Origin of the sequence: Paracoccus sp. J39 (genome assembly GCF_000518925.1) — a bacterium.
Taxonomy (GTDB): domain Bacteria; phylum Pseudomonadota; class Alphaproteobacteria; order Rhodobacterales; family Rhodobacteraceae; genus Paracoccus.
Window position 1 is genome coordinate 112,659 of sequence record NZ_JAEN01000008.1, and the last position, 56,935, is coordinate 169,593.

53 protein-coding genes (2 of these 53 only partly in view) are annotated in these 56,935 nt (G+C 68.9%); 25 read left to right on the top strand and 28 right to left on the bottom strand.

Going from position 1 to position 56,935, the window contains the following annotated elements; translation table 11 throughout:
• Positions 1-961: the 5' portion of an inorganic phosphate transporter gene (locus L632_RS0109960; RefSeq protein ID WP_028716737.1), read on the bottom strand. 524 nt of this gene lie to the left of the window's left edge; only the first 961 of its 1,485 coding nucleotides appear in the window; the start codon lies at positions 959-961; its stop codon lies beyond the left edge, outside the window.
• Positions 962-1,269: 308 nt separating this feature from the next.
• On the opposite strand from L632_RS0109960, the gene L632_RS0109965 reads away from it, so the two are divergent.
• The gene (locus tag L632_RS0109965; RefSeq protein ID WP_028712700.1) at positions 1,270-2,271 is read left to right on the top strand and encodes a TAXI family TRAP transporter solute-binding subunit; all 1,002 of its coding nucleotides are present in this window, start codon (positions 1,270-1,272) and stop codon (positions 2,269-2,271) included.
• An 83-nt stretch (positions 2,272-2,354) separates the two neighbouring features.
• Positions 2,355-4,418 (top strand): TRAP transporter permease, encoded by a 2,064-nt coding sequence (locus tag L632_RS0109970; protein WP_028716738.1) that lies wholly within the window; start codon positions 2,355-2,357, stop codon positions 4,416-4,418.
• Between the two features lie 84 nt (positions 4,419-4,502).
• On the opposite strand, the gene L632_RS22430 is transcribed toward L632_RS0109970, so the two are convergent.
• Positions 4,503-5,234, bottom strand: coding sequence for a GntR family transcriptional regulator (locus L632_RS22430; protein ID WP_051416211.1), 732 nt, complete (start codon positions 5,232-5,234; stop codon positions 4,503-4,505).
• A gap of 130 nt (positions 5,235-5,364) precedes the next feature.
• On the opposite strand from L632_RS22430, the gene L632_RS0109980 reads away from it, so the two are divergent.
• Genes L632_RS0109980 through L632_RS0109990 form a run of 3 tightly spaced genes read left to right on the top strand, consistent with a single transcriptional unit; the run spans position 5,365 to position 8,210 of the window.
• Positions 5,365-6,063, top strand: a complete 699-nt coding sequence (locus tag L632_RS0109980) for an aspartate/glutamate racemase family protein (protein ID WP_028712698.1) — start codon at positions 5,365-5,367, stop codon at positions 6,061-6,063.
• Positions 6,064-6,092: 29 nt separating this feature from the next.
• Entirely contained in the window at positions 6,093-7,445 is a 1,353-nt protein-coding gene (locus tag L632_RS0109985) for an NCS1 family transporter (protein ID WP_028712697.1), read from the top strand.
• 3 nt (positions 7,446-7,448) lie between these two features.
• On the top strand, positions 7,449-8,210 hold the full coding sequence (locus L632_RS0109990) for an aspartate/glutamate racemase family protein (protein ID WP_028712696.1): 762 nt from the start codon (positions 7,449-7,451) through the stop codon (positions 8,208-8,210).
• A 458-nt stretch (positions 8,211-8,668) separates the two neighbouring features.
• Here the strand turns inward: L632_RS0109990 and L632_RS0109995 are convergent, their stop codons facing one another.
• Positions 8,669-8,917, bottom strand: coding sequence for a phosphopantetheine-binding protein (locus tag L632_RS0109995; protein ID WP_036697886.1), 249 nt, complete (start codon positions 8,915-8,917; stop codon positions 8,669-8,671).
• A 99-nt stretch (positions 8,918-9,016) separates the two neighbouring features.
• Between L632_RS0109995 and L632_RS22435 the strand changes: the two genes are divergently transcribed.
• On the top strand, positions 9,017-14,731 hold the full coding sequence (locus tag L632_RS22435; protein WP_198021818.1) for a non-ribosomal peptide synthetase: 5,715 nt from the start codon (positions 9,017-9,019) through the stop codon (positions 14,729-14,731).
• Here L632_RS22435 and L632_RS0110005 read toward each other — a convergent pair.
• Positions 14,671-15,912: an NtaA/DmoA family FMN-dependent monooxygenase gene (locus L632_RS0110005; protein WP_028716739.1), complete on the bottom strand. Its 1,242-nt coding sequence runs from the start codon at positions 15,910-15,912 to the stop codon at positions 14,671-14,673. The two genes, L632_RS22435 and L632_RS0110005, sit on opposite strands and share 61 nt — an antisense overlap.
• An 88-nt stretch (positions 15,913-16,000) precedes the next feature.
• Here L632_RS0110005 and L632_RS0110010 point away from each other — a divergent pair, with 88 nt between their 5' ends.
• Genes L632_RS0110010 through L632_RS0110025 form a run of 4 tightly spaced genes read left to right on the top strand, consistent with a single transcriptional unit; the run spans position 16,001 to position 19,803 of the window.
• Positions 16,001-16,780 (top strand): ABC transporter ATP-binding protein, encoded by a 780-nt coding sequence (locus tag L632_RS0110010; RefSeq protein ID WP_028712693.1) that lies wholly within the window; start codon positions 16,001-16,003, stop codon positions 16,778-16,780.
• Positions 16,777-17,781 carry an iron ABC transporter permease gene (locus L632_RS0110015; protein ID WP_028712692.1) on the top strand — a complete coding sequence of 335 codons (1,005 nt, stop codon included), beginning with the start codon at positions 16,777-16,779 and terminating at the stop codon, positions 17,779-17,781. The genes L632_RS0110010 and L632_RS0110015 overlap by 4 nt, the downstream gene beginning before the upstream one ends.
• On the top strand, positions 17,778-18,812 hold the full coding sequence (locus L632_RS0110020; protein ID WP_028712691.1) for an iron ABC transporter permease: 1,035 nt from the start codon (positions 17,778-17,780) through the stop codon (positions 18,810-18,812). Before L632_RS0110015 ends, L632_RS0110020 begins: the two co-directional genes overlap by 4 nt.
• Before the next feature lie 13 nt (positions 18,813-18,825).
• Complete coding sequence (locus L632_RS0110025; protein ID WP_028716740.1) at positions 18,826-19,803, top strand: ABC transporter substrate-binding protein; 978 nt, start codon at positions 18,826-18,828, stop codon at positions 19,801-19,803.
• On the opposite strand, the gene L632_RS22440 is transcribed toward L632_RS0110025, so the two are convergent.
• Together L632_RS22440 and L632_RS0110035 are read right to left on the bottom strand one after the other, a co-directional pair.
• The gene (locus L632_RS22440) at positions 19,738-20,190 is read right to left on the bottom strand and encodes a chorismate mutase (RefSeq protein WP_074990905.1); all 453 of its coding nucleotides are present in this window, start codon (positions 20,188-20,190) and stop codon (positions 19,738-19,740) included. The two genes, L632_RS0110025 and L632_RS22440, sit on opposite strands and share 66 nt — an antisense overlap.
• Positions 20,187-21,854: a (2,3-dihydroxybenzoyl)adenylate synthase gene (locus L632_RS0110035; protein WP_028716741.1), complete on the bottom strand. Its 1,668-nt coding sequence runs from the start codon at positions 21,852-21,854 to the stop codon at positions 20,187-20,189. The genes L632_RS22440 and L632_RS0110035 overlap by 4 nt, the downstream gene beginning before the upstream one ends.
• Before the next feature lie 359 nt (positions 21,855-22,213).
• Between L632_RS0110035 and L632_RS0110040 the strand changes: the two genes are divergently transcribed.
• A complete protein-coding gene (locus L632_RS0110040; RefSeq protein WP_028716742.1) occupies positions 22,214-24,292 on the top strand; it encodes a TonB-dependent receptor in 2,079 nt (692 codons plus the stop codon).
• A gap of 135 nt (positions 24,293-24,427) precedes the next feature.
• On the opposite strand, the gene pcaD is transcribed toward L632_RS0110040, so the two are convergent.
• The 9 genes from pcaD to L632_RS0110085 all read right to left on the bottom strand — a co-directional run bounded on the left by pcaD (position 24,428) and on the right by L632_RS0110085 (position 32,993).
• Positions 24,428-25,222, bottom strand: coding sequence for a 3-oxoadipate enol-lactonase (gene pcaD, locus L632_RS0110045; protein ID WP_028716743.1), 795 nt, complete (start codon positions 25,220-25,222; stop codon positions 24,428-24,430).
• A gap of 62 nt (positions 25,223-25,284) precedes the next feature.
• A complete protein-coding gene (locus L632_RS0110050; RefSeq protein WP_028716744.1) occupies positions 25,285-26,616 on the bottom strand; it encodes an aromatic acid/H+ symport family MFS transporter in 1,332 nt (443 codons plus the stop codon).
• Positions 26,617-26,677: 61 nt separating this feature from the next.
• Positions 26,678-27,463, bottom strand: coding sequence for a benzoate diol dehydrogenase BenD (benD, locus tag L632_RS0110055; protein ID WP_028712685.1), 786 nt, complete (start codon positions 27,461-27,463; stop codon positions 26,678-26,680).
• Positions 27,460-28,479, bottom strand: coding sequence for a benzoate 1,2-dioxygenase electron transfer component BenC (benC, locus tag L632_RS0110060; protein ID WP_028716745.1), 1,020 nt, complete (start codon positions 28,477-28,479; stop codon positions 27,460-27,462). Before benC ends, benD begins: the two co-directional genes overlap by 4 nt.
• 40 nt (positions 28,480-28,519) lie before the next feature.
• Positions 28,520-29,035: a benzoate 1,2-dioxygenase small subunit gene (gene benB, locus L632_RS0110065; protein WP_051416209.1), complete on the bottom strand. Its 516-nt coding sequence runs from the start codon at positions 29,033-29,035 to the stop codon at positions 28,520-28,522.
• Positions 29,032-30,390: a Rieske 2Fe-2S domain-containing protein gene (locus tag L632_RS0110070; protein WP_028716746.1), complete on the bottom strand. Its 1,359-nt coding sequence runs from the start codon at positions 30,388-30,390 to the stop codon at positions 29,032-29,034. The genes benB and L632_RS0110070 overlap by 4 nt, the downstream gene beginning before the upstream one ends.
• 114 nt (positions 30,391-30,504) lie before the next feature.
• Positions 30,505-31,443, bottom strand: a complete 939-nt coding sequence (gene catA, locus L632_RS0110075) for a catechol 1,2-dioxygenase (RefSeq protein ID WP_028712681.1) — start codon at positions 31,441-31,443, stop codon at positions 30,505-30,507.
• A 66-nt stretch (positions 31,444-31,509) separates the two neighbouring features.
• Entirely contained in the window at positions 31,510-31,800 is a 291-nt protein-coding gene (gene catC / locus L632_RS0110080) for a muconolactone Delta-isomerase (protein WP_028716747.1), read from the bottom strand.
• A gap of 2 nt (positions 31,801-31,802) precedes the next feature.
• Positions 31,803-32,993, bottom strand: a complete 1,191-nt coding sequence (locus tag L632_RS0110085; RefSeq protein WP_036697943.1) for a muconate/chloromuconate family cycloisomerase — start codon at positions 32,991-32,993, stop codon at positions 31,803-31,805.
• 166 nt (positions 32,994-33,159) lie between these two features.
• Between L632_RS0110085 and L632_RS0110090 the strand changes: the two genes are divergently transcribed.
• Complete coding sequence (locus L632_RS0110090; RefSeq protein ID WP_028712678.1) at positions 33,160-34,113, top strand: LysR family transcriptional regulator; 954 nt, start codon at positions 33,160-33,162, stop codon at positions 34,111-34,113.
• A 207-nt stretch (positions 34,114-34,320) separates the two neighbouring features.
• Here the strand turns inward: L632_RS0110090 and L632_RS0110095 are convergent, their stop codons facing one another.
• Positions 34,321-34,698, bottom strand: coding sequence for a DNA methyltransferase (locus tag L632_RS0110095; RefSeq protein WP_084648085.1), 378 nt, complete (start codon positions 34,696-34,698; stop codon positions 34,321-34,323).
• A 61-nt stretch (positions 34,699-34,759) separates the two neighbouring features.
• On the opposite strand from L632_RS0110095, the gene L632_RS25160 reads away from it, so the two are divergent.
• From L632_RS25160 to L632_RS0110125, 6 genes are read left to right on the top strand one after another with little or no spacing between them, the layout of a single operon-like run.
• Complete coding sequence (locus L632_RS25160; protein WP_371255978.1) at positions 34,760-35,605, top strand: TetR-like C-terminal domain-containing protein; 846 nt, start codon at positions 34,760-34,762, stop codon at positions 35,603-35,605.
• Positions 35,506-35,844, top strand: coding sequence for a DUF6152 family protein (locus L632_RS0110105; protein ID WP_371255979.1), 339 nt, complete (start codon positions 35,506-35,508; stop codon positions 35,842-35,844). The genes L632_RS25160 and L632_RS0110105 overlap by 100 nt, the downstream gene beginning before the upstream one ends.
• 3 nt (positions 35,845-35,847) lie before the next feature.
• The gene (locus L632_RS0110110) at positions 35,848-36,321 is read left to right on the top strand and encodes a DUF6644 family protein (protein WP_051416208.1); all 474 of its coding nucleotides are present in this window, start codon (positions 35,848-35,850) and stop codon (positions 36,319-36,321) included.
• Positions 36,318-36,509, top strand: a complete 192-nt coding sequence (locus L632_RS0110115) for a hypothetical protein (RefSeq protein WP_028712673.1) — start codon at positions 36,318-36,320, stop codon at positions 36,507-36,509. Before L632_RS0110110 ends, L632_RS0110115 begins: the two co-directional genes overlap by 4 nt.
• Before the next feature lie 24 nt (positions 36,510-36,533).
• Entirely contained in the window at positions 36,534-36,668 is a 135-nt protein-coding gene (locus L632_RS23820) for a HutD family protein (RefSeq protein WP_084648087.1), read from the top strand.
• A gap of 3 nt (positions 36,669-36,671) precedes the next feature.
• Complete coding sequence (locus L632_RS0110125; RefSeq protein ID WP_028712672.1) at positions 36,672-37,073, top strand: hypothetical protein; 402 nt, start codon at positions 36,672-36,674, stop codon at positions 37,071-37,073.
• Between the two features lie 268 nt (positions 37,074-37,341).
• Here the strand turns inward: L632_RS0110125 and L632_RS0110130 are convergent, their stop codons facing one another.
• From L632_RS0110130 to L632_RS0110160, 7 genes are all read right to left on the bottom strand, one after another.
• A complete protein-coding gene (locus tag L632_RS0110130) occupies positions 37,342-37,536 on the bottom strand; it encodes a DUF1127 domain-containing protein (protein WP_028712671.1) in 195 nt (64 codons plus the stop codon).
• 432 nt (positions 37,537-37,968) lie between these two features.
• Positions 37,969-38,637, bottom strand: a complete 669-nt coding sequence (locus L632_RS0110135) for a GntR family transcriptional regulator (RefSeq protein WP_198019331.1) — start codon at positions 38,635-38,637, stop codon at positions 37,969-37,971.
• Between the two features lie 154 nt (positions 38,638-38,791).
• A complete protein-coding gene (locus tag L632_RS0110140; protein ID WP_028712670.1) occupies positions 38,792-39,610 on the bottom strand; it encodes a xanthine dehydrogenase family protein subunit M in 819 nt (272 codons plus the stop codon).
• Between the two features lie 9 nt (positions 39,611-39,619).
• Positions 39,620-40,117 (bottom strand): (2Fe-2S)-binding protein, encoded by a 498-nt coding sequence (locus L632_RS0110145; RefSeq protein WP_028712669.1) that lies wholly within the window; start codon positions 40,115-40,117, stop codon positions 39,620-39,622.
• Between the two features lie 24 nt (positions 40,118-40,141).
• Positions 40,142-40,597, bottom strand: coding sequence for a carbon monoxide dehydrogenase subunit G (locus L632_RS22445; protein ID WP_036697891.1), 456 nt, complete (start codon positions 40,595-40,597; stop codon positions 40,142-40,144).
• Positions 40,594-41,535 (bottom strand): ABC transporter substrate-binding protein, encoded by a 942-nt coding sequence (locus L632_RS0110155; RefSeq protein WP_028712668.1) that lies wholly within the window; start codon positions 41,533-41,535, stop codon positions 40,594-40,596. Before L632_RS0110155 ends, L632_RS22445 begins: the two co-directional genes overlap by 4 nt.
• A gap of 12 nt (positions 41,536-41,547) precedes the next feature.
• On the bottom strand, positions 41,548-43,980 hold the full coding sequence (locus L632_RS0110160; RefSeq protein WP_028712667.1) for a xanthine dehydrogenase family protein molybdopterin-binding subunit: 2,433 nt from the start codon (positions 43,978-43,980) through the stop codon (positions 41,548-41,550).
• Between the two features lie 174 nt (positions 43,981-44,154).
• Here L632_RS0110160 and L632_RS0110165 point away from each other — a divergent pair, with 174 nt between their 5' ends.
• Entirely contained in the window at positions 44,155-45,798 is a 1,644-nt protein-coding gene (locus L632_RS0110165) for a UbiD family decarboxylase (protein WP_028716752.1), read from the top strand.
• A 73-nt stretch (positions 45,799-45,871) separates the two neighbouring features.
• Positions 45,872-46,858: an XdhC family protein gene (locus L632_RS0110170; RefSeq protein ID WP_051476423.1), complete on the top strand. Its 987-nt coding sequence runs from the start codon at positions 45,872-45,874 to the stop codon at positions 46,856-46,858.
• Between the two features lie 24 nt (positions 46,859-46,882).
• Here the strand turns inward: L632_RS0110170 and L632_RS0110175 are convergent, their stop codons facing one another.
• The 5 genes from L632_RS0110175 to L632_RS0110195 form a co-directional block, all read right to left on the bottom strand.
• Positions 46,883-47,458 carry a UbiX family flavin prenyltransferase gene (locus L632_RS0110175; protein ID WP_028712665.1) on the bottom strand — a complete coding sequence of 192 codons (576 nt, stop codon included), beginning with the start codon at positions 47,456-47,458 and terminating at the stop codon, positions 46,883-46,885.
• Position 47,459: 1 nt separating this feature from the next.
• Entirely contained in the window at positions 47,460-48,557 is a 1,098-nt protein-coding gene (locus L632_RS22450; protein WP_051476424.1) for an AbrB family transcriptional regulator, read from the bottom strand.
• A gap of 98 nt (positions 48,558-48,655) precedes the next feature.
• The gene (locus L632_RS0110185) at positions 48,656-49,477 is read right to left on the bottom strand and encodes an ABC transporter permease (RefSeq protein ID WP_036697895.1); all 822 of its coding nucleotides are present in this window, start codon (positions 49,475-49,477) and stop codon (positions 48,656-48,658) included.
• A gap of 11 nt (positions 49,478-49,488) precedes the next feature.
• Complete coding sequence (locus L632_RS22455; RefSeq protein ID WP_051416204.1) at positions 49,489-50,322, bottom strand: ABC transporter ATP-binding protein; 834 nt, start codon at positions 50,320-50,322, stop codon at positions 49,489-49,491.
• A 30-nt stretch (positions 50,323-50,352) separates the two neighbouring features.
• Positions 50,353-51,318 (bottom strand): ABC transporter substrate-binding protein, encoded by a 966-nt coding sequence (locus tag L632_RS0110195; RefSeq protein ID WP_028712663.1) that lies wholly within the window; start codon positions 51,316-51,318, stop codon positions 50,353-50,355.
• Positions 51,319-51,508: 190 nt separating this feature from the next.
• Here L632_RS0110195 and L632_RS22460 point away from each other — a divergent pair, with 190 nt between their 5' ends.
• The 5 genes from L632_RS22460 to L632_RS23490 all read left to right on the top strand — a co-directional run.
• The gene (locus L632_RS22460) at positions 51,509-52,504 is read left to right on the top strand and encodes a LysR family transcriptional regulator (RefSeq protein WP_084648088.1); all 996 of its coding nucleotides are present in this window, start codon (positions 51,509-51,511) and stop codon (positions 52,502-52,504) included.
• Positions 52,492-53,316: an alpha/beta fold hydrolase gene (locus L632_RS0110205; RefSeq protein WP_232215683.1), complete on the top strand. Its 825-nt coding sequence runs from the start codon at positions 52,492-52,494 to the stop codon at positions 53,314-53,316. The genes L632_RS22460 and L632_RS0110205 overlap by 13 nt, the downstream gene beginning before the upstream one ends.
• A gap of 3 nt (positions 53,317-53,319) precedes the next feature.
• A complete protein-coding gene (locus L632_RS23485; protein ID WP_051476425.1) occupies positions 53,320-53,841 on the top strand; it encodes a TIGR02444 family protein in 522 nt (173 codons plus the stop codon).
• 57 nt (positions 53,842-53,898) lie between these two features.
• Positions 53,899-54,480: an NTP transferase domain-containing protein gene (locus L632_RS0110215; protein ID WP_028712662.1), complete on the top strand. Its 582-nt coding sequence runs from the start codon at positions 53,899-53,901 to the stop codon at positions 54,478-54,480.
• A gap of 92 nt (positions 54,481-54,572) precedes the next feature.
• Positions 54,573-56,935, top strand: the 5' portion of a protein-coding gene (locus L632_RS23490) for a GAF domain-containing protein (protein WP_084648089.1). The gene runs 1,123 nt beyond the window's last position; 2,363 of the gene's 3,486 nt are visible here — the first part of the coding sequence; the start codon lies at positions 54,573-54,575; its stop codon lies off the right edge, out of view.

Genomic DNA, 56,935 nt, shown 5'->3' on the forward strand with positions numbered 1-56,935 from the left:
CATGGGCAAAGCTGAGCAGCGCCGCCGATGCGACCAGCGGGATGCCGAACAGCACCTTCAGCGACTTGTTGCGGTTCTCCAGCCCCGCGGACTGGCGGCGCGTGACCGGGATCATCAGCAGCCAGCAGCCCAGCCCAACCATCAGGCCCAGCAGCAGCGCGGCCCCCATCGAGACCTCGACCAGCTGTTTCAGCCCCTTCATCACCAGATAGGCGGCGAAGGTCCCCGCCATGATGCCGACCAGGATCGGCACCCAGATGCGGGCCGCCGCGATCTTGTCCTCGCGATAGACGATGCGGCTCTTGATCAGCGACAGGAAGCCCGCCGCCACGACGCCGCCCAGCACCGGAGAGATGACCCAGCTGGCGGCGATGGCCAGCATCTGGTCCCAGCTGACCGCGCCGAAGCCGGCCCCGGCGATGCCCGCGCCCACGACGCCGCCGACCACGGCATGCGTGGTCGAGACCGGCGCCCCGATCCATGTCGCCAGGTTCACCCACAGCGCCGAGGCCAGCAGCGCCGCCATCATCGCCCAGATGAAGGTCGCGGGCGTGTCCAGCGCCTCGGGCGCCACGATGCCCTTGGCGATGGTCGAAACCACGTCGGCCCCGGCGATCAGCGCCCCGGCGCTTTCGAACACCGCCGCGATGACGATGGCGCCGCCCATGCTGAGCGCATTCGCCCCCACCGCGGGGCCCATGTTGTTGGCCACGTCGTTGGCGCCGATGTTGAGCGCCATATAGGCGCCGAACACGGCGGCGGTGACGACGATCAGCATCTCGCCGCTCTGCCCCAGCAACATCGCCGCGGCGAGCCCGGCCAGGATGATGAAGACGAAGCCGATGCCCGGCGCCACCAAAGGCCGGGCCACATAGGCGGCAGCCGCCTCCAGGTTTGCGAAGCGGCCGAGATCGCGGTCCAGCGTTTCCAGGTGTCGGGGCTCGAGATCCTTGTCAGACATGTTCCGCCTTTCTGTTCCCGCGCGTGCTAGGAGCGAATCGACTACATATCAAGACGCATCCGACCGGAACGCGCCGCACCGACCCGGGTGCCCGCCGGGCTTGGTCCCTGCTTCGCGGAACGGGGCATGCCCGGCACGTCCCCCGCAGGATCGCAAGGCGAAACCCGGCGGACTGCCATCGTCGACAAGCCGCAAGGCCCGGCCAGGACCGGACGTCACGGCACCCTTCCTGCGGGCCTCGGCGGTTGTCGCCGGCGCCGGCTCTGGCTAACCTGCGTCCAGACAACCAGGCAAACAGGGATAAGCACATGAAACTCAGGACATTGTTCGCGGCCTTCGCCGTCGCCGCCTCTTTCGGCCAGGCCGCGGTGGCGCAGGAGATGTCGTTCTTCCGCATCGGCACCGGCGGCACGGCCGGCACCTATTACCCGATCGGCGGGCTGATCGCCAACGCGATCTCCAGCCCGCCCGGCTCGCGCGCCTGCGAGGATGGCGGCTCCTGCGGGGTGCCGGGGCTGGTGGCGACGGCGGTGGCCTCGAACGGCTCGGTCGGCAACGTGAACGCCATCAACGGCGGCGCGATGGAGGCCGGGTTCAGCCAGTCCGACGTGGCCTATTGGGCGCAGACCGGCACCGGGCTCTGGGAAGGCCAGCCGGCGGTCGAGAAACTGCGCCTGATCGCCAACCTCTATCCCGAAAGCATCCACCTGGTGGCGCGCAAGGATGCGGGCATCGGCTCGGTCGCCGATCTCAAGGGCAAGCGCGTGTCGCTGGACGAGCCGGGCTCGGGCACGCTGGTCGATGCCAAGATCATCCTGGAAGCCTTCGGCCTGTCGGAATCGGACATCACGCCGGAATATCTCAAGCCCGACCAGGCGGCCGACCGGATGCGCGACGGCGCCATGGACGCCTTCTTCTTCGTCGGCGGCTATCCGGCGGGTGCCATCGCCGAGCTGGCCAGCCAGCACGATGTGGTGCTGGTGCCGATCACCGGCCCCGAGGTCGACAAGCTGCGCGAGGACTATACCTTCTTCGCCACCGACACCGTTCCGGCCGGAACCTATGAGGGACAGGACGCCGATGTCGCCACGATCTCGGTCGGGGCGCAGCTGGTGACCAGCGCCGACCAGCCCGAGGAGCTGATCCACGGCATCACCGCGGCGATCTACAACGAGAACACCCAGAAGCTGTTCGCCGCCGGCCATGCCAAGGGCAAGCTGATCACGCTGGACAGCGCCACCCAGGGCGCAGGCATTCCCTTCCACCCGGGCGCCGAGCGTTTCTACAAGGAGGCCGGCAAGCTCGAATGAGCAGGCCCGCAACGTGACGAAAAGGACGCGGCCGGTCCCTGGTCCGCGTCCTTTGGTCCTGAACCGAACGGCAGGAAAACCGCATGACCGAGCCAACCCGCCCGCTTACCGACGACCAGCTTCGCGCGCTGGAAGAGGAATACGATCCCGAGGCGCGATTCCGCACGGTGACGCGCCCGATCGCCATCCTCTCGGGGATCATCCTGTTCCTGCTTGCGGCCTATCACTATTACACGGCCGGGTTCGGCATCCCGCGCGCGACCACGCATCGCGGGCTGCATATGGGCGTGTCGCTGTTCATCGTCTATCTCAGCTTCTCGTCGCTGGCGCGCAACCGGCACAGGACGGACGGTCTTGCCGTCCTCGGCGTGCCGGTGACGGACTGGCTCTTGGCCATCGGCGGCGCCGTCAGCGCCTTCTACGTGCCCTGGATCTATGCCCAGCTGCAATTCCGCGTCGGCAATCCGCTGCCGCTCGACATCGCCATGGGCACGGTGCTGCTGGTGGCGCTGATGGAGGCGGTGCGCCGCTCGATGGGCTGGCCGCTGCCGGTCATCGCGGCCCTGTTCATCGCCTATGCCTATTTCGGCAAGTCGATGCCCGGCATCCTGGTGCATCCCGGCGCGGACTGGGCCAATATCGTCAACCATCTCTACCTGACCTCGCAGGGCATCTACGGCACCGCGCTCGGCGTCATCGCCACCTATGTGTTCCATTTCGTGCTGTTCGGGGTGATGGCGCAGAAGATCGGCCTGGGGCAGCTGTTCATCGACCTGGCAACGGCGCTGGCCGGCCGTTTCGCCGGCGGGCCGGCCAAGGTCTCGGTGGTCTCCTCGGCGATGCTGGGCACGATCTCGGGCTCGTCGATCGCCAATACCGTGACCACCGGCGCGCTGACCATCCCGGCGATGATCAAGATCGGCTTCAAGCGCCATTTCGCCGCCGCGGTCGAGGCGGCTTCGTCCACCGGCGGGCAGATCACCCCGCCGGTGATGGGCGCGGTCGCCTTCCTGATGGTCGAATACCTGGGCATCCCGTTGCGCACCATCCTGATCGCCGCCGTCGTGCCGGCCTTCATGCATTTCTTCGGCGTGCTGGTGCAGGTGCATCTGGAGGCCAAGCGCCTGGGCATCCGCGGCCTGCGCCAGGAAGAGCTGCCCAAGGCGTGGAAAGTCCTGCGCGAGGGCTGGCTGTCGGTCTTTCCGCTGGTGCTGCTGGTCTGGATGCTGATGTCGGGCCGCACGCCCTTCCTGTCGGCCTTCTGGGCGATCACCGCCTGCATGGCGGTCTTTCTGATCCAGCGGGTCATGGCGTCGGGCGCCATCGAGGGCGTCAAGGAAACCGCCGCCGGCATCTATGAGGGCTTCGTCGCCGGCGCCCGGCAATCGCTGGCCGTGACGGCGGCCGCGGCGCTGGTCGGGGTGGTGATCGGCGTCGTGACCCTGACCGGCGTCGGCTTCAAGATCGCCTTCATGGTCACCTCGGTCGCCGCGGGCTGGGCCGCCTCGGTGCATAGCCTGCTGGCGGCGCTGCCCTTCGAACTGTTCAGCATCCAGACGCTGACGCTGCTGTTCACGCTGCTGATGACGGCGGTGGTCTGCGTGCTGATGGGATGCGGCGTGCCGACGACGGCGAATTACATCATCATGGTGGCCGTGGCCGCGCCGGTTCTGGGCATGATGAATGTCGAGCCGCTGGTGGCGCATTTCTTCGTGTTCTACTTCGGCGTGCTGGCCGACGTGACGCCGCCGGTGGCGCTGGCCGCCTATGCCGGGGCCGGGATCGCCGGGGCCAACGGCTTCAAGGCGGGCAACACCGCCTTCCGGCTGTCCATGGGCAAGGCGCTGGTGCCTTTCGTCTTCGTCTTCTCGCCCTCGCTGCTGCTGGTCACGCAATCCTTCACCCTGCCCGACTTCCTGCTGGCCTTTGCCGGCGCGGTGCTGGGCATCGTAGCGCTGTCGGCGGCGATCACCAACTGGCTGCTGGGGCCGCTTCTGCTGGTCGAGCGGATGCTGCTGCCCGTGGCGGCGCTGATGATGATCGCGCCGGAAATCATCTCGACCGTGATCGGTGCGGCGATCCTCGGGCTGGTGCTGCTGCGCCAGTATCTGGCCGGCTCGGGGCCGAGACCCGAGCCGGTCACCTGACCGTGCCCGGCCCCGGCCGGGTGGCCGGGGCCATGCGCCGGTCCGGTGCAATGATGATGCGCAGGGCCTCGGGATCTGCGCGGCTCAGGCGTTTCGCAGGTTCTGCCGCCCGGCCTTGCGGTCGCCGCCTGCCCCCTCAGCCGGCGCACCGATCAGCTGGTCCTTGAGACTGACCGAAGACACCGGCGGCAGGTCGAAATTCAGCCCCGCCTCCAGATGCCGCAGATGGTCGTCGGTCAGACGCAGCAGCAATTCCTCGTCACGCGCCATCAGGGCATCGACGATCCCGACATGGTCGTCGCAATGCGCGCATGAATGCGCGGCACTGGGATACATGCCCAGGATCAGGGTGCTGCGCATGGTCAGCTCGGCCAGGAAGCGTTCCAGCACGCGATTGCCGGAAAGCCGCGCCAGATACATGTGGAACTGCTGCGACAGGCGCAATTCGGTCGGCTTGTCCCGGCGGGCCCGCGCCTCGGCTTCGGCGGCGATATTGGCGCGCAGATAGGCGACATCCTCGTCGCTGACGCGGGCCACGGCCTGCCGGGCGATGGTCCGCTCGATGGCGCGGCGGGCCTGGAAGACCTCGCGCGCCTCTTGCGCGGAAGGGGTGACGACGAAGGCGCCGCGATTGGGCCGCAGCTCGACCACCTGCTTGGCGGCCAGAGAGGCCAGCGCGCGGCGGACATTGGCGCGGTTGCAGTTGAACAGCTCGCTCAGCGCCTGTTCGCCCAGCTTCGCCCCGGCGGGCAGGCGCTGTTCGGAGATCGCGTTCAGGACCGCATCGACGATCTGGCTTTCGGGCTGGGCGTCCATCGGGCTCGGCTTCTTCCTGCTTGGCCTGCGGAATTACAGGCAAATCCTGACCGTCGCAAGTATTGCACAAATCCGTTGACTTGATAACATGAATTGTTAACAATGATTGTTAACACAAATGGAGGTAGTGGTGGAAATCCTGGTCGTCAACCCCAACTCGACCCAGTCAATGACCGACAAGATCGTCGAGGCCGCCCGTGCGGTGGCCAGCCCCGGCACGGTGATCCACGGCGCGACCGCCGCCGGCGCACCCGCCAGCATCGAAGGCCATTACGATGAGGCGATGTCGCTGCCCGGCCTGCTGGCGCGGGTCCGCGAGGCCGAGGCGCAGGGCATCGACGGCATCGTCGTCGCCTGTTTCGACGATCCGGGCATCGCCGCCTGCCGGGAACTGGCCAGCGGCCCGGTGCTGGGCATCTGCGAAGCCGCGGTGAAGGCGGCCAGCATGCTGGCGACCTCGTTTTCCGTCGTCACCACGCTGCCGCGCTCGGTCCCGGTGATCGAGCACCTGATCCACGGCTATGGCCTGTCGCACCAATGCCGCCGCGTCCGCTCGGCCTCGATCCCGGTGCTGGCGCTGGAGGAACCCGGCTCGGACGCACGGATCAAGGTGCGCGATGAAATCCTGTGCGCCATCCGCGAGGACCGCTGCGAGGCCGTGGTGCTGGGCTGCGCCGGCATGGCCGACCTGACGGCCTGGCTCAGCGAAGAGACCGGCATTCCGGTCATCGACGGCGTCAGCGTCGCGACCCGCATGATCGAGGCGCTGGTGGGCGCGGGGCTGAGGACCAGCAAGATCAACGCCTACGCTTTCCCCAACGAAAAATAGGGAAGCAGGAAAAGGGAGGAGGACTGACAATGACAACGCATGAGATGGCGCCCGACAGCGCCGTGATCGAACACAAGGCCGTCGGAGAGGAAAGCCTTGCCCCGCAGGAGACCCGGATCATGGACCCGTGGTCCTACCTGTTCGCCTGGCTGGGCGGCTGCGTCTCGATCGGGACCTTCACCGTCGGCTCGGGGCTGGTGGGGACGCTGAACCTGCTTCAGACCTTCGTGGCCATCGCCATCGGCTGCACCGTCATCGGCGTCGCGCTGATGATCAACGGGCAGGCCGGGCACAAATACGGCATCCCCTTCATGGTGCAGGCCCGCTCGGCCTTCGGCTTCACCGGCACCCGGATCCCGGCGCTGGTGCGCTCGGTCCCGGCCATCGTCTGGTTCGGCTTCCAAAGCTGGATCGGCGCCGGGGCGCTGAACCTCGTCTCGGATACGCTGTTCGGCTATTCCAACATCTGGGTGTTCTTCGTCGGCTTCCAGGCCCTGCAGATCGGCCTGTCGGTGCTGGGCTTCCACGGCATCAAATGGCTGGAAAACATCGGCTCGGTCTTCATCATCTTCTCGCTGATCTACATGTTCTTCAGCGTCATCGACAAATACGGCGCCGAGATCAGCGACAACCTGATCAATGTCGAGGGCACCTGGGGCGCACCGTTCTGGGGCGGCACGATGCTGTTCCTGGGCATCTATTCGACGATGATGCTGAACGTCTCGGACTACGCGCGCGAGCTGCGCAAGAATGTCGGACCGCTCCGGCAGGTGGTGATCTATGCCAACTCGATCCTGCCGGCGACGCTGTTCATGGGCCTGATCGGGCTGATGGTCTCCAGCGCGACCGGCGAGGTCGATCCGATCAAGGTGTTCTCCAGCGCGGTCGACAACAAGCTGCTGCTGGTCGTGACGCTGCTGTTCATCGCCTTCGCGCAGGTGACGACGAACATCCTCAACAACGTCGTGCCGCCGGCCTATGCGCTGATGGATGTGTTCAAGGTCAACTTCAAGACCTCGGCCGTGATCGTCGGGCTGCTGGCCTTCGGCACCTTCCCGTGGGAGCTGGTCAAGGACGAATCGGCGGCGGGCCTGAGCCTGTTCATCCGCACCTATTCCGCCTTCCTCGGCCCGATCTTCGCGATCCTGGTGGTGGATTACTACATCCTTCGCAAGCGGAACCTGAACCTCGCCAAGCTTTATGATCCCGAGGGGCCGTATAAGGGCGTCAACATGGCCGCCGTCATCGCCATGGCCGTCGGCGTCGTCTTTGCGCTGATCTTCTCGGGCATCTCGTGGTATGCAAGCCTGCTGCCCTCGGGGGTGCTCTACTATCTGCTGATGCAGCACCTGCCCGCCGCCCAGCGTTTCCGCGAGAACTGAGCCATGAGCATCATCACCGGACAGGCCCGGCGCTGGACACTGGCCGCCGGCTGCGCCATGGGCCTGCTGCAGGGCCAGGCCCTGGCCCAGGACTCGGGACGGATCATCGTGCTGATCAACCCGAACTCGAACGAGGCCGCCACGCAATCCATGACCGAACTGGCGCAGGCCGCGGTCGGGGAAGCCGCCACGGTCCAGGGGCGCAGCAATGCCGGCGCCCCGGCCCTGCTGACCACGCCCGAGGACATGGCCAATGCGGTTCCGGGCGTGGTCGCCGCCGGCACCGAAGCCGCGTCCGATCCGCGCGTCGCGGCGCTGATCGTGTCGGCCTTCAGCGATCCCGGCCTGCCGGAACTGCGTGCGGCGGTCGGCATCCCGGTCCTCGGCATCGGCGAGGAGGTCTTCCACGAGGCCGCGCGCGACGGCCGGCCCTTCGGCATCGTGACGGTGACGCCGGATGAAGAACTGATCGAGTCCTTCCGCCAGAAGGCGGCCTCGCTCGGCTACGAGGCGCAATATCGCGGCGTCCGGGTCACGCCGGGCGACCCGGCCGAACTGGTCCGGGATCCCGACCGGCTCGACGCCGCCCTGGCCGATGCCGTCAGGCAATCGGTCGGCGAGGACGGCGCCGAGGCGGTGATCATGGGCGGCGGCCCGCTTTCGGCCTCGGCCATCCGGCTGCAGTCGCAATTCGAACAGCCCCTGGTGGTCGCGGTCACCGCAGCCGCCCGCGCTGCGGCGCAGAAAATCGCGGATCCGGACTGAACCGCCATCGCACCAGCAACGGGCCGGCATAGAACCCCCGCGCCCCGCACCGTTCCCGGTGCGGGGCGCGTGGGCTCTTTCCGGCTTGCTCCATGCAGGTTAGCCCCTTGCGGCGGCACCCGCAGGAGGAATGCGGCAGCGGCCATTCGCAGCACCTGGACGATGTGGCGGGGTGCACTCTGGGGCCCAAAAGCGCGCCAACCAATGACCGGAATCTTGATCTTCCCCAAGAAGGAAGCTGCCGATGCCTGATCCAGTGACTACGGACGGCCATCCGGGCGTGCCGCGACCTATGACAGCCCGCATATCCGTGATCGCGACTGTGCCAACACGCGTGAGATCGACCCCGTGTGCGGCACGGGCAGCCATGGCGTCGATCCGGCTCAATGCCATTCAGGTCAGGCGGGCGTCGGGGCCGTCCGTCCGAGCGAACGGTCAACCCGATCGCAGGTCGTGATCTAGGGCCGCCGCGCCTGGATCAGGCGCCACCAGCCCTCGATGCTGGGCTCCTGAAGCAGTTCCCGCGCGCTGACCGTGATGCCCGCCTGCTTCAGTTCGGCGACCAGCTTCAGCACCGACAGCGAATCCAGCCCCAGGAACAGCAGGTTTTCATCGGAACCAATCTCCGCCTCGTCGGGGACAAGCGCCTGCACACGCGTTTCCAGCCATGCCCGGCCGAGCGTTTCGATAGATCCGATGTCGTTCATTTCGATCCCGTCCTGTCCTACGCGGCCAAGCCTTTCCTTGACACCGCCATTAGTTGAGTATTTTTATCAACCACTATCGCCAGACGCAAGGGGATGAACATGGACCTGACCGCCATGCAGGCAGCCTATTGGACCGGGCGCGATTGGAAGGGGCCGGGCGGCGGCGTATCCGCGCATCTGCATACCGAATTCCAGCCGCAAGGGCTGGAGCCGGGGCGGCTGGACCGCGCGGTGCGCGGGCTGTTCCGCCGGCATCCCATGCTGCGGCTGCGGGTCACGGCCGCGGGCCAGCAGGTGATCCAGCCGCTGGACGACCGCCACGCCCTGCGGGTCGAGGATCTGCGGGCGCTGGCGCCGGATCAGGTGCAGGCGCGGCTGGCCGCGACGCGGCGGCGGATGACGCATCAGCGGCTGGACATCGCCTCGGGCGAGGCGGCGGAATTCCTGCTCAGCCTGCTGCCGGGCGACGAGCAGCGGCTGCATGTCGACCTGGACATGATCGCGGCCGATCCCTCCTGCTTCGGGCTGATCATGGACGACCTTGCCCGGCTTTACGAAGATCCGGCCGGGATCGCTGCGGTCGAGGAACCCGAAGGCTGCTATTTCGACTATCTGGGCCGGCTGCCTCCCGACCCGGCGGCCGAGGCGGCGGATCGGGACTGGTGGCGGGCGCGGCTGCGCGACATGCCGCCGGCGCCCTCGCTGCCGCTGCGCGACGGGGCGGCCGCGCCGGAAAGCACCCGGATCTCGGCCCTGCTGCCGCCGGCGCAGGCCGCGGCGCTGCGGGGGCTTGCGCGTGAATTGCGGGTCACGCAGACCGCGCTTTACCTGGCGGTCTTTGCCGCCGTGCTGGCGCGGGCGACAGGCGACCGGGCCTTTCGCCTGACGCTGCCGGGCTTCTTCCGCGCCCCGGTGATGCGCGGCGCCTCGCGGCTGGTCGGGGATTTCACCAATATCCTGCCGCTCGGCCTGCGGGTCGGGCCCGAGGCCACGCTGGCCGGACTGGCGCGCGAGGCAGGGCGCGAGATCGCCGAGGCGCTGTCGCATCAGGCCTGCCCCGGCGTCGCCGTGCTGCGCGAGATGTCACGCGGCGGCCAGGGCGTGGAATCCGCGCCGGTGGTCTTTACCAGCGGGCTCGACCTGGACGGGGCGCAGCGCCAGCTGCTGAGCCCCCGCGTCGGCCGGCTGTTCGGGCGACTGGTCTGGAGCGTCTCGCAGGCGCCGCAGGTTGCGCTGGACGTGCAGGTCGCATCGCTGGCCGAGGGCGTGCTGCTGAACTGGGATCTGCGGCTTGACGCGCTGCCCGGCGACTGGGTCCGCACCGGTTTCGATGCCTGCCACGCGGCGCTGTGCCGGCTGGCCGATGCGCCCGATCTGGCGGCGGCGCCGCTGTCGGACTGGCTGCCGGCACCGATGCGGATGCGGCGGCTGGGCGAGCTGCAAAAGGCCTATCTGCTGGGCCGCGAGGCCGAGCTGCCGCTGGGCCGCACCGCCATGCAGGAATATCGCTGCTATCGCGGCCCGCTGGATGCCGAAGCCCTGGCGCTTCGGGCCAAGGCGCTGATCGAGCGGCATGAGGCGCTGCGCTGCCGGCTCGACCCTGCCCATTCCGCGCTGCGCGTGCTGGACGAAGCCGAGCCGCCGCTGGAACGGATCGACCTTTCGGGACTGGCCGTCGATGAGGCCGAGGCGCAGCTCTCTGCCCTGCAGGACGAATTCGCCCGCGCACCGCTGCCGCTGGACGGGTTGCTGTGGCGGCTGGTGCTGGTGCAATTGCCCCGGCCCCGGGAACAGGCATTGCTGGTCAAGATGGACGCGCTGGCGCTGGACGGCGCCGGGATCGCGCAGGTGATCGCCGAACTGCTGGCGCCCGGGTTGCCGCCGGCCTCCGCCCTGCCCGAGCCGCCGCCCGAACAATCCGACCGCGCCGCCGATGCCGACTGGTGGCGCGCGCGTCTGGCCGGGGTCGAGGGGCCGCCGCGCCTGCCCTGGCGGCAACCGCCGGAGGGCATCGACCGCCCGCGCTGGCGCCGCGACAGCCGCCGCATCCCGCGCGATCAGCTGGCGCGCCTGGCCCGGCTGGCGGCGGCGCGGAAACTGACCCGCAACAGCATCGCCATGGCCGTGGTGCTGGAGGTGCTGGCGCGCTGGACCCCGGACCTGGCGCCCTGTGTCGCGGTGCCGGTGGCGCCGCCGCCGGGCGGGGCGCTGGCCAACCGCTCGTCCTTCATCGCCGTCGACTATCGCGCCGACCGGGGCAGCTTCCTGGACCATGCCCGCCGGTTGCAGGAGGACCTGCTGGAGGGCATGGCGCATCCCGGTCTGTCGGGGGTCGGCCTCAGCCGGCTGCTGCTGGCGCAGAACGGCGGTCGGATCGCGCTGCCGGTGGTGCTGACCAACGGCATGGGCTGGGACCGGGTGCCCGCCGATGCCGGGCTGCGGCTGGTGGACGGGCTGGTGCAGACCCCGCAGGTCGCGCTGGACCTGCGGCTGTCGCTGGATGCGGAGGGTGCGCTGCTGCTGCAAGCCGATCACGTCGAGCAGGCGCTGGAGCCGGCGGTCGTCGGCGCGTTGCTGGACGCCGCCGCCCGCGCCTTCGCCGCGCTGGCCGGACGGGACGAGCTGACCCTGGCCGGCGCCGATTTCCTGCCGCCGCCACCCGCGGCCCCCGCCGGGGCGGAACATGCCGGCCCCGGCCATCTGGAGCGCATCGCGGCGCAGCTGTTCGACGGCGATCCCGACCGCACGGCCCTGATCTGCGACACCCGCAGCACCAGCTACGGCGCGCTTGGCCTGCGGGTGCGGCGCGTGATGGCCGGGCTGGCCGCGCGCGGGCTCGCGCCGGGCGACGTGGTCGCGATCTGCCTGCCGCGCGGACCCGAGCATCTGGTGCTGACGCTGGCCTGCGCCTTCTCGGGGCTGGTCTGGGTGCCCATCGACGCCGCCGCGCCGCCCGAGCGGCGCGACTACCTGCTGCGCAATTCCGCGCCGCGGCTGGTCGTGGCCGCAACCGACCTGCCCGGCTGGCCGCTGGCCTCGCCCCGCACCCTCGAAGCGCATGACCCGGCCCCGATCCCGCAGGGACTGGCCGCGCTGTCCCGCTCCGAGGCGGCCGCCTATTACCTTTACACCTCGGGCACCACCGGGCGGCCGAAATGCGTGGTGCTGAACAATCGCGCCACCGCGAATGTCATCGGCCATACGCTGGATGCCTGGGGGATCGGGGCCGAGGACGCGGTGATCTCGGTCACGCCGCTGCATCACGACATGTCGGTCTTCGACCTGTTCGGCACCCTGGCCGCCGGCGCGCGACTGGTCATGCCCGCGCCGGCCGAGGAAAAGGACGCCCTTGCCTGGAACCGGCTGGTGCGCGATCACGGCGTGACCGTCTGGTGCTCGGTCCCCGCCATCGTCGAGATGCTGCTGGCCTGCGCGCCGGATGACGGGCTGACCTCGCTGCGGCTGGTGGCGCAGGGCGGCGACTACATCAAGCCGGCAGTGATCGACCGGCTGCGCCGGCTGCGGCCCGATGCGGCGCTGTGGTCGCTGGGCGGCCCGACCGAGACCACGATCTGGAGCATCTGGCACCGAATCGGCCCCGAGGACGACCGCATCATCCCCTATGGCCGCGCCCTGCCCGGCAACCGCTACCTGCTGCTGAACCCGCAGGGCGAACCCTGCCCCGAGGGCGTGGCCGGCCGCATCCACACCACGGGCGTGAACCTGGCGCTCGGCTATCTGCGCGACGGCGCGCTGGAACAGACCGACTTCACCGAGGTCGCCGGCATCCGCGCCTTTCGCAGTGGCGACCTGGGGCGGCTGCGCGGCGACGGCACCATCCTGTTCGACAGCCGGGTGAACGGCTATGTCAAGGTGCGCGGCGTGCGCATCTCGCTGGCCGATGTCGAGGCCGAGCTGGCCGCCCATCCCGCCGTCGTGCAGGCCCTGGTCGTAGACATTCCCGACGCGCGGCGCGAGACGGTGCTGGCCGCGCTGGTCGCCGGCCGCGACCTGCCCGAACCGGCCGCGCTGCGCGCCTTCCTGCGCGAACGGCTGCCGCAATCGCACCTTCCCGACCGCATCCTTGCAATCCCGGCGCTGCCGCTGTCGGCCAACGGCAAGCCCGACCGCCGCCGCGCGCGCCAGATCGCGGGCCAGCCCGGCCCCGGGCCCGTCCTGGCGCCGAAGGTGGCGGCCGACGAACCCGCGGACGCGCTGACGGGCCTGATCCTCGCCGCCTTCCGCGAGGCGCTCGGCGCGCCCGGAATGGGGCCCGAGGACGATTTCTTCGACCATGGCGGGCATTCGCTGGTCGCGACCCGGATCATCGGCAGGCTGCAGGCCGAGCATGGCATCGCCCTGCGCTTCACCGACATCTTCCGCCATCCGACCGCCCTCGCGCTGGCCGGGATCGCCACCCGCAGCGCGCCGGCCGCGCCGATGCCCGCAGCCGGGGACGACGCGGCCGGGCCCCAGGCGGCGCCCCTGTCGCTGGCGCAGCAATCGCTGTGGAAGGCCTATGCCGCCTTCGGCTATGGCGGCATCTTCAATCTGCCCTTTGCCCTGCGTTTCCCGACCCCGGTGGACGAAGCGGTCTTCGGGCTGGCCTTCGGCGACCTGATCCGCCGCCATCCCGTGCTGCGCAGCCATTTCCGCGAGGAAAACGGCCAGCCGCTGCAAGAAGTGGTCCCGGTCGAGCGGCTGGGCGATTATCGCTGGTTCTGGACCAGCGCCGAGGCGGGCGAGGCAAACCGCCGGACCGAGGCCGGCCATGTCTTCGACCTTGCCCGCGAATTGCCGCTGCGGCTGCGCTTCTTCCGCGAGGGGGACGAGCAGGTGCTGTCCATGCTGTTCCACCATATCGTGCTGGACGAATGGTCGCTGAACCTGCTGATGGACCAGCTTGGCCACGCCTATCGCCAGCGGGCGGCGGGGCTGGCGCCGGAATGGCCCGACCAGCCGCCGGGCTTCCACCGCTTCGCCGCCGCGCAAAGGGCGGCGGATACGGACCGCGCGCATCTGGACTACTGGCTGGATCACCTGCGCGGCGCACCGCGTGCCCGCCCGATCCTCGGCGCTGCGCCGGGCGGACAGGACCCGCAGGGCGGCTGGACCCGGATCGACCTGCCGGCCGAGGTCGCACGCGGGCTTTACGCCACGGCGCGGCGCAACGCGGCCTCGCTTTTCGCGACGGCCTATGCGGCGATCGGCGCGGCGCTGGGGCGGCTGGGCGGCATCGACGACCTGGTGATCGGCACCTCGGCCTCGGGGCGCAACGATCCGGCCTGGTTCGACACGGTGGGCTATTTCACCACCATGACCGCGCATCGGCTGGCGCTGGGGGCGCAGGACACGCCCGCCGCGCTGATCGCGCAGGTGCGCGACCGCATCGCCCGGTCGCTGCCGCATTCCGAGGTCCCGCTGGACCTGGTGGGCGAGGCGCTGACCGGCAATCCCGTCACCCGGCTGGACGAGATGTTCGAGGTCTTCATCCAGATCCACGCCCGGAACCGGATGAATGGCGCCATCGCGCTGATGGACGGCAGCCGCGTCGAATACCGGCAGATCGACCCCGACAAGGCGGAATCGCTGCTGGGCCTGCAATTCGAGATCGTCGAGGACGTGGCGGACGAGACCGCCGGCCTGCGCATCATGCTAAGCCATCGCGCCGACCGCTACGGCCCCGCCGAAATCCGCCGGATCACCCAAGCGGTCGAGGCGATGCTGGCCCGCTTTGCACAGCCGCAGGACGATCAGCCGCTGGACGCCGGCGAGGCAAGCCCCAGATGCGCGGCCAGCGTCTCTCCGGCATAGGCGTGGCGAAAGCGCCGCGCCTCGGCCAGCGCCGGGATCAGTTCGGACAGCAGCAGGTCCAGCGATTCCCCGCTGCCGCCCGGCAGGGCGATGAAGCCGTCCATGACCCCGGCATCCGACCAGGCGGCGATCTCGGCCAGGGCCTCGGCCGGGGTGCCGACGAAGGTCCAGTGCCCGGAATTGGCCACCTCGGGGCGCAGCAGCAGGTCGCGCAGGGGCGGGCTTTCCTGCCGGATCAGCCGCTGCAGCAGCCCCGAATGGGTGCGGCTGCGCAGCGCCGCGTCCCCGGCCGGCAGGTCCGCGGGGGTCAGGGGGCGGTCCTCGGGCCAGTCGGCCAGGTCGCGGCCGACCAGCGCCCCCAGCTTGGCCCGCAGCGCGGCAGGATCGCGGCGGGCCTGCGCCTCGCGGAACATCTCCTGCGCCTCGCTCCGGCTGGGCGCCAGATAGGCGTGAAAGCCCGGCAGCAGCCGCGGCGCGTCGTCGCGGCCGGCGGCGCGGGCCCGGCGCTGCAGGTCCGACCGCAGCTCTTGCCCCGCGGCAGGGTCGGGGACCGAGGCGAAGATCGCATCGGCGACCGAGGCGGCGAAGCCGCGGCCCTCGGCCGAGGCGCCGGCCTGGAACAGCGCGACGCGCGCGGGATGGCGCGGCACGTTCAGCGGCCCCTCGACCTGATAGAAGGCGCCGCAATGGTCGATGGCCGCCAGCCCTTCGGCACCGTGGCTGTCCCAAAGGCGGCGCACGACATCGGTGAACTCGGCCGCGCGGGCGTAACGCTCGGCCGCCGAGGGCATGGCGGCAAGGCCGAAATTCCGCTCTCCATCCAGCGCGGTGACGATGTTCCAGCCCGCCCGGCCGTTGCTGAGCCAGTTCAGGGTCTGCAACTGGCGCGCGGCGACATAGGGCGGATTGAAACTGGTCGAGACCGTCGTGACCAGCCCGATCCGCCGCGTCGCCCCGGCCACGGCGGTCAGCACCAGCGTCGGATCCAGCGCCGCCCGCGCGATGCGCGGCCCCGCCCCCTTCGGGTCGATGTAAAGGCTGTCTGGCTTGAAGACGAAATCCAGATGCGCGGCCTCGGCCCGGACCGCCAGCGCGCAATCCAGCGCCAGCGCCTGGTCCGGGGCCGGCGGCGGCCCCCAGGTCCGGGCAAGGGCCAGACCGATATGCAGCATCCGCGCCATCGCATGCTCCTCGTGAAATTGCGTCTGGATAATTCCGAGTGTTTTACTTTACGAACCGGAGGACGCGATTGCCAGCCGGAGTGAAAACGTGATCCGCATCCAGGGCCTGACGGTCGGCTATGGCCGAAAGCCGGTCATTCGCGGGCTGGACGCCAGCTTCGCGCCGGGGCGCTTCACCGCGCTGGTCGGGCCGAACGGCTGCGGCAAATCGACGCTGCTGAGGGCGGTGATGGGCTTTCTGCGTCCCCAGGCCGGCCGCGTCACGCTGGACGGCGTGCCCATGGCGCGCATCCCGCGCCGGGCGCTGGCACGGCGCATCGCCTGGCTGCCGCAAGAGAACCATTGCCCCGACTACCTGACCTTGGGCGAGCTGGTCGAGATGGGCGGCCATGCCCGGCAGGGGCTTTTCGCCGGGCCGGACGACCGCGACCGGCTGCTGTTTCGCGAGGCGCTGCGCATCGTCGGGCTGCAGGATCAGGCGCATCTGCCGGTCAACGCCCTGTCCGGCGGCCAGCGGCAGCGCGCCTTCATCGCCATGGTGCTGGCGCAGGACACGCCCGTCGTGCTGATGGATGAGCCGGTGAACCACCTGGACGTCACCTATCAATATGCCCTGCTGGGGCTGGTGCGCGACCTGACGCGGCGCCATGGCCGCACGGTGGTCTCGGTCCTGCACGACCTGAACCTGGCGCTGAGCTTCGCCGACGAGGTGGTGATGATGTCGGGGGGAGAGGCCCGCGCCTCGGGGCCGGTGGCCGAGGTCCTGAACGCCGCGAACCTGCGCGAGGTCTTCGACCTCGACGCGCAGGTCATCCGCCACGAGGGGCGGCGGATCTGCCTGCCCGCCCTGCCGGAGCCCAGCGCATGAGGCGCGGCTTTCCGGTCCTTGCGACGCTGGCGCTGGCGCTGGCGCTTTGCCTGCTGCTGGCCCTGTCGGCGGGCGAAAGCTGGATCCCGCCCTCGGGGATATGGGCCGCGCTGACCCGCTTCGACGAGACGCGGCAGGCGGATGTCATCGTGATCTACCAGCGCCTGCCGCGCGCGCTGATCGCCATGCTGGCCGGGGCGGCGCTGTCCATGTCGGGGGCGGTCCTGCAGGGCGTGCTGCGCAATCCCCTGGCCTCGCCCTCGCTGGTCGGGATCAATGCCGGGGCGGCGCTGGCGGTGGTGGCCGGCGCCTTCCTGCTGGGGCTGGAGCCGCGGGCGCAGGGATCGGCCGCGCTGGCGGGCGGCGGCCTGGGCTTTCTGGCCAGCCTCGGCGTCGCGCGGCTGGCCGGCCATGCGCATGATCCGCGCGGGCTGGCGCTGATCCTGTCCGGCGCGATCGTCTCGATGTTCCTGGGCGGGCTGACGCAGGCGCTGCTGCTGTCCGATCCGGCGCTGCGGCAGGATTACCTGGGCTGGCTGGGCGGCAATGTCAGCCATGTCCATGCCGAAAGGCTGGCGGATTTCTGGGGGCTGGCGGCGCTTGGCATGGCGGCGATGCTGCTGCTGGCCCGCCGGCTGTCGCTGCTGGCGCTGGGGGCCGAGAAGGCCGCCTCGCTGGGCATCGACGTGGCGCGCACGCAACTTCTGGCGCTGGGGGCGGCGGTGCTGGCCTCGGCCTCGGCGGTGGCGATCTGCGGACCGCTGGGGTTTCTGGGACTGGTGGTGCCGCATCTGGTGCGGCCGCTGACCGGCGCGCGCTTCGGGGCGCTGCTGCCGGGCTGTGCCCTGGCCGGGGCCTGCCTGTGCCTGCTGGCCGACCTGATCGCGCGCATGGCGCTTGCCCCCTTGGCGCTGCATACCGGCGTCGTGCTGGAGCTTCTGGGCGGCATCGCCTTCATGCTGATGGTGCGCCGCTTCTACCTGCGCGGAGCCGAGGCATGAGCAGCCGCGCCCTGGACGGCCGTCGCGTGCTGCGCCTGCCGGGCGGGATGCAGATCGGACTGGCGAATCTGGCCGCCGCGCTGGCCCTGACGCTGGCGAGCCTGGGGTTGGGGGCGGTTTCGCTGTCCTGGGGCGAGACGCGGCTGGACCTGCTGGCGCCGCTGGATGCGGATCAGGCCTTTGCGCTTTACCAGGTGCGGCTGCCGCGCCTGCTTCTGGGCTTCATGGCGGGCTGGTCGGTGGCGCTGGCCGGCGCCATGCTGCAATCGCTGGCCCGCAATCCGCTGGCCGATCCGGGCCTGCTGGGTCTGTCGCAGGGCGCGATGGTGGCGATCATGGTCCTGACCGTGCTGGCCCCCGGCCTGCCGCCGGCATGGCTGCCGGGCGCGGCGCTGCTGGGCGGCCTTGCGGTCGCGGCGCTGCTGCTGGCGCTGGTCCGCGGCCATGCCGGCGGGCTGGCCGTGCTGCTGATGGGCATTGCGCTGGAATCGACGCTTTCGGCGGTGACGGCGGTGCTGGTCCTCTATACCCCGCCCGAGACCTCGCATGCGCTGGCCGGCTGGATGGCCGGGTCGCTGGCCCTGGCCGACTGGCCGCGGGTGACGATGCTGGCGCCATGGTTCGCCGCCAGCCCGATCGCCATCCTGCTGCTTGGCCGGGCGCTGCGGCTGATCGACCTCGGCGCGCCCATGGCGATGGCGCTGGGGCTGGATGCGGCACGGGCGCGGGTGGCGGTCCTGATCGTTGCGGTGCTGCTGAGCTCGGCCGCCTTGACGGCGGTGGGGCCGCTGATGTTCCTCGGGGTCATGGCGCCGCAGCTGGCGGCGGCGCTGTCGCCCGCCTCGGGCCGGGCGCGTCTGGTGCTGGCGGCGCTGACCGGCGGGCTGCTGGTCACGGCGGCCGACATGCTGGCGCGCAACGCCGGCACCGATATCGGCCTGCCGGTCGGGCTGGTCCTGGTGACGCTGGGCGCGCCGCTTTTCGTGCTGGCGATGCGGATGCGGCTGTTCCTGCGGATGAGTTCAAGCTGAAAAGGAGGACGAGATGCGCCGATTGCTGATGACCGCCCTTGTGGCGCTGGCCGCCATCGGGACGGGACAGGCCGCCGAGGTGACCGACGATACGGGGCGGCAGGTGCGGATCCCCGACGACCCGCAGCGCGTCGTGGCGCTGCACGAGCCGGTGCTGGCGGTGCCGCTGATCGAGCTGGGCGTGCCGGTCGTCGGAATCTACGGCCGGGGCGACGACGGCTCCAGCCTGACCGCGGTGGATTTCCTGCACGAGATGCTGGGACGTTCCAAGGATGCCGACCCGATCCCCGGGATCGGCCCGGTGGGCAGCATCAACCTGGAAAAGCTGCGCGCGCTGCGGCCCGACCTGATCATCGGCACCGATTACGATGCCGGCAAGGCCAAGGCCCTGTCCCAGGCGGCGCCGGTCTATCTGCAGAACAGCAGCGCCGCGACCGCCCACGGCTTCAGCGTGCAGGAGGAGCTGGCGCGCGTCCTGCATCGCGAGGACCGCTTTCGCGAACTCAGGACCGCCTATCAGGCCCGGCTTGACGGATTGCGCGGCCGGTTTCCCGATCGCCTGCCCAAGGCGCCGGGGGAAAGGACCTATCTCATCGTCATGCTGACCGACCAGGCCAATGTCGTGGCCGGCATGTCCGGCGCGGTGCAGGCCCTGGAGGACCTGGGCTATCGCCGGGCCGAGATCGCCGGCGAGGGCTCGACCCGGCAGTCGCGCTCGATGCTGATCCTGCCCGTCGGGGCCGAAAGCCTGGCCGGCCTGAACCCCGACCTGCTGCTGGTGATGACCAGCTTCGCCGCCCCGGCGCGGGACGAGGCGGCCGCGCGCGCGGCGCTGGACCGGCTTTCGCCCGGCTGGGACCGTTTCATGGCCCCGGCGCGCGAGGGGCGGGTGGTGTTCCTGGATTCCGCCAGGGTCACCAGCCCTTCAGTCGCCAGCGCCATGCACACGCTCGACGCGGTCGAGGGCTGGCTGGCCGGGGGGCCGCGCTGACGGCGAGGGCGCCGGGGCCGACGACCGGCGGTCTGCGGCCGGCCGCTCTGCGCGGCAGGCCCGCCAATGCGCCACCTGCTGGCGGATGAACCATTCCGCCACCTGCCCGAACAGGGGGCCGATGAAATCGGGGGCGAGGCCCGCCTCGGCGGCCCAGGCCGCGCGTTCGTCCAGCATCTGCCGCACCCGCTCCGGCGCGGGGATCGAGGCGATGTCGGGCTTGAAGTCCGCCGCGGCCAGCACATAGCGCAGCCGCAGCCCCAGCAGCCCGACGATGCGGGCGTCGATCAGGTCGATGCCGCGCCGGACGTCGCCCAGCCCCGCCACCGCTTCCGGCGGGACCAGGTCCGGCGCCAGATCCTCGGGCGCCACGACGGCCGGGCTCATGCACGCTCCTCCTGCCGGGCGGCGACGGGATCGGGGAAATGCGCCTCGCGCAGTTGCTCGCGCAGCTGGCGCTTGTTGACCTTGCCGACGCCGGTTTGCGGAAAGCGATCCAGCACGATCACCTCGTCGGGGATCTTGAAGGCGGCAAGCCCGGCCTCGGCCAGGTGGCGGCGCAACGCCCCCGGCCGGGGCGTGGTGCCCGGCGCGGCCAGCACGAAGGCGCAAAGCCTTTCGCCCATCAGCGCATCGGGCCGCCCCACCACCGCCGCATCCAGCACCGAGGCATGGGCGACCAGCAGATCCTCGACCTCGTCCACGCCGATCTTTTCGCCGCCCCGGTTCACCTGGTCCTTGGCCCGCCCCTCGACGGTGATCGCGCCGTCGGCGTCGCGCCGCGCGATGTCGCCCGAGCGATAGAAGCCGTCGGCGGTGAAGGCCTGGGCATTGTGCCCGGCCATGTCGTAATAGCCGCGGATCGTGTAGGGGCCGCGGACCTGCAGCTCGCCCGGCTCGCCGATGGCGGCCTCGCGCCCGTCCGGGCGGATGATGCGCAGCTCGTCCCAGGGCGACATGGGCCGGCCCTGGGTGTTCACGATACGCTCCTCGCTGTCGGTCAGCGCGGTGAAGCAGACCAGCCCCTCGGCCATGCCGAAGACCTGCTGCAGCTGGCAGCCCAGCTCCGGCCGGATGCGCCGGGCGCTGGACGGGTTCAGCTTGGCGCCGCCGACCTGCAGCAGCTGCAGCGAGGACAGGTCCGCCCCCAGCCCGGCCTGCGCATCCAGCCACAGCAGCGCCAGCGGCGGCACCAGCGCGGTCATCGTGACGCGATGGCGGGCGATCAGGTCGAAGCAGATCCCGGCCTCGGGCTCGGCTGCGACGACCACCGTGCCCCCGGCCTGCAGCGTGCCCAGGAAACCCGGGCAGGCCATCGGGAAGTTGTGCATCATCGGCAGCACGCACAGATAGCGCGTATCGCCGTCCAGCCCGCTGGCCGCCACCGCCATGCGGATGTTGTAAAGATATTCCATGTGCCGGCGCGGGATCAGCTTGGGCACGCCGGTCGTCCCGCCCGAGATCTGGAAACAGGCCACGTCCTCGGCATTGGGACCGGCCGGCAACGGGAGATCGGGACGGAACAGGCTGTCGAAGGGCGTCGCGTCCCGGCCGTCGCCCAGCACCACCACATGCCGGACCGAGGGAACCTTGTCCTGCACCCGCCGGGCCAGCGCCACCATGTCATACCCCCCGGGCTCCTGCGCCGTCAGGATCGCGCGGGCGCCGGTGAAATCGGCAAACTGGCCAAGCTCAAGGTCGCGATGCCCGGGCAAGGCCAGCACCGGCACGACGCCCAGCCGGCAAAGCGCGAAGAACAGCGTGACGAATTCCCCGCAATTGGGGAATTGCACCACCACCCGGTCGCCGCGAACCAGTCCCAGCGCCGAAAGCCCGCCCGCCAATGCCAGCGCATCGCGGTGCAACCGGTCGTAACCGATCTGCCGCGCATCGTCGATCAGGGCGATCCGCCGACCCAGCCGCCCGGCTTGCCGCGCCAGCAGGTCGAAGAATGTCTCGTATCGCCAGATCCCGGCCTCGCGGTAACGGTCAGCGACGTCCCGGGGCCAGAACGGGCAGCGGGCCTGCCAGTCCAGAGCGTGATCTGCCACAGCAATCTCCTTTCGCAATCCGCTGGCGAAGGGTGGGCAAATCTTCCTTGATAGGGAGGACCATGTCCGCTCCGCCGAAATCCCGACCGTGACGACTGGCGGAGGGCTGAACGCACGGTATCTTATCTTTTTTATCGGATTACTGTCGCACAACTGCAGATGGGTGTAAAGTGATCCTGCGGCGCAGGTTGTGGCGCAGGGGTCACGCCCTGGATTCCCAGGCGCCGCCACCCCTTGCCCCAAGCCTTGTCAATCGGTTAACCCGGCGCTGTCGCTCGGCGGTTTCCCGCCGGCGGAACGGAATCGCAAATCGCAGCCAGCATTCGCCAGCCCGCAGTAGATCTGGATAGGGTTTGGAGATGAATGGACGTAAAATCCCGGTGCTGCTTGGCACGGTCGCCATGCTGGCATTGGCCACGGCCCCCGCGCTGGCTCAGGACAATCAGGGCATGGCCGAGGCGGTGCGGCTGGACGAAATCGTCCTGACCGGCGAAAAGCAGGCGCGCAGCATCAAGGATACCGCCTCTTCGGTGGCCGTCCTGACCACGCGCGACCTTGAGGAGAGCGGCGGGCAGGACAGCATCGCCGATGCGGCGACGGGCATCGCCAACGTGACCTATGTCGCCTCGGGCGGCCAAGGCGGCGCCCCCACCATCCGCGGGCAGGACAGCGAGGGTCCGAATTCCGGCGCGGTGGCCTTCTTCGGCGGCACGGCCCCGCGGCTGGCCTTCAATCTGGACGGGCATTACCTGGGCTATAACGAGATCGTCTGGGGCAGCCAGGCGCTTTGGGACGTCGAGTCGATCGAGGTCTTTCGCGGCCCGCAGACCGCGACCCAGGGCGCGAACTCGATCGCCGGGGCGATCATCGTCAAGACCAAGGATCCGACTTTCCAGCCCGAGGGCGCCGCGCAGCTGGAATATGGCAGCCACAACCGCCGCCGCGCCAGCCTGATGGCCTCGGGACCCTTGTCCGAGGATCTGGCCGGGCGCATCGCCGTCGACTACTGGGCGCGCGACAATTACATCGACTATACCAACCCCGCCTTCGCGGTCGGCTCGACCGACCAGGACCATGAATCCCGCACCATCCGCGCCAAGCTGCTGTGGCAGCCGCAGGAGATCCCGGGGCTAGAGGGCAAGCTGACCTTCTCGCACAGCCTGACCAACCGGCCGAACTGGGAAGCCGCGACCGAGCCCTATGAGGATCTGGAAAGCGCCACCGCCTCGAATCCCAGCTGGCGGCTGCGCACGAACACCACCATCCTGGATGTCAGCTATGAATTCGGCAATGGCTGGACGCTGTTCAACCAGCTGCAATATTCCGACATCTGGATCAAACGCTCGACCGAGCCGGTCGACTCGGGCACGGCGACCCTGGATCAGGACATGACCTCGAACGAGACGCGCGTGACCTTCGGCTCGCCCGAGGACCGGATCAGCGGCGTGGCGGGACTGTTCGTCTCGCGCACCGATTCGGACGAGCTTCTGGATTACCGCGGCACCACCACCTATGACGACCGCAAGGACAGCCTGGGGGTATTCGTCGAAACCACCTGGCGCCTTGCCGACCGCTGGAGCCTGACCGGCGGGCTGCGCTATCAGCGCGACGACATCACCCGGCGCGGCGTGTCGAGCTTTACCCCGAACGTGCTGGATTACGACGAAAGCTTCGACGCCTGGCTGCCCAGGATCGCGCTGGCCTATGACCTGGACGAATCGAGCCGCATCGGCGCCATGATCAGCAAGGGCTACAACCCGGGCGGGGTGACGCTGAACCTGACCAGCGGGGAATACGTGCCCTTTGACGCGGAGACCTCGTGGAACTACGAGATCTTCGGCCGCACCCGGCTGCTGGACGACCGGCTGGAGCTGACCGGCAACCTGTTCTACACCCAGCTCCATGATGCGCAGCGCTATGTCGTGACCAGCTTGCCCGAGAACATCGGCAGTTCGATCACCGTCAATGCCGAGCGCGCCAAGTCCTATGGCCTGGAACTGGGGATGGACTATCTGGTACGCGACAATCTGCGGGTCAAGGCGGGGCTGGGCCTGCTGCATACCGAGATCAGCCGCTTCACCAGCGCGGAGGCGGATTACCAGGGCCACCGCTTCGGCCGGTCCCCGGACTATACGCTTTCGCTGGCGGCCGATTGGGACATCACCCCGGAATGGCGGCTCAGCGGCCAGCTGCGCCACACCGACGGCTATTATTCCGACGACAACGAGGACCGCGACACCTGGGTCGATTCCTATACCGTGGCCAATGCCCGGCTGACCTGGCAACCGCGCGAGAACCTGCAGGCCTTCGCCTATGTCAACAACCTGTTCGACGACCGCTCGGTGACCTATCTGCGGGCCAGCCGCTCGATCGGCGGCTTCGAGGCCACCGTGGTCGAGCCGCGCGAGGTGGGTATCGGCCTGAAGGTGACCTTCTGAGGTAAAAGGTCCGGCGAGTTCGACATGGCCCAGGCGCTTCTGGCCGGCGCCCGGGCCGCACCGCCGGGCCGTCAGGCGCAATTCGACGCGAACGGCAGCGATCCGGACAAGGGCACCGGCATTTGGGCCGAATTCTCACCGCCAAGGTGCTGCGGTCAGGAAATCCTTCAGGACGGTGTCGAACCGCGCCGCCGATTCCAGGTTCACGATGTGCCGCCCCGGCAGGGACAGGTGACGTCCGCCCCGCACCTCTCGGGCGATGGTGGCCAGTTCGGCGGGCGGGCAGACCGGATCGTCAGCCCCGGAAATCGCCAGCAGCGGATTGGCGATCTGGTGAAGCCGGCCGCGCAGATCCGCCCCGGCAAGCGCCGCGCAGCATCCCGCATAGCCATCGACCGAGGTGGCGGCGAAGCTGGCCAGGATCGCCGCGACGCTGGCCGGATCGGCCGCACGAAAGCCCGGCGTGAACCAGCGTTCCGCGGTCGCGGGAACAAGGCTGCCCAGGCCCCCTGCCCTGACCTCGTCGATGCGGGCGTTCCAGCCTTCGGCGGTGCCGATCCGGGCGGCCGTGGCGCACAGAACCACGCGCCCCAGCCGCGCCCCGGCATGGATCGCCAGCCATTGCCCGGTCAGCCCGCCGATGGACAGGCCGCAGAAATGGCTGCGCCCGATCCCCAGCGCGTCCCACAGCGCGATCACGTCGCCGCCCAGATCGGCCAGGCCATAGGGCGGCAACGGCGCGCCGGACCGGCCGTGGCCGCGGCGGTCATAGCGCAGGATGCGGAAATCGTTCGAAAGCGCGGCGACCTGGGCGTCCCACATATGCAGGTCGGTGCCCAGGGAATTGCAGAAGGTCAGCCACGGCTTTTCCCCGGCATCGCCGTCGATGCGATAGTGAAGGCGGTGGGTGGGCAGGTCCAGGCAGGGCATGGGCGGCCTTTCATCGGTATGCGGCGCGCGGCGAGGGGCCGCGCGCCTTGTTGCAGGGATCGTCAGGCGGCGGCAAGCCGCGCCGTGTCGCGGGCGCGCCCGTTGGCAAGCGCGAAGACCAGCATCGCCAGGGCCGAGACCGCCGCCGGGATCGCGAAGAGCAGGAAGTTCTGCTCCAGCGGCAGTTCCCGCGCCAGCAGCACCCCGCCCAGGGTCGGCCCGACGATGGCGCCGATCCGGCCCATGCCCGAGGCCCAGCCCAGCCCGGTCGAGCGCACCGACAGGTTATAAAGCTGCGCCACGCTGGCATAGAGCAGGATCTGCGTGCCGATGGTCGTGGCCCCCGCGACGAAGACCAGCAGGAACAGCATCGCCGGCGCCGGGTTGAAGCCGATCAGGGCGATGGATGCCCCGGCGGCGGCGAAGAAGGCGACCACCACCTTCGGCAGGCCGAAGCGGTCGCCCAGCCACCCTCCGGCGATCGCCCCCGCCATGCCGCCGAAATTCAGCGAGAACAGCGACAGCAGGCTCGCCCGTTCCGCATATCCGGCCTCTTGCAGCACCTTGGGCAGCCACGACGACAGCAGATAGACCAGCAGCAGGCAGCAGAAGAAGGACAGCCACAGCATCAGCGTGCGCAGCGTCCGGCCGTGGCGGAACAGCTCGGCGACGGATGCCGAGGCGCCCTTGGTCTCGGTGAAGACCAGCTGGTCATCGGCCGCCAGCGGGGTGGCCGGATTGATGCGGGCAAAAATGCGCCGCGCTTCGTCCTGCCTGCCCTGACGGATCAGGAAACCCAGCGATTCCGGCAGTTTCCACAGCACCAGCGGCAACAGCAGCAGCGGCACCGCGGCGATGAAGAACATCGGCTGCCAGCCGAAGGAGGGGATCAGCCCGACGCCCAGCCCCGCCGCGACCATGCCGCCGACCGAATAGCCCGAGAACATCAGCGCCACCATGGTGCCGCGCAGGCGCTTGGGCGCGTATTCGTTCATCAGCGCCACGGCATTCGGCATCAGCCCGCCGCAGCCCAGGCCGGCGATGAAGCGGAAGATCTTGAACTGCTCGGGCGAGGTGGCAAAGCCGGTCAGCACGGTCGAGGCGGTGAACAGCACGAAGCTGATCGCGACGCCCTTCTTGCGGCCGATCCGGTCGGCCAGCGGGCCCAGGATCAGCGCCCCGAACATCATCCCGAACAGCGCCCAGGCCTGCAGCGCGCCGGCCTGCGGCTTGGTCAGGCCCCATTCCGCGATCAGCGTGGGCAGCACCGTGCCCGCCACGAAGACATCATATCCGTCCACGACCAGCAGCGTGCCGCACAGCGCCACCACCATCCATTGGAAGCGGCCGAACGGACCCTGGTCTATCGCCTCGCTGCCATCTATGTTTCGCATGTCGTTCCTCCCTTGTTTTTCGCTTGAAAGCCCGGTCAGCCGCTGTCGCCTCCGGCGGCGCTCATCCCGTGTCGCCTCCGGCGACGGGCATGACGGAACCGGTGATGTAGGATGCCTCGTCCGAGGCCAGGAACAGGATCGGCGCGACCTGTTCGTCGATGGTGCCGTAGCGCCTCATCGGGGCCGATTGCGTCACCTGTTCCACGACTTCGGCCATCCATTGCCGCTCGGCCGGGCTGTCGCCCTCGGCATTGCGCGGGATGCGGCGCGGCGGCGCCTCGGTGCCGCCGGGGGCGGTGGCGACCACGCGGATGTTCTGCGCCGCAAGCTCCATCGCCAGGGATTGCGTGATCGCGTTGACGCCGCCCTTGGCCGCCGAATAGGGGACGCGATGGATGCCCCGCGTGGCGTTCGAGGAGACGTTGACGATGGTGCCGCCGCCGCGCGCCGCCAGATGCGGCAGGACCGCCCGGCAGCAATAGAGCGTCGGCATCAAGGATCGACGGATCTCGGCGTCGATCTGGGCGGGCTCGAATTCGGCAAAGGGCCGCATGCGGATCGCGCCGCCCACGTTGTTGATCAGGATGTCGATGCCGCCGAACGTTTCGGCCGCATGGCGCATCGCGGCCTCGGCGCCGTCCCAGGTCTCCAGGTCGGCGGTGAAGGCGGCGGCACCGCCGCCCGCTTCGGCCGCCACCTCGGCCACGAAATCGGCGCGGTCCACGAACAGCACCCGCCCCCCTTCGGCCGCCGCGCGCAGCGCCACGGCGCGGCCGATGCCCTGCGCGGCCCCGGTCACGACCAGCACCTTGCCCGCGAAACGCCCGGCGAAGACGGCCCCGGTCATGCGATGGCCTTCAGGGGCGCGTTGGGGGTGAACTTCTCGTAATGGAAGCTGGCGGGGCGGATGCCGTTTTCATCCAGATAGTTACGCACGGCATCGACCATCGGCGGCGGGCCGCACAGATAGACATCGACCCCGCCGGCGGCCAGCATGTCGCCCGGCATGTGCTGCGTCACCCAGCCCTTGCGGGGATGGGCGGAGGCGGGATCGGCCACGACACTCGTGAAGGTGAAATTCGGCAACCGGCCTGCATAGGCGGCGATTTCATCCACCAGCACCAGGTCCAGGTCGCGGGTCACGCCATAGGCCAGGTGGATCTGGCGCTGCGACCCGGCGCGGGCCAGGACCTCCAGCATCGACAGGAAGGGCGCAAGGCCGGTGCCGCCCGCCAGGAACAAGAGCGGCCCGTCGCCGTCGCGCAGATAGAAGCTGCCCATCGGCCCGGTCAGCTCCAGCCGCTCGCCCGGCTGCGCACGGGCCAGCCAGCCGCCCATCAGCCCGCCGGGGATCTTCTTGATCAGGAAGCCCAAGGTGCGTTCGCCCGGAGCGGAGCTGAAGGAATAGGAGCGGTGATCGCCGCTGCCCGGCACGCCGATATTGACATATTGCCCCGGCAGGAAGGCGGGGGCGTCCTCCACGTCAAGCTCCAGCACCACGGCCGCGTCCTGATGCGGCTCGATCCTGGCCACGGTGGCGGCGAAGACCTGCTGGCCGGTCTTGCAGGCCTGCGAGGTCGCGGGCACCGACAGCACGCAATCCGAGGACGGCACCATCTGGCAGGTCAGCACCAGCCCCTCGGCGGCCTCGTCCTCGGTCAGGGCGTCCTCGATATAGTCCTCGCCCATGTCATAGGCGCCGCTTTCGGCGCGGCACTTGCAGGTGCCGCAGACGCCGTCCGAGCAGTCCATCGGCAGGTTGATCTTGTTGCGGAACGCGGCGTCGAGAACCTTCTCGCCCGGCTTGCAATCGACGAAGCGGGTGATCCCGTCCTCGAAGTTCAATGCGATGCGGTAGCACATGGTCGCCTCCTCCTTGCGGTTGTGCGGGGTCCGGCGGCGGTCAGACGTGATAGACGTCGATGACCTGGCGGATATAGTCGTTCTTCAGGACGATCTTCTTGGCGACGATGGCCAGCCCGTCGCCGGTCCGTCGCAGGGTCACGAAGATCGTCCCGAAGAACTGGTCGGTGACCTTGTAGCGGTGGTTCAGCGTGTGGAAGTTGTAGCGGACATCCACCTCGGTCCCCCGGTCCTCGACCACCTCGACATTCAGGACGGCGTGGCTGGTGCGCGGCTCGGGCGTCGAGGCACCCGAACGCTCGGTCTTGATGCGGAAGACGCGATCCTCCAGCCCCTCGCGGTTCGGGTAATAGATCAGCGAGATCTGCGACTGCGGATCCTCGGTGATCTGGTCGTTGTCGTCCCAGGCGGGCATCCAGTAGGTGACGTCGGGCGCATAGCAGGTCAGCCATTCGTCCCATTGCCGGTCATCGAGCAGGCGCGCCTCGCGATAGAGAAAGGCGCAGATGGCGTCGTAGCCCAGGCTGGTGCCGGCGGTGTCGTGATCCAGGCTCATGCCGCGGCCCCCCTTTTCTCGGCGGCAAGCGCGTCGCGCATCACCCCGGCCCAATATTCGTGCTGGCAGACGAACAGCCCCTCGTCCTCGCTGCGTTCGCCGGACAGAAGCGGCTTCAGCCCCATGCGCCGGGCGTTCTCGTCCGGCCCGTCGATCCACAGCGGCGCGCCGCGCGACATGTCGTTCCACAGCGCGAGGCTGCCGGCATAGGCGGTCTGGCAGGCGCGGAATTCCTCAAGATCGTCCGAGGTGCCCATGCCCGACACGTTGAAGAAATCCTCGTATTGGCGGATGCGATGGGCGCGGTCCTCGGCGGACTCGCCCTTGGGCGCGAAGCAGAAGATGGTGACTTCGGTCTTGTCCACGGAAAGCGGGCGGACGACGCGGATCTGGGTGCTGAACTGGTCCATCAGGAACACGTTCGGATAGAGGCAGAGGTTGCGCGTCTGGTTGACGATGAAGCCGGCCTTCTCCTCGCCCAGCCGGGCCACAAGATCCTCGCGGCGGTTCCAGACCGGCCGGACCTCGGGGTTCTTCGTGTTGGTCCACAGCAGGATATGGCCGTTCTCGAACCCGTAGACGCCGGCGACGGACTTCGACCAGCTGTTCGCGTCCACCGCCTTGGTGCCGGTCTCGCTGCGCCGGTCCATGGTGGTGGCATAGTTCCAGTGGACCGTGCTGACGTGATAGCCGTCGCAGCCGTTCTCCATCTGCAGCTTCCAGTTGCCGTCATAGATGTAGGAGGAATTGCCGCGCAGGACTTCCAGCCCCTCGGGGGCCTGATCGACGATCTGGTCGATGATGATGGTGGTCTCGCCCAGGAACTCCTCCAGCGGCGCGACATCGGCATTCAGGCTGCCGAACAGGAAGCCGCGATAGCTTTCAAACCGGGCGACGCGGGTCAGGTCGTGCGAGCCGTCCTTGCCGAACTGTTCGGGATATTGCGTCGTCTTGGCGTCCTTGACCTTCAGCAGCTTGCCGGTGTTGGAAAAGGTCCAGCCGTGGAACGGGCAGGTGAAGCTGCCCTTGTTGCCCTGCTTGCGGCGGCACAGCATGGCGCCCTTGTGGGCGCAGGCATTGATGACGGCGTGCAGCGTGCCGGTCTTGTCGCGGGTGATGACCACCGGCTGGCGGCCGATCCAGGTGGTGCAATAGTCGTTCGGTTCGGGGATCTGGCTTTCATGCGCCAGATAGACCCAGTTGCCTTCGAAGATGTGCTTCATCTCCAGCGCGAACAGGTCCTCGTTGGTGAAGATGTCGCGGCGGCAGCGGTAGAGGCCGGCCTCCTTGTCGTCCTGCACGGCCGTCGCCAGAAGTTGATCCAGGTCGCGTGCCTTCTCGATGATCGCGGACATGAGCTTTCCTCCCAGGGGATGCGCCTTTCGCGGGCCGGCCCCTGCCAGATGTCGGTGATGGTTGATCGGGTTCGGAAGGGGGGGCGGCCTGCGGCGGCCGCCCGAGAGCATCGGTCAGGCGGCAGCGCGGCGGCGCTGTTCATTGGCCTGGTTGTCGACGCCATCGACCAGGGCGGTCAGGTGGATGTCGAATTCGATCTCGGCGAAGGGGCCGTTCAAGCCGTTGGCGTGGATGCTGTCCTCGTCGGTGCGCTCGACGACATGCGGCACCAGCCCTTCGCGGGTCGCATAGGCGAAATCGTCGTCGATCAGCGGATCGCCCTCGATATTGATCTGCGTGGTCAGCTTGCGGTGGCCGTCGGCGCTGACGAAGAAATGGATATGCGCCGGCCGCTGGCCGTGGCGGCCAAGCGCCGACAGCAGCGCCTCGGTCGGGCTGCCGGGGGGCACGCCATAGCCGCTGGGCAGGATGCTCTGGAACTTGTAGCGGCCCTGATCGTCGGTAATGATGGTGCGGCGCATGTTGAAGGGCGCCTGCTTGCCGGTCGGGTCGAAATGCGAATAGAAGCCGCGGGTGTCGCAGTGCCAGACCTCGACCTTGGCGCCCGGCAGCGGCTTGCCGTCCGATCCGTGGACCGTGCCGTGCATGATCAGCGTGTGGCCGTCGGTGTCGGTGCCGTCGTCCAGCCGCGCGAAGCCGACGGATTCCGGGGCACCCGCGACATAGAGCGGCCCCTCGATGGTGCGCGGCGTGGGGTTCTCGATCCCCAGCGAGGCGTCGATGGCGTCCAGCCGCTCGTCGATGAAGTGATCGACCCCCAGGCCCGGCGAGACCAGCCCGGCCTGCCCGGCCGCGCCCAGATCGTTCAGCCAGGCCACGCCCGTCCAGTATTCGTCGGGGGTGATGTCCAGGTCGTCGATGGCCTTGAACAGGTCGGACATCAGCCGATGCACGATCTGCTTCATGCGCGGCTCGCCCTTGTCGTTGTTCAACCCGCTGAGTTCCTTCAGGAACTCCTGCACATCGGGTCGGTCGAAAATCTTGACGGTCATGGTTTCTCCTCCTGGATTCGCTTGGAAACTGGGCGGACAGGCTTCCCCGGACCTGCCCGTTGGGACTTAGCTGTCATCCTCGCGGATGGCGGAAGGGTGGCGCAGAAGCGGCGTGACCTCGATCTCCATGAAGGGAAACAGGGGCAGGCCGGACAGGATCTGGTGCAGCTCGTCGTTGTCGCCGACGTCGAAGATGCTGACATTCGCGTATTGCCCCGCGACCCGCCAGATATGGCGCCATTTGCCGCTGCGCTGCAGATCCTGCGCATAGGCCTTTTCGCGCGCGATGATCCCGGCGGCTTCCTCGGCCGGCAGATCGCGGGGAAGCTTCACGGTCATGGCGACATGGAACAGCATCGTCACACCCTCCCGCCGGGCAGGCTGATCGTCTTGCGGATCCCGTCGCGGGCAAAGAAGGCCAGGCGATCCTCGTCCAGCGCCACCCCTAGGCCGGGGCCGGCGGGGACGGTCAGCTCGAACTCGCCGTATTCCAGCGGCTCGGCCAGGATCTCCTCGGTCAGCAGCAGCGGGCCGAACAGCTCGGTGCCCCATTGCAGATTGGCGAAACAGGCGAAGGCATGGGCCGAGACCACCGTGCCCACCGCACCTTCCAGCATGGTGCCGCCGTAAAGCCCGATCCCCGCCGCATCGGCGATGGCCGCGACGCGCAGCGCGTTGAAGGCGCCGCCGCTCTGCTCCAGCTTGACGGCAAAGACATCCGCGCCCTGCAGGCGCGCGATCTCGAAGGCGCTTTCGGGGCCGGTCAGGGATTCATCGGCCATCAGCGCCACGGGCCAGCGCCGCACCAGCCGCCGCAGCGCCGCGGTCTGCGCGACCGGCTGCTCGACCAGCTCGCAGCCCGCATCGGCAAGGGCGGGAATGCCGAAGGCGGCCTCGCCCTCGGACCAGGCCATGTTCAGGTCCACCCGCACCGCGGCGCGGTCGCCAAGCGCGGCCTTGATCGCGGCCACATGGGCGATGTCGTCGCGCATGGGCCGCGCGCCGATCTTCAGCTTGAAGACGCGGTGGCGGCGCAGGTCCAGCATCCGCTCCGCCTCGGCGATGTCGCGCGCCGTGTCGCCCGAGGCCAGCGTCCAGGCCACCGGCAGCCGGTCGCGCCGCCGCCCGCCCAGAAGCTCGCTGACCGGCAGGCCGACCCGCTTGCCCTGCGCATCCAGCAGCGCCGTTTCCACGGCCGACTTGGCAAAGCGGTTCTCGCGCACCATCCGGCCGATCCGCGCCATGAGCGCCTGCACCTGCGTCGCGTCCTGGCCGATCATCACCGGCGCGAACCAGCTGTCGATATTGGTCTTCATGCTTTCGGGGCTTTCGCCGCCATAGGCCAGGCCGCCGATGGTGGTGCCCTCGCCGATGCCGACGATCCCGTCGCTGCAATGGACGCGGACCAGCATCAGCACCTGCCCGTTCATGGTCGCGACCGAGAGCTTGTGCGGCCGGATCGTCGGAAGGTCGAGGATCACCGTCTCGACCCTTGAGACGACGGGGCGGATATCGGTGCGCGGGGCGAGGGGTGCGAATGACTGGTTCATGACGCCAAATTGCGGCGGCGGCCCCTTTCTGTCCAACACCATTTGGATTTGAAAGAATACCCTGAAGGTATTATGGTGAAGAAAATATGGCCCCTCGGCCAGTTACCCCGCCACAGAATACCAAAAACAATCATCGTTTTTGCTCTTGCCTGCCCAGAGGATGGCCATGGATCTGCGACAGCTGCGCTATTTCACCGCGGTCGCGCGCGAGCGGAACTTCACCCGCGCGGCTCAGACCCTGAACATCGCCCAGCCGCCGCTGAGCCGCCAGATCCAGCTGCTGGAGGAGGAGCTGGGCGTCGCCCTGATCATTCGGAAAAGCCGGCCGATCAGGCTGACCGACGCGGGACGGCTGTTCTACGAACAGGCGCTGCAGGTGCTGGGGCGGGTCGACCAGATGAAGGATGCGACGCGCCGCGTCGGGCTGAATCGCAACCGGGTGCTGTCCATCGGCTTCGTGGCCTCGACCCTTTACGGCGGCCTGCCGGTGCTGGTCAGGAAACTGCGCCAGAACGTGCCCGAGCTGGACATCCAGCTGCTGGAAATGCTGTCGATCCAGCAGATCCCGGCGCTGAAGGAAGGCCGCATCGACATCGGCTTCGGCCGCCTGAAGCACAGCGACCCGAATGTCGTCGGCACCGTCCTGCGCGAGGAGCGGCTGGTGGCCGCCCTGCCCCAGGACACCCCCCTGGCGCGGGATCCCGCGCCGCTGCCGCTGGCTGCGCTGGCCGGGCAGGCGCTGATCGTCTATCCCAAGGAGCCGCGGCCCAGCTATGCCGACCAGGTCCTCAACCTGCTGCAGGACGAGGGCATTCGCCCGGCCGACGTGCTGGAGGTGCGTGAAATCCAGACGGCGCTTGGTCTGGTCGCGGCGGAGTCGGGCATCTGCATCATCCCCTCCTCGGCCCGGCAGATGCGGTCGGACGTGCGCTATCGGCTGATCGACAGCCCGCGGGCGACATCGCCGGTCATCCTCAATCACCGCGCCGGCGACGCCTCGCCCTATCTCGACCTGGTCAGGCAGCTGATCCGCGACATGTATGCCGAAAACCCGGTCTGGCTGGAGGCTAACAATCTTCGCCCAACCCCTCCCGACGACCGCAGGCCGGACCGCGCGTAAGGTCCTGCGCCGAGGTCACCGTGCGTTGCCTGCCATCAGGGAATGCAGGGCACGGTCGAGGCTGTGTCAAAACTGCTCAACTGGACTGCATGTTGTCAGGGGCTTTCGAAGGCCGAAGTTCGCGCACGCGACCCGCGCCATCCCGAGCTCCGGCGCCCTGCCGGGCCGTTTTAGGCAGTATAGCGCGCCAATGATCACCGGGGCTTCTCATCCCGGAATTGCCGCCATCAGACGCCCGATGGCGATCAGGGAGGCGATTTGGCACAGCCCCCTGCCGATCTTCGAGGGCATCGAAAGCGCCGGCCGCATTGCAGGCGCACTGATCCGGCGGCGGGCACCAGGTGTCGTCGGAACCGCGTGCTGACATCGTCCACGATCCACGGGGTCGGCACTCGTCGAGCCCAGGCTCAGGAGCAACGCGCCATCGGGCTGCAGGAGACGCCGGATCTCGACCGCGATCCCTTCCATCCAATCCAAGTATTCCATGCGCGGCCTGCTGTCCCCGACGCTATGGTATTTCATGCCGATATGATAAGGAGGCGATGATATGACGAGATCGACGCTTCCTGCGGGCATCTTGCACATGATCTCTAGGCAATTGCCCTACATGATGTGGCAGCCTTCGGGCACGATCGCGGTGTGCTTCATGGCGTTCAGTTTCTTTTTCTCGGGACCACGTCGTCCGTATTCCGCAGCCTCATCGGAGAAAGACGGAGGCGCACCAGCGCACGCGTTAGACGCAAAACCTAAGCTCCAGGCTGAGACCCCAGTTCTCTGCTTGCCTCGCACGGGCGACAGCGATGCCGTCCGCGCTGGCTTTTCTCAGGCCGGCCAGGGCCGGGTCGGCCGGGTGATCGCCGAGCTTCTGGGCCGCGCGCAGAGCGACGAGGCGCTGATGGCGGCGTTCCACCGGGGCTTCCTGGTCCCGCGCCGCAACCATGCGCGCGAGTTGATCGCGCGGGGCCGGGCGGACGGCGTGTTCCGTGCCGATCTGGACCTGGACCTGATCATCGACCTCTATGCCGGCCCGATCTATTTCCGTGCCTTCGCGAAGCATGCGCCGCTGGATCGGGACTTCGCCGAGGGGCTCGCGCGGCTGGTGGGTGCAGGAGGGCAAGCTGCCGCCGCAGGACAAGATGGGCGCGATCCTGGACGCGCCGCCCGGCCGCCCGGCACTCAGATCGCGCACCCGGGGGCAGGACGGGCGGCCGCTTCACGATCATCCGGCCCACATGGCCCGTTCACGCAATTGTCAGCACGAACAGCCGCCGGCTGGCCGATCATGGAGGGGCGGCCGTCCCGGCGCGCGGCAGTCCCGACCAGCATCCGAAACAGAGGTCCGACATGCATATCCAATCCCGCATCCTTCCCTCGCTCCTGTTCGCCGCGGCGCTGGCGTTCAGCGGCGCACCCATGCTTGCGCATCACGGCTGGTCATGGGCCGAGGGCGAGCAGACCACGCTCGAGGGAACCATCGAGAGCGTCTCGATGAACCCGCCCCATCCCACGATCCAGGTCCGCGATGCCCAGGGCACCGTCTGGCAGGTCGATCTGGGCAATCCCAACCAGACCGCCCGCTCGGGCTTTACCGATGACACGGCGCAGCCCGGCGATGCGATCACGGTGATCGGCAATCGCAACCAGGACCAAAGCCCCCATATGAAGGCCGTCCGCATCGTGATCGACGGTCAGAATTACGACATGTATCCCGAGCGCATCCAGGCAGACTGACCGGTGCAGGAGCTGGCGATCTGGGCCGAGGGCACCGCCCTGGCGGCGGCGCTGCGCCGGTCCGGCCATCTCTACATGGTGGTGAACGCCGCGCATATCCTGGGAATCGCGCTGCTGCTGGGCGCGATCATCCCGCTGGACCTGCGCCTTGTCGGGATCCTCCGCAGCGGCGCGCTGCGCGTGCTGGCCCCCTTCCTGTCGCGCGCGGCGGGGGCGGGGCTGGGCCTCGCGCTTGCGACCGGCCCGGTCCTGTGGTCGGTCGCGGCCCGCGATTATCTGGCGAATGCGGCCTTCCGCTGGAAAATGGCGCTGATCGCGCTCGGCCTTGCCGTGGTCGCCCTGCAACATGCCGGCAAGGGCTGGCGGCAGGCGGTCGAGACCGGAGCGCCCGGCCCCGATGCCCGCATCCTCGCGGCGCTTTCGCTGGCGATCTGGCTGTCGGTGCTGCTGGCCGGGCGCTGGATCGGCTTTCTGTGACGCGCCCGGCGCCGCTGGACCCCGGACAGCGGCTTGCCCCCGCGCAGATCCGCCCGCGGGCGGGCCTGTATCTGGTCCGCGTGCCGCACGGCACCCGGCCCCGGCCGGTCCGGCTGGACGCGGAAGGCCGCCTTCTGTCCGCCGAAAGCCTGCCGCGGCGGATCGAATTCCTGGATCGGCGCGGCTGATCCGCCCTGCCCGAGAGAAGCCCCATGGACCTGCCCCTGCACCTGCCCGCCAACACCTATCGCACCATGCCGTGGAAGAACGGCACCGGCGCCACCGATGAGATCTGGCTCTGGCCGCCCCGCGGCGACCGCGACGCTGATGCCGCGCGCCGATCCTGACGGATGGCGACCGTGGCCCTGGGCACGGTGATCCGCGAGCTGATCCGGGGCTTTTATCCGCAGGGCTCGAACCCCAAGGCCTTCCCGGCCATCGCCCACGGTTTCCTGGAGCTCGGCCCGCTGCGCGAGCTGGAGACCTGCGCCGCCGAGGCCGAGACGATCCTGCGCGGCATCTCGGACGAGCTTTTCGCCCGCCGCTACCAGCCCGCCGGCATCGACGAATATTTCGAAACCGTGGTCCGCATCCATGCCGAGGGCAAGACCGTGCTGCTGATCGAGCAGAACGCCGAGACTGCGCTGTCGATCGCGGATCGCGGCTATCTGCTGGTGCGGGGCCGGATCGCGGTCGGCGGCACCCGCGCCGAGATGCTTCGCGACGACACGATCCGGCACATGTATCTGTGACCAGCCGGGGCGGGCGCGTCGCATCTGCGCGCGACGCTGCGCCGGCCGCAGGCGCCGCAATGCGGCGGATCGGGAAGGTCAGGCGATGCCTGGCCCGCACGCATCCGCCAGCGGGTCGCGGGACTGGCGCGGGGCAAGGCGATCAGGTCTGGCGATATGGAAGTCGCGGGCCGGGCCGCCCTTGGCCCTTGCGGCCGCGGCGGCCCTCGCCGTCATACGGATCCCGACCGTCCCCGCATCGCCGCGGAGTGTCTTCGTCGGTCGGATCTCAGAGGCCGCGGGCGACGCGCTCGATATCGCCGCGGGTCAGGCCGATATCGCTCAGTTCGCGATCCGTCAGCGCGTTCAGTTCGCGGCGGGTGACGCGGGCGTCGTTCCAGGCAGCGACCATCGCGGTCACGCGCGCAACGACCCGACCGAGGCCACCGGCGGCATGGTTATGGCTCATTTCAACAGCGGACATCTCGGCACCTTTTTCATCTTGCCCATCCAGCGGGCATGTTTCGGACAGGGCGGATATAGGCCGGGCAGATCGGGGGAAGTAGGGACGATCCCGGCAAAGCCGCTATGCATTCTGCGCCGCAGCATCGGGGGCTGGCGGACGCCATGCGCGCCGCGCAGGCAAGGCGGGCATGGGCCGCAGGAGGACGGGGCGGGACCAGCGAAGCGCGGACCCGGATGGGCTGCGGCTCTGGCGCAAGGCGCGCCCCTTTACGGAAAGCGCATCTCGGCCGGTGCATTGCGAGGCGCAGCGCATCGGGCAGCCCACCATCCGCGCCTCGGACAGCCGGACCGGACCGTTTCCCGGCCTGAATCCCGGCAACCGCCGGTCCAGAGGGCGGGCGAGGAACGCCGCCTGAAGCCGAAGCCCCGCAAGGAGGGCCGAGAAGCCCCGCTAGGTGACGTCGTTTTCCTGAAGGGCCTGGATCACCGAATCGGCGGAATGGGCGATATGCACCTGGGCCGCCCGGGATGCGGCATCCATGTCGCCGTCCAGAATCGCCTTGACCAGATCCTTGATCTCCTTGGTGCTGGACTTGCGCCGCTCCGGCCGGACGACCGATTTGCGCCGCAGCGGCGAGGTCAGCAGGGTCAGCTTGTTCAGGATGTCATGGCCCAGCGGATTCCGGGCGCCGGCCGAGATCAGGTCGTAGAATTCGCGCTTCGTCCCGACGATCTCCTCGGCCCCGCCGTTCTGGTAGGCCTCGACCAGACGGTCCCGCATCAGCTTGAGCTCGGCGAACTCCTGTTCGGTCGCGTTCTCGATGAACTGCTGCACCAGCAGGCTCTCGACGGCGCTGCGCAGCCGGTAGATGTTGCGGGCATCCTCGATGGTCACCGCCGCGACGGTCAGGCCGCGATTGCCGACCTCGGTCAGGATGCCCTCGGCATGCAGCTGGCGCAGCGCCTCGCGCAGCGAAGTGCGGCTGACATTCAGCTGCTGGCACAGATCCTTCTCGATCAGCCGGGTTCCCGGCTCCAGCACCCCGGTTTCGATCGCGCGGCGCAGCGAGCGCATGATCTTCTGCCGCAAGGGCGCCGCCTCCGCGACAAGAGGGGCCAATCCTTCTGCCTTGCTGGTCACCAAAGAACTCCGGAGTTTGGATGCGCCTTGCATTATGCCCGCTTGCACATGATCGTTATTTCCGCCCACACATATCCAACCGCCCCTCCGCTGTCCATCGCCCTGCCCGCCCCCTGCCGGAACCGGGTCACGCCTAGAACAGCGTGACGCGATTCTGGTTCTTCAGGGCCTCCTGCGTGCAGATCTTCACCAGTTCCGCACGATATTCCGCATCCGCATGCATGTCGGACGCCATATCTTCCATGTCCACCCGAAGGGGGTCAAGGCTTGCGCTCTCGAATGCGTGAGCCAGTGCCTCTTCCGCCTCGCGCCAGCGAAACACCCCGTCATTGCCCGCCCCGGTGATCGCGACCCGGACGCCGTCGGCATGATCGGCCACGAAAGCCGCGGCCAGCGCATAGCGCGAGGCCGGGTTGCGGAACTTGGCATAGCCGGCCCGGCGCGGCCTGCGGAAGGAAACCGAGACCAGCAGCTCGCCCGGTTCCAGAGCCGTGGTGTAAAGGCCCTGGAAATACTCGGCCGCCGGCAGCTCCCGCCGGTCGGTGCGGAAGGTGGCATCCAGCGCCAGCGCCGCCGAGGGATAGTCGGCGGCGGGATCGTTATTCGCCAGCGACCCGCCGATGGTGCCGACATGGCGGACCTGAACGTCCCCGATGGTGCCGACCATGCCGGCCAGGGCCGGGACGCAGCCCTGCACCACGGCCGAGGCCGCGACCTCGCAGTGCCGGACCGCCGCGCCGATGGTCAGGCGCCCCCCGTCCTCGGCGATGCCCTGAAGCTCGGGGATGCGGCGGATGTCGATCAGCCGGTCGTGGCGGGCCAGATGGCCCTTCATGGCCGGCAGCAGCGTATGGCCGCCCGACAGGAAGGCCGGGGATTCGCCGGCCTCGTAAAGCGCCTTCGCCTCGTCGATGGTTGCGGGGCGCAGATAGGTGGTTTCGTAAAGATACATGGCCGATCCTCAAGCTTGCGCCGCCGCGACCCGATGCCGGGCGCGATAGGCCTCTGCCGCCGCCAGGATCGCCCTGACGATGTTGTGATAGCCGGTGCAGCGGCAAAGATTGCCCTCCAGATCGTGCCGCACCAGCGCCTCGTCCAGCTGCCCCTGGTGGCGGTCGATCATGTTCACGGCGGCCATGATCATCCCCGGCGTGCAAAAGCCGCATTGCAGGGCGTGATGGGTGCGGAACGCCTCCTGCACCTCGTGCAGCCGCTCGGCCTCGGCAAGCCCCTCGACGGTGCGCAGCTCGGCATTCTCGGCCGAGGCGGCAAGGATGGTGCAGGACTTCACCGCCCTGCCGTCCAGGATCACCGTGCAGGCCCCGCATTGCGAGGTGTCGCAGCCGACATGCGTGCCGGTCATGCCCAGGTGGTCGCGAAGAAGATGCACAAGCAGCGTGCCGTCCGGCACCTCGCAGCTGCGCGGCCGGCCGTTCACAGTCAGATTGACCAATGCCATGGATCTCGTCCTCTCTCTGGCGTGTCAGGCATGCGCCTCAAAGGCCGCGACCTCCTCGGCGAACTTGGTGAAGAAGGCTTCGGTCAGCTTGCGGGCGGTGGAATCGATCAGCCGGGCGCCCAGCTGGGCGATCTTGCCGCCGACCTGCGCCTCGGCGTCATAGACCAGCCGGGTGCCGCCCTCGTCGTCCTGCAGCGCGACCAGCGCGCCGCCGCTGGCAAAGCCGGCGATCCCGCCCTGCCCCTTGCCGGATATGCGATAGCCCTCGCCGGGCCGGACCTCGCTGAAGGTCACATCGCCCGAGAAGGTCGCCTTGATCGGGCCGATCTTCAGCACCACCTTGGCGGCATAGCCGTCCTCCAGATTGCCCGACAGGCTTTCGCAGCCGGGGATGCAGCGTTGCAGGACCTCGCCGTCATTCAGCAGGCGCCAGACCACATCGCGCGACGTGCCCAGAAGGCGTTCACCGGAAAGCTTCATTCCACGGTCTCCTCGGTCAGGACGGCATCCAGGCGGGACAGGTCGACATAGCGGGCGTAATCCCCGACCGGCGCCGCGCCGCCATGGGCGTTGCGCAATGCCAGCACCTGCTTCGCCCCCTCGTCGAGAAAGCGCGCATCCGGCGTCAGGCCGGTTTCGGGCGACAGCAGGCTGTTCATCACCGTGGCGATGGCGGCGGGCTGGATCTGCGGCATCCGCCGCGCCAGCAATGCCTCGGCCGCCTGCCGGTTTTCGGGCGCCCGCACCCAGCGCAGCCCGGCCAGATAGCCGCGCAGGAACCGCTCGACCAGATCCGGTCGCGCCTTCAGGAACCCGCGCCGCGCGGCGATCACCCCGCCCTGATAATGCGCATAGGCCTCGGTCGAGCGTTTCAGGACATGGAACCCGGCCCGCTCGGCGATCGAGGTGAAGGGCTCGATCAGCAGCGTCGCGTCGCAGGCCCCGAATTTCAGCGCCTCCCAGCGTTGCGGGGCGGCGCCCACCGCCTCGACGGAATAGGCGTCCCGACCGATGCCGTTGGCCGCGCACATGTCATAGAAGGCGAAGGCGAAGCCGGTGGTCGGCGCGTCCAGCGCCACCTTGCGCCCGGCCAGCTGCGCGAACCCGTCGATGTCCCGCGCCGTCACGACGGCCAGGTCCAGCCGCGTCGCGCCAGCGATGGCGACATAGCCGGGATCGAGACCCGGCGCGGCGGCGCCCTGCCCCTCGTTATAGGCGACGACATTGTCGAAGGCGGTGAAGACGATGTCGAACTCGTCCCGCGCGGTGCGCTCGGCCTGTTCGATCGAGCTGCCCGTCAGGCTGAGCGCGACGTCAAGCCCGAGAGCGGCGAAATCCCCGTTCTCGATCGCCGCGAAGACGGGCAGGTTCGGGGCGCCGGGAAAGGCGATGACCCGGACGGTGTTCACTTCGGTCATTCGTAGCTCCTGTTACGAGAGGTCTTGACTGGCGCGCGCATTCCTCATCGCCTGCCAGATCCGTTGCGGCGTCACCGGCATGGCGATGTCGCGGACGCCGTATTCCGAAAGCGCATCGACGATGGCGCTGACGATCACCGCCAGCGCCGGCGTCGTGCCGCCTTCGCCGCCGGCCTTGATCCCCAGGGGGTTGGTTGGGGAATGAACCTCGGCGATCTCGCAGGTGAACGAGGGCATGTTGTCGGAACGCGGCATGCCGTAATCCATGAACGAGCCCGCCAGCGGCTGCCCGGTCTCTGCATCGGTGGCGCATAGCTCCCACATCGCCTGGCCCACGCCCTGCGCGATGCCGCCATGGGTCTGGCCGTGCACGATCAGCGGATTGATGCAGCGCCCCACGTCGTCCACCGTGGTGTAGCGGGTGATGACCGGCGCGCCGGTGCGCATGCAGACCTCGATCTCGCAGATCGCGGTGCCGTTGGGAAAGACCGGCGTGTGCATCTCGTTGGTATGGGCGGCGCGCAGCGGTCCCTTCTCCGCGGTCGCCCGCGCCAGCGCGAACAGGTCGGCGCTGGCCCCCGCGGCCGAGAGCAGCCCGTCGCGATAGTCGATGTCCGAGGAATTGATGCCGTGCAGATCCGCGAAACGCGCCTTGGCCTCGGCAAGCAGTTCGGCCGAGGCGATGGCCATCACCGTGCCGGCATGCCGCATCGAGCGTCCGGAATGCGAGCCCCCGCCCTCCTTCACCACATCCGTGTCGCCAAGGATGATCTCGACCCGCTCGACCGGGACGCCCAGCATGTCGGCGACCACCTGCGCGAAGCTGGTCTCGTGCCCCTGGCCGCTGGGCTGGGTGCCGATGACCACCTCGACGCGGCCGTCCGCGGTGATCTCGATCTCGGCGCGTTCCTTCGGGGTGCCGATCGAGGATTCCACGTAATTCGCGAAGCCCCGCCCCAGCAGCTTGCCGCGCTTGCGGGCCTCGGCCTTGCGCGCCTCGAACCCGTCCCAGTCCGACAACGCGATGGCGCGGTCCATGTTCTTCTCGTATTCGCCGCTGTCGTAATGCTGCCCGACCGGATTGGTGTAGGGCATCGCCTCGGGCGGCACGAGGTTCCGGCGCCGCAGCTCGACCCGGTCCATGCCCAGCTCCTGCGCCGCCAGATCCATCATCCGCTCGATGGCGAAGGTGACTTCGGGACGACCCGAGCTGCGATAGGCCTGGGTGCACATCGTATTGGTGAACACCGCCCGCGCGCGCAGCGTGGCGCAGGGGATGTGGTAGGAGCCCGAGATCAGCCCCGACCCCTTGGACAGCGGCGACAGCGAAACGCAGCGCGCCCCGACATTCGAGATGTTGTCGGCCCGCATGGCCAGGATATAGCCCTCGTCGTCGAAGGCCAGCTCGACCGTGGTGATCAGGTCGCGGCCCTGATATTCGGTCAGGAAGGCCTCGGACCGGGTGGCGGTGAACTTCACCGGCCGGCCGACCCTGCCCGAGGCCCACAGGACCAGCGGAAACTCGACATAGACCCGGTTGCGGGCACCGAAATTCCCGCCGACATCGAAGGACAGGACCCGCAGCCGCTCGCGCTCGACGCCCAGCACCGCCGAGATCTCGCCCTTCTGGCGCACCGCCCCGCCCGAGCCGGCGTAAAGCGTATAGCGCCCGGTCTCGGCGTCGTAATGCCCCAGCGCGGCGCGGGGTTCGATGGTCACCGCCGTCACCCGGTCGATATGGAAGCGGCGCTTCACCACATGGGCGGCGCGGGCGAAGGCGGCCCCGGTCGCCGCCTCGTCGCCGAAGCGGCTGTCGACGAAGGTGTTGTCCGGCACCTCGTCCCAGACCGCCGGCGCGCCTTCGCGGAACGCCTCGGCGGTGGCGGTCACATGCGGCAGCACCTCGTATTCGACCTCGACGAGCTCGGCTGCCTCCTCGGCGAGGGCGGGGGTTTCCGCGACCACCAGCGCGACGGCCTCGCCCACATGCCGGACCTTGTCCAGCGGCAGCGGGTAATGCGGGCCGATGAAGGGAAAGCTGCCGTCCCGGGCACGCAGCTTGACGTCGTAATTGGTCGAGGGCACCGGGTTGTGCGGAATGGGCTGCAGGCCGTCGGCCAGCATGTCCTGCGGCGTCAGCACGGCCAGCACCCCCGGCAGGGCCAGCGCGGCCGAACCGTCCACGCCGCCGATCCGCGCATGGGGATGGGGCGAGCGGACCATGGCCGCATAGACCTGCCCCGGCAGGTTGAAATCGTCCGAGAACCGGCCCTTGCCGGTGATGAGCCGCAGATCCTCCTTGCGGGGAAGCGGCTTGCCGATGTGGCGAAACAGCGCCTCGGAAACCAGACGCATCTCGGGCCGCGATTCGCCGGGGCGATAGCTGACCTCGCGGCCGGCCGTCGGCGCCGGAACCGCCCGGCGTGGCAACGCATTCTTGTTCATCTTCCGCTTTCCCTCCCGGATCTTCCTTGCCCGACCCTTGCGGTCCGGGTTATGGCATCTTGTCGTTTGACATTACTGTCACAATGTATGACAGTATGTCAACTTGATTGATTTCCCCCGCCCCCTCATCATGTGCCTGGGTTGCGGGATGCGCAGAACGACAGGGAGGATCGAATGGATCAGGCAAGCAGCAGGGCGCCGCTGGACCTGCAGGAGCATATCGCAAGGCTTGAGAAGGCCGGGCTTCTGACCCGGATACAGGTTCCCATCGACAAGGATGCCGAGCTGCATCCCCTGGCCCGCTGGCAGTTCCAGGGCGGCCTGCAAGAGGATCAGCGCCGCGGCTTCCTGTTCACCGATGTGCGCGACAGCAAGGGCATGCATTACGACATTCCCGTAGCGGTGGGCGTCCTGGCCGCGTCGCCCGCGATCTATGCCATCGGGCTTGGCGTCGCCGAGGACGAGATCGGCGATGTCTGGGTGCGCGCCATGGCCAACCCCATCCCGCCGGTCGAGGTCGAGGCCGCCCCCTGCCAGGAAGTCGTGATCGCCGGCGACGAGCTGCGCCGGCACGGGCGCGGCCTCGGCAGCCTGCCGGTGCCGGTCTCGACCCCCGGCTTCGACAGCGCGCCCTATTTCACCGCCACCCTCTGCGTGACGAAGGACCCGGAAAACGGCATCCAGAACATGGGCACCTATCGCGCCGCCCTGAAGGCCGAGGACCGGCTGGGGGTGCGCATGGCCAGCCGGCTCAGCGGGGCGGGGGGCTATCAGCACTGGCTGAAATACAAGAAGCTCAACCAGCCGATGCCCTGCGCCATCGTGATCGGCTGCGCGCCGGCGGTGCTGTTCACCGGGCCGCAGAAACTGCCGATAGACACCGACGAGATGGCGGTGGCCGGCGGCCTGATCGGCGCGCCGGTGCGGACCGTCAAATGCAAGACCATCGACCTGCAGGTGCCCGCGGATGCCGAGCTGGTGATCGAGGGGCTGATCGACCCCGACCTGCTGGAACCCGAAGGCCCGTTCGGCGAAAGCCACGGCCATGTGGCGCTGGAAGACTTCAACATGTCGATGCAGGTGACGGCGATCACCCGCAAGCGCAGCCCGGTGCTGGTCTCGATCGTCTCGCAGGTGACGCCCAGCGAATCCAGCGTGCTGAAGCGCGTCGCCTATGAGCCGCTGTTCTTCGAGCACCTGCGCCACCATCTGAACGTGAAGGGCATCCGGCGCGTCGTCATGCACGAGCCGCTGACCAATATCCGCAAGGTGATCTTCCTGGAATTCGAGAAGGACGCCCCCCAGTCCGAAATCTGGCGCGGCATGCAGGGCGCCGCGACGCTTCAGGCGCAATGCGGCAAGGTCGTCATCGCCGTTTCCGACGACATCGACGCGCGCAATGCCGATGCGGTGTTCTGGTCCATCGCCTACCGTGCGAACCTGCTTGAGGACCTGCATGTCACGCCCTACCGCTCGGAAGGGCACGGGCCGAAATCGGCGGCGAAATCGGCCGAGGGCACGCTGATGATCGACGCGACGCTGAAGGCGCCCATGCCGCCGCTGGCGCTGCCGGCCGAGCCCTTCATGCGCCGCGCCCGCGAGATATGGGAGCAGCTTCAGCTTCCCGCCCTGTCGCCGCAGCCGCCCTGGCACGGCTATTCGCTGGGGGACTGGGACGACAGCTGGACGGGCTTCGCCGAGGCCACGGTCAAGGGCGACTGGCGCGAGACGGGCCGCCAGACGCTGGCGCGGCGGCGCGGCGGCATCAAGCCGGAAACCCCGGTCCGGAAGTTGGAAACGCCTCCGGCGCGGACATGAGCGCCGGCAGGCGCGGCTGACGGGGCGGGGCGGAACCATGGCGGAGACGCAGACCGTATCGACGGGCCATCGAATGCCGGCGCCTGCCGCCGATCCTTCCGGTGCCGAGCTGCTTCCCTTCGACCCGCGGGCGCGGGAAAGGCGGCCGCACGACCCGCTCGAAGCCCTGTTGCGGGCCGGCGCGCGGGGGGCGCTGGCCCTGATCACCGCGGTCGAGGGGCCGTCCTATCGGCCTGTCGGCGCCATGATGGCCTTTCTGCCCGACGGACGGCGCAGCGGAAGCCTGTCCTCGGGCTGTATCGAGGCCGACCTTCAGCTCCACGCCCAGAAGGTGATGGCGCGGGAGGCGCCGGCGCTGCTGCGCTATGGCGCGGGATCGCCCTTCTTCGATCTGAAGCTGCCCTGCGGCGGCGGGCTCGAGATCCTTCTGCTGCCCTGCCCGCCCGCATCCCTGCTTGGCCAGGTGGCGCGGCTGCGCGCCGCAAGGCGGGGCTTCTCGCTGGCCATCGGGCTGCGGGACGGCGCGGTCGCCATCGGACCGGACCGGCCGACCGGGAAGGACGGGCATGGCCTTTTCCACGTCCGGCTGGGGCCGGAACCGCGCTTTCTGATCTTTGGCAAGGGCCCCGAGGTCGCGGTTTTCGCCGGCCTGGTGCAGGCCGCCCTGCTTCCCGGGCTGGTGCTCAGCCATGACGACGAAACCCTTGCGCAGGCCACCGCCATCGGCATGCCGGTCCGGCCGATCGACACGCGGGGCCTGCCGGGCGATGTCGAGGTGGACCGCGACACCGCCGCGGTGCTGTTCTATCACGAACATCACTACGAAACCGCGATCCTTCGCCGGCTTCTGGCCGGCAGCGCCTTCTATATCGGCGCGCAGGGCAGCCGGCGGGCCCGGGACGCGCGGCTTGAGGCGCTGCGCGCCGCAGGCATGGGCGAGCCCGCGCTCGGCCGGCTGCGCGGACCGATCGGGGTGGTCCCCTCGGCGCGCGATGCCCGGCTGCTGGCGATCTCGGTCCTGGCCGAGATCCTGGCCCTGCATGCCCAGCGGCCGGGATGAGGCCGCGGGCAAGGCCGCGGTCTCCTATTCTTCGGCCGAGGCTTCGCCCCAGCGGCGGGTGACGGCAAGGTCGATGCCGAACAGGTCCAGCGCGCGCGCGACGCTTTGCGTCACGATGTCGTCTATCGTCCGCGGCCGGGTATAGAAGGCCGGCGTCGGCGGCATGATGATCGCCCCGTTCAGCGTCGCCTGCTGCATCAGCGCGATATGGCCCGCATGCAGCGGCGTCTCGCGCAGCAGCAGCACGACCCGCCGCCGCTCCTTCAGGCAGACATCGGCCGCCCGGACGATCAGCTCCTCGTTGTAGCTGTTCGCGATGCCGCTCAGCGTCTTGATCGAGGCCGGGGCGATCAGCATTCCCATGGTGCGGAACGACCCCGACGAGATCGCGGCGCCGATGTCCTTGTAGCTGTAGCAGCAATCGGCCAGCGCGCGGATCGCGTCGGGCTCCAGGTCCACCTCCTCGCGGGCGGTCCGCACCGCCGAGGGCGACATGACCAGGTGGGTCTCGATATCGGGCAGCGCGCGCAGAAGCTCCAGCGCGCGGATCCCGTAGATCACCCCGGACGCCCCGGTAATCGCGACGATCAGTCTTTGCACGTCAGTCACCCCGCCCTTGTTGTTTCAGGCCGCCGCCGACCCGCAGATAGAAGAGGGGCGCAAGCAGCGTGATCAGGAAGACGCGCACCACATGGTGCACGGCGATGAAGGATACCGTCGCCTGCAACGACAGGGCGACAAGGCTGGTTTCGGACAGCCCGCCGGGCGCGAAGGCCAGCATCAGGTCCACCAGCGGCAGGCCGGTCAGCTGCACCAGGACCCACGCGAAGGCCAGGCCCAGCAGGATCAGGATCGAGGTGGTCGCCCCGGCGCAAAGGATGCTGGTGCCGAAATCGCGGTGCTTCATGCCCGCGAAGCCGCTGCCGAGCGAGGTGCCCATCACCAGCTGCGCGCCGGCGATGAACAGCAGCGGCGGATGGAAGGCGCTGATCCCGGTCAGATGGATCACCGCGCTCAGCAGCATGGGGCCGATCAGGGCCGGCGAATGCAGGCGCAGCAGCAGGGCCAGCCTCCAGCCGACCCCGGCCGTGACCAGCAGCCACAGGCTTTCCGCCGCCCCGGGCCACCATGCCGCCTGCGACCCGGCATCGACCAGCGGCGCGGGCCAGACGCCCAGCACCAACCACAGCACCGCCGGCAGGGTCAGCACGACGATGAGGATGCGGAAGGATTGCAGCAGGATGATCTTGCGGATGTCGCCCCCCACGCTTTCGCCGAAGGCGGCCATCTCGGCCAGCCCGCCGGGCAGGGCACCGAAGAAGGCGGTTGGCAGCGGCAACCGGGCGACGTGGCGCAGGAACAGGTAGCACAGCGTCGCGCCGGCGATGATGAACAGGCCCAGGAAGGACAGGCTGACGAACCATGACTCGATCCGGTCGAAAAGCGAGGGATCGAAGTTCGAGCCCAGCAGCACCCCGATCAGCGCCAGCATCACCGGGCGGATGTTGCGCGGCATGTGAAGCGGCAGGCCCGCCAGGCTGCCCAGCAGGCAGAAGGCCAGCGACCCCATCATCCAGGCAAGCGGCAGATGCAGGTAGAAGAAGGCCGCGCCGCCGCAGACCCCCAGCGCCAGGGCGAGCAGGACGTTGCGGGGCGACCTGCCCGGCGGGCGGGGCGGCTGGAAACGGGATTTCGCCATGGTTCAGATGGACCGTCTGCTGGGTCTGGAATGGGCCTGCCGACCCTGGATGCGCCGGGTCGGCAGGGGGCGGCGCAGGGGCGCCGGGCGGCAGGGATCTAGTGGCCGCCGGCCGCGATCTCGCGCTGCCAGGGCGCCACGATCCGCTCGAGCAGGGCCAGCAGCTTCTCGAGCACGATGGCCAGGACCATCACCAGCAGGATGGGCACGAACATCTCGGCGGTGCGGAAGCTGTTCGCGGCATGGATGATGATGCCGCCCAGACCCGACAGCGCGGTCAGGAATTCGGCGATGATCATGGCGATGACCGCCTTGCCCACCGCCAGCCGCAGCCCGGCCATGATATAGGGCAGGGTCGCCGGCAGCACGATCTGCCGCATGATCTTGGACTGCGAGGCGCAGAAGGCGGTCCCGACCTCGATCAGGGTCTTCGGCACCGCCTTCACCCCGGCGCAGGTGTTGATGCAGACCGGGAAGAAGGCCAGCAGGAAGATGATCACCACCTTCACGGCGAAGCCCAGCCCGAACCAGACCATCAGCAGCGGCACAAGCGCGATCATCGGCGTCGCGTAGCCCGCCGTGACATAGATGCCGAAAGCGGCGTCCAGCACCCGGTATCGCCCCAGCAGCAGGCCGATGGGAATGCCCAGAAGCGCGGCGAGCCCGTAGCCCACCAGGAAGGGCTGGATGCTCTGGACGAAGGCCTTCACCAGCGTTCCGTTCTGCATCATGACGATGAAGGACCGGAAGATCTGCGAGGGATAGGACCCGAACAGCGGGTTGATCCAGGGGCTGCACAGCTCCCATATGACGAGCAGCGTGGAAACCGAGATCAGGGTGATCGACCAGCTCGGCAGGCTTCTGGCGGAAAAGCCGGTTTTCTTGGCGACGGTCGGTTCGTGATAGCTTGACATGGTCATGGTGCTGCCTCTCAGGCGAAGGCCCGGAGGGGCGCTGCGGTGGACGTGGCGGGCCGGGGCGCGGCATCGCCCTCGTCGCGATAGCCATGCAGCGCATCCCAGGCCAGTTGGCGCTTGCGGGTGAATTCCTCGGAACTGCGGATGGCGCGCATGTCGTTGCGCGGCCGTTCGATGTTCACGTCGATGACCTCGCGCAGGTGGCCCTGGACCATGACCGCGATCCGGTCGGCCAGCAGCACCGCCTCGTCCAGGTCATGGGTGACGAAGATGATCGTCTTGCCGGTGCGCTGGTGGATGTCCAGCAGCTCCATCTGCAGGGTTTCCCGGGTCTGGGAATCCAGCGCGCCGAAGGGCTCGTCCATCAGCAGCACCTCGGGATCGATGGCCAGCGCCCGGGCGATGCCGACCCGCTGCTTCATCCCGCCCGAAAGCTGGTGCGGACGGTGGTGCATGGCGTGCCCCAGCCCGACCAGATTGATGAACCGCTCGGCCCGCTCGGCGATCTCGTGCGGCGGGATGCCCTTGGCCTCCAGCGCGAAGCGGATATTGTCCACGGCCGAGCGCCAGGGCAGCAGCTCGGCATGCTGGAACACCATGCCGCGGTCCAGCCCGCAGCCCGAGATTTCCTTGCCCGCGACGCGGATCGAGCCGCTGGACGCCTCTTCCAGCCCCATGATGATGCGCAGCGCGGTCGTCTTGCCGCATCCGCTGGGACCGGCCAGGGCGATGATCTCGCCCCGGTTGATGTTCAGCGACAGGTTGTCCAGCGCCCGGGTGGTGCGGGAGGTTCCCCCCGACCGCAATGCGAAGGTCTTCGATACGTTTTTCAGTTCGACATGGGACATACAGCAGTCTCCGGTTTCTGCGTGAAGGCGCTACTGCTGCTTCACAAGTTCGAGGGCCTGCTGGCGCGGGCCGTCATCGACGAATTCGGTGATGTCGAAGGTGTTCTGGATGCGCCCGTTGCGCTGCATCATGTCCACGTTCCATTGCAGCTTCCCCACATCCATCTCCAGCTCCGGCGTCACCGCGGAGTACTGCACGACCTCCTTGAAGATGAATTCCGGGCCGGTGTCGTCCTCGGGCAGATGCGCGATCTCGCGGGCCAGCGCATAGGTCTCGTCGGGATGCTCCATCGCATAGGCATGCCCCTCCATCTGCGCGGCAAGGAAGCGCACCAGCGCCTCGCCCTTGGTGTCGATGGCCTTTTGCGTGGTCACGATGCAGTTGCGCAGCATGTTCGGGGTCACCTCCGGCGCGCGCGCGATCACGTTCACGTTCTGCCGCCCGGCCTCCTCCTCGTATTCGCTGGAGGTCGCGGTCGCCTCGACGATGCCCGCCACGACGGCGCGGAAACGGTCGCCGCCCCCGCCGGCATTGGCGAATTGCACCTCGGCGGGATCGACGCCGCTGGCATGCAGGACCTCGCGGGCGAAGAGGTCGGGCGAGGAGCCCGGCCCCGACACGCCCAGCGACCGGCCCCTGAGCTGCTCGACCGAGGTGATGTCGGACTTGGCATAGATGTTGTAGGTCATGCCCGGCCAGTTGCAGCCGACAAAGCGCAGCGGCGCCCCCTCGGCCATGGCGGCGATGCCGACCAGGGGCGAGGTGGAATAGCTGTCGACCTCTCCGGCCAGCAGGGCCTTGACCGGCACGGTGCTGCTCACGAATTGCACCATGTCGATCTCGACGCCGTATTTCTCGCCGAAGCGCACCGGCATGAAAAGGATGCCGGCATCGCCCTTGGCCTCGACGACGCCGTGGCGCCAGGTCTCGGCCGTGGCGGCGCTGCCCGCAGCGATGATCGCCGCAGCGACGAGGGCGCATCTGGTATTGTTCACATTCTCCTCCCTGGATCTCGAGACTCACCGCGCTGTTCGCGGCTCACAGCGCGACTCGATTCCCTGCGCGGGAACGGTCGCATAATTCATCCTCTGACGACAATATTGCATTCGCATACTACGGTATGTATGTATGACAGTATTGCGAAGTGACGCGGCTTGGCAAATTCAAATCCGGGAGAGCACTATCATGTCGGTGAATTTGGCCTCGATCGAGATGCGGCTGCTGGTGGTCATGGATGCGCTGCTGGCCGAGAACTCCGTCAGCAAGGCCGCCGCGCGGCTGGGGATGTCGCAACCGGCCACCAGCAATGCGCTGAACCGGCTGCGCCAGCTGTTCAACGATCCGCTGTTCGTCCGGGTCGGCAGCGCCATGCAGCCCACGGCCCGGTCGCAGGAGCTGGCCGCCCCGCTGAGCGAAGCCTTGCGCCAGATCGAGAATATCCTGGTCCCGCAGGATTTCCAGCCGCAGGACATGCCCTGGGTGTTCACCCTGGCGGTATCCGAGAACGCCTCGGCGGTGCTGCTGCCGGCGCTGCTGGCCCATCTGGCCGAAACGGCCCCCAATATCCGCGTCCTGGCCGAATCGCACAGCAATGCGCAGCTGGTCGAGATGCTGGACCGTAACGCCATCGACTTCGCCATCGGGGTGATCCCGCATCTGCCGCGCCGCTTTTCGCGCGCGCCGCTGTTCCATGACCGCTATGTCTGCATGATGCGCCGCGGCCATCCGCTGGCGCAGGGGCCGCTGACGTTGGATGAATTCCTGCAGGCGGAGCATCTCGCCGTGAAGCCGGGCTTCGGCGAGACGAGCCGGGTCGACCAGCTGCTGGCCGAACGGGGCATCCAGCGGAACATCTTCGCCACGGCCCACCAGTTCGTCGCGGCGCCGGCCATCGTGGCGCATACGAATCTGCTGGCGCTGATGCTGGAACGGATGCTGCCCATGTTCGACACATCCGCGCTGCACATCACCGAAGCGCCGGTCGAGGGGCTGTCGGTCCGCTCGGACCTGGTCTGGAGCCAGCCGCGCTCGTCCCTGCCCTCGCATAAATGGATGGCCCGAAAGATCCAGGCGGTGGCGCGCACCCTGCCGCAGGATCCCCGGCAGACGCCGGACGCGGGCCTGCCCGCCCTCGCAAACAGCCTTCGACATGACAAAGGAGAGAGACCATGGACGCCATGACCACGCCCGCCGCCCGGCAGGGCACGACGCCGCTGCGCGACGGCGCAAGCCTTGCCTGGCGGCTTGCCAATCCCGCCGGCACGACGCGGATGGCGCTGGTCCATTCGCTGGCGATGGACGGCGCCTTCTGGGACGCGGTGGTCGCCTGCCTGCCCGAGGACGTGGCGGTGCTGGCCATCGACTGCCGCGGGCACGGCCGCTCGACCAGATCCCCCGGCCCCTTCACCGTCGAGCAATTCGCCGACGACCTCGCCGAGGTCATGGAGGAGCTGGGGTGGCAGGGCGCCCTGGTCGCCGGCGCCTCGATGGGCGGCTGCGTCGCGCTGGCCTTCGCCACCCGCCACGCCGGCCGGGTCCGGGCGCTGGGACTGATCGACACCACCGCCTGGTATGGCGAGAATGCGCCGGCCGCCTGGGAAGAGCGCGGCATGAAGGCCGTGACCGAGGGGCTGGACGCGCTGGTCGGCTTCCAGAAAAGCCGCTGGTTCAGCCCGGCCTTCATCACCCGCAGCCCCGAGGTCGTGGAGCAGGCCGTCGCGACCTTCATGGCCAACGACGTCGCCAGCTATCTGGCCACCTGCCGGATGCTGGGCGCGGCGGACCTGCGTGCGGGCTTGCCGCGTTTCGACCTTCCCACGGCCATCGTGGTGGGCGAACACGACTACGCCACGCCCCCGGAAATGGCGCGGGCCATGGCCGAGGCGATTCCGGGCGCCACGCTGGAGATTCTGCCCGATTTGCGGCATTTTACCCCGCTGGAGGCACCCGAGGCGATCGCCGCGGCCCTGATGAGACTGGCGGGAAAGATCTGACCCATGCGGCAGCAGGCGCGCAATGCCGGGACGACAGGGGAAGGGGCGCTCTGGCGCTTCGCGCTCGCCGTCTATGCCGAGCCCGGCGTCAAGGCGGAATGCCTGCATTTCCAGGACCGGCAGAAGGGCGATGTCTGCCTGCTTCTCGCGGCCCTGTTCCTTGCCGCGCGGGGGATCGGCGTCGAACCCGGCGCGCTGGGGCGGCTGGAACGGGCCGTGCCCTGGCCGGCGCGGCTGCATCTGCGGCTGGCGCGCGGCCTCAGGAAACGCCTGCCCCGCAACGGCGGGGCGGGCCGCCTGCGCAAGGCGCTGCTGGCGCATGAGCTGTCGCTGGAACGCGCCCGACTGGCCCGGCTGGAGGCGGCGCTGGCGCCCGAATGCGCCGGCCGGGGCGATATCGGGCCGGACGCCGCCCTGCGCCTGCTGGCCGACAGCCTGGCCGATTTCTACCGGCTGGACCGGCTTCACCTGCCGGCCACCTTTGCCGCAGCCGGCAGAATCCGCGCCCGCCCGCGCGGGCGGTGACAGGCCATGTCGCAGAGCGAAGCCGGTCCGCACCGTCCCGAAACAGGCAGCAAAGCCATGGTTCTCGACAGGCCGGTCCGCACGGTCGGCATCCTTCTGGCGGCTGGCGCGTCCCGCCGCTTCGGCCCCGGCGACAAATTGCTTGCCCCCTTGCGGGGCAGGCCGCTTGTGCACTGGTCCGCAAGCGCGCTGCAGGATTCCGCCTGCCAGAGGGTCGCGGCGATCGTGTCCTCGCACGAGGTCGAGGCCGCCTTGCCGCCCGGATTCGTCGTCCGGCATGTCCCGCCCTTGCAATCGATGGCCCGGTCCTTTCGCGCCGCTGTCGGGCTTGCGGAAAAGATGTCGGCGGAAAGGGCGCTGATCTGCCTGGGCGACATGCCGGCGATAACCGCCGGCCTGCTGGGCGAATTGCTGGCCAGGCGCAGGAACAGCGCCTGCCGCTCGGCCGGGCGCCGCCTGCCGCCGGTGCTGCTTTACGCCTCGTCCTATCGGGCCGCGCGGGAAAGCGCCCGGGCCGATGCGGGCGCGCGCGATTTCATCGCCCGCCTGCCGGCCGAGGACCTGCTGGAGATCGGCGAGGAAAGCGCCGCGGACGTGGATACCGTGTCCGATCTCCGCTTTCTCGGCGGAGGGTTCTAGCCGCTGGCATTCGGCGGCGCGGCACCTGTTCCTGTCCGCGGCGGGCGGCTTTCCATCGGACGGGAGAGGGTTTTCGCGCGGCCAAGGAACGGATGCATGCCGGGCGCGTTGTCAGAAATCCGCTTCCCGCGACCTTGATCGTCCAGGAACCATGTTTGCGCGCATCCGCGCGCGGGGTCGCCAGACATGGAGGGAAGGCTGCGCATGAAGGAAGGACGTCAGGCGTTCCTGCTCCGTCTCAGCGATGCGCTGGCGGCGATTCCGGATGCCGCGGAAATCCAGGAAACGGCGGCGCGCCTGCTGGCGGAACGCCTCGGCGCGGATCGCGCCGCCTATCGCGAGGTCGCGGCGCCGAACGATGCGCGCAACGCCGGGACACATGCCCGCCCGGATGCCCCGGCCGGCAGGGCGATGACCGGCAGGGCGATGGCGGGGCGCGGCTGGCGGGCCGGATGGGCGAGCGGCTTCGGCAGGGCAAGCCGGTCGCGCTGGCCGATATCGCGCAGGATCCCCGCATCGGGGCCGAGGCGCGCCGGGCTTTTCTGGCCACCGGAACCCGGGCACTGCTGGTGGTCCCGCTGCTCCGGCACGGCCGGGAGGCGGCCAATCTGGTCCTCGAACACGGCGCGCCGCGCGACTGGACCCCGGCCGAGGTGAAGCTGGCCGCCGAGGTGGCGGAGAGAGCGCGGGCCGCGGCCGAGCGGGCGGGGGCGCAAATCATCCTGCGCCAGAGCGAGCAGCGCGTCAGCAAGCTTCTCTCGCTGATGCCCGCCGCCGTCTACACCTGCGATGCCGAGGGCCGGCTGACCTTCTTCAACCGCCGCGCCGCCGAGCTGTGGGGGCGGGCGCCGCGGCTCGACGATGCCGGCGAGCGGTTCTGCGGATCGTTCCGGCTGTGGACCGCCGACGGCGCGCCGCTGCGGCCCGAGGACAGCCCGATGGCCGAAGCCCTGCGCGACGGGCGCAGCGCCCGCAACCTCGAAATCGTCCTCGAACAGCCCGGCGGTGCCCGGCTGGTCACCCATGCCAGCATCGACCCGCTTTACGACGATGACGGCCGGCTGGCGGGGGCGATCAACGTCTTCGTGGACGTGACCGAACGCAAGCAGGCCGAGGCCGCCCTGCAGGCCAGCGAGGAAACCCGCCGCCGGAACCAGAACTGGCTGGCCGCGCAAAAGGAGGCGTTCCGCGCCGCCATGGACGGCGCGGCGCTGGACGTCTCTCTGGGCATCCTTGTCGCGGCGGCGGTCGAGCAGGAAAAGGGGGCGCTGCGATGCGCCTTTTACCTTGCCGATCTTGAAAGCGCGACGCTGCACCATGTCGTCGGCATGACCGACGGCTATGCCGAGCGGGTGAACGGCTTCGAGGTCTCGCCCGAGTCGCTTGCCTGCGGACTGGCCTTCGCCAGCGGCCAGCCGGTCATCACGCCCGACGTCACCCGGGAACCGCGCTGGCGGCCCTGGATCTGGCTGGCGCGCGACTTCGGCTATCGCGCCTGCTGGTTCTTTCCGGTCGAGACCGCCTCGGGGCAGCTCGTGGGCGCTCTGGCAATGTATTTCGCCGAGCCGCGCGAGCCCACGGCCCGGGATCGCGAGCTTGCCGCGGCGCTGACCCAGACCGCGGCCATCATCATCTCGCGCATGTATGCCGAGGCGGCCTTGCGCGGCAACGAGGCGCAGCTGGCCGAGGACCTGCAGGCGATGGAGGAGCTGCACGCCGTGGTGAGGGATCTGGTCGGCGCCAAGTCGCCGCAGGCGCTTTATGACCGCATCGTCCAGGCGGCGGCGGTGCTGATGCGTTCGGATGCCGCCAGCATCCAGGTGCTGGACCATGAACACGGCCAGCTGAAACTGCTGGCCCATCGCGGATTTCACCCCGAATCCGCCCGGTTCTGGGAATGGGTCGGCATGGATGGCGCCAGTTCCTGCGGACGGGCCTATCACAGCGGCGACAGGGTGGTGATGGCGGATCTGGAACCGCTGATCGACGATCCGGCCGAGGTGGGGGCCTATCGCCGCTCGGGGCTGCGCGCCGTGCAGTCCACGCCGCTGCGGACCCATCGCGGCACGGTGCTCGGCATGCTCTCGACCCATTGGCGCCGGCCGCACCGGCCCAGCGAGCGCGAGCTGCGCTTCCTGGACCTGCTGGTGCGGCTGGCGGCCGATCTGGTCGAGCGGGTGCAGGCCGAGGACCGGCTGCGCGCCAGCGAGGAGCGGCTGCGCCGGTTCGGAGAGGCCTCGCATGACATCTTGTGGATACGCGACGCGAAAACCCTGCAATGGCAATATCTCACCCCCGCCTTCGAGACCATCTACGGGCTGGGGCGCGACGCCGCGCAGGCGGGCGACAATTACCGCGCCTGGATCAGGATGATCGCGGCCGAGGACCGGCGCAAGGCCAGCCATGCCATGCGCCAGACCCGCCTGGGCCGGCACGTCACCTTCGACTATCGCAT

Coding starts and splice junctions, on each gene's coding strand:
- L632_RS22460 (WP_084648088.1), top strand. CDS start 51,509: ATGTCGGTGAATTTGGCCTCGATCGAGATGCGGCTGCTGGTGGTCATG.
- L632_RS23820 (WP_084648087.1), top strand. CDS start 36,534: ATGGACCTGCCCCTGCACCTGCCCGCCAACACCTATCGCACCATGCCG.
- L632_RS23485 (WP_051476425.1), top strand. CDS start 53,320: ATGCGGCAGCAGGCGCGCAATGCCGGGACGACAGGGGAAGGGGCGCTC.
- L632_RS0110005 (WP_028716739.1), bottom strand. CDS start 15,912: ATGGCGCGGATGCTGCATATCGGTCTGGCCCTTGCCCGGACCTGGGGG.
- L632_RS0110170 (WP_051476423.1), top strand. CDS start 45,872: ATGCCGGCGCCTGCCGCCGATCCTTCCGGTGCCGAGCTGCTTCCCTTC.
- L632_RS22450 (WP_051476424.1), bottom strand. CDS start 48,557: ATGGCGAAATCCCGTTTCCAGCCGCCCCGCCCGCCGGGCAGGTCGCCC.
- L632_RS0110085 (WP_036697943.1), bottom strand. CDS start 32,993: ATGAACCAGTCATTCGCACCCCTCGCCCCGCGCACCGATATCCGCCCC.
- L632_RS22445 (WP_036697891.1), bottom strand. CDS start 40,597: ATGAAGCTTTCCGGTGAACGCCTTCTGGGCACGTCGCGCGATGTGGTC.
- pcaD (WP_028716743.1), bottom strand. CDS start 25,222: ATGCCCTGCCTGGACCTGCCCACCCACCGCCTTCACTATCGCATCGAC.
- L632_RS0110145 (WP_028712669.1), bottom strand. CDS start 40,117: ATGGCATTGGTCAATCTGACTGTGAACGGCCGGCCGCGCAGCTGCGAG.
- L632_RS0110040 (WP_028716742.1), top strand. CDS start 22,214: ATGAATGGACGTAAAATCCCGGTGCTGCTTGGCACGGTCGCCATGCTG.
- benB (WP_051416209.1), bottom strand. CDS start 29,035: ATGAGCCTGGATCACGACACCGCCGGCACCAGCCTGGGCTACGACGCC.
- L632_RS22435 (WP_198021818.1), top strand. CDS start 9,017: ATGGACCTGACCGCCATGCAGGCAGCCTATTGGACCGGGCGCGATTGG.
- L632_RS0110015 (WP_028712692.1), top strand. CDS start 16,777: ATGAGGCGCGGCTTTCCGGTCCTTGCGACGCTGGCGCTGGCGCTGGCG.
- L632_RS0110155 (WP_028712668.1), bottom strand. CDS start 41,535: ATGACCGAAGTGAACACCGTCCGGGTCATCGCCTTTCCCGGCGCCCCG.
- L632_RS0110215 (WP_028712662.1), top strand. CDS start 53,899: ATGGTTCTCGACAGGCCGGTCCGCACGGTCGGCATCCTTCTGGCGGCT.
- L632_RS0110070 (WP_028716746.1), bottom strand. CDS start 30,390: ATGTCCGCGATCATCGAGAAGGCACGCGACCTGGATCAACTTCTGGCG.
- L632_RS0109985 (WP_028712697.1), top strand. CDS start 6,093: ATGACAACGCATGAGATGGCGCCCGACAGCGCCGTGATCGAACACAAG.
- L632_RS0110185 (WP_036697895.1), bottom strand. CDS start 49,477: ATGACCATGTCAAGCTATCACGAACCGACCGTCGCCAAGAAAACCGGC.
- L632_RS0109990 (WP_028712696.1), top strand. CDS start 7,449: ATGAGCATCATCACCGGACAGGCCCGGCGCTGGACACTGGCCGCCGGC.
- L632_RS0110095 (WP_084648085.1), bottom strand. CDS start 34,698: ATGTGCAAGATGCCCGCAGGAAGCGTCGATCTCGTCATATCATCGCCT.
- L632_RS0110140 (WP_028712670.1), bottom strand. CDS start 39,610: ATGTATCTTTACGAAACCACCTATCTGCGCCCCGCAACCATCGACGAG.
- L632_RS22455 (WP_051416204.1), bottom strand. CDS start 50,322: ATGTCCCATGTCGAACTGAAAAACGTATCGAAGACCTTCGCATTGCGG.
- benC (WP_028716745.1), bottom strand. CDS start 28,479: ATGTGCTACCGCATCGCATTGAACTTCGAGGACGGGATCACCCGCTTC.
- L632_RS0110020 (WP_028712691.1), top strand. CDS start 17,778: ATGAGCAGCCGCGCCCTGGACGGCCGTCGCGTGCTGCGCCTGCCGGGC.
- L632_RS22440 (WP_074990905.1), bottom strand. CDS start 20,190: ATGAGCCCGGCCGTCGTGGCGCCCGAGGATCTGGCGCCGGACCTGGTC.
- L632_RS0110025 (WP_028716740.1), top strand. CDS start 18,826: ATGCGCCGATTGCTGATGACCGCCCTTGTGGCGCTGGCCGCCATCGGG.
- L632_RS0110130 (WP_028712671.1), bottom strand. CDS start 37,536: ATGTCCGCTGTTGAAATGAGCCATAACCATGCCGCCGGTGGCCTCGGT.
- L632_RS0109970 (WP_028716738.1), top strand. CDS start 2,355: ATGACCGAGCCAACCCGCCCGCTTACCGACGACCAGCTTCGCGCGCTG.
- L632_RS25160 (WP_371255978.1), top strand. CDS start 34,760: ATGGCGTTCAGTTTCTTTTTCTCGGGACCACGTCGTCCGTATTCCGCA.
- L632_RS0110165 (WP_028716752.1), top strand. CDS start 44,155: ATGGATCAGGCAAGCAGCAGGGCGCCGCTGGACCTGCAGGAGCATATC.
- L632_RS0109965 (WP_028712700.1), top strand. CDS start 1,270: ATGAAACTCAGGACATTGTTCGCGGCCTTCGCCGTCGCCGCCTCTTTC.
- L632_RS0110125 (WP_028712672.1), top strand. CDS start 36,672: ATGGCGACCGTGGCCCTGGGCACGGTGATCCGCGAGCTGATCCGGGGC.
- L632_RS22430 (WP_051416211.1), bottom strand. CDS start 5,234: ATGGACGCCCAGCCCGAAAGCCAGATCGTCGATGCGGTCCTGAACGCG.
- L632_RS0109995 (WP_036697886.1), bottom strand. CDS start 8,917: ATGAACGACATCGGATCTATCGAAACGCTCGGCCGGGCATGGCTGGAA.
- L632_RS0110090 (WP_028712678.1), top strand. CDS start 33,160: ATGGATCTGCGACAGCTGCGCTATTTCACCGCGGTCGCGCGCGAGCGG.
- L632_RS0110160 (WP_028712667.1), bottom strand. CDS start 43,980: ATGAACAAGAATGCGTTGCCACGCCGGGCGGTTCCGGCGCCGACGGCC.
- benD (WP_028712685.1), bottom strand. CDS start 27,463: ATGACCGGGGCCGTCTTCGCCGGGCGTTTCGCGGGCAAGGTGCTGGTC.
- catA (WP_028712681.1), bottom strand. CDS start 31,443: ATGACCGTCAAGATTTTCGACCGACCCGATGTGCAGGAGTTCCTGAAG.
- catC (WP_028716747.1), bottom strand. CDS start 31,800: ATGCTGTTCCATGTCGCCATGACCGTGAAGCTTCCCCGCGATCTGCCG.
- L632_RS0110205 (WP_232215683.1), top strand. CDS start 52,492: ATGGACGCCATGACCACGCCCGCCGCCCGGCAGGGCACGACGCCGCTG.
- L632_RS0110050 (WP_028716744.1), bottom strand. CDS start 26,616: ATGCGAAACATAGATGGCAGCGAGGCGATAGACCAGGGTCCGTTCGGC.